This is a genomic window from Zoogloea sp. LCSB751 (assembly GCF_002028455.1).
Lineage (GTDB): Bacteria > Pseudomonadota > Gammaproteobacteria > Burkholderiales > Rhodocyclaceae > Zoogloea.
In genome coordinates, this window is the sequence record NZ_MWUM01000009.1 from 54,566 (window position 1) to 111,545 (window position 56,980).

The 56,980-nt window shown below is 64.1% G+C and carries 54 protein-coding genes and 1 tRNA gene (2 of these 55 cut by a window edge); 30 read left to right on the top strand and 25 right to left on the bottom strand.

The genetic code is table 11. The annotated features are described in order from the left end of the window. Both B4920_RS12215 and B4920_RS12220 read right to left on the bottom strand, forming a co-directional pair. On the bottom strand, positions 1-121 hold the 5' portion of the coding sequence (locus B4920_RS12215) for a host attachment protein (RefSeq protein WP_079434965.1). Its footprint begins 320 nt before the window's first position; 121 of the gene's 441 nt are visible here — the first part of the coding sequence; it begins with the start codon at positions 119-121; its stop codon lies beyond the left edge, outside the window. Positions 122-222: 101 nt separating this feature from the next. After that, complete coding sequence (locus tag B4920_RS12220) at positions 223-993, bottom strand: zinc-dependent peptidase (RefSeq protein WP_079434966.1); 771 nt, start codon at positions 991-993, stop codon at positions 223-225. Positions 994-1,114: 121 nt separating this feature from the next. On the opposite strand from B4920_RS12220, the gene B4920_RS12225 reads away from it, so the two are divergent. From B4920_RS12225 to B4920_RS12255, 7 genes are all read left to right on the top strand, one after another. Next, the gene (locus B4920_RS12225) at positions 1,115-3,325 is read left to right on the top strand and encodes a bifunctional (p)ppGpp synthetase/guanosine-3',5'-bis(diphosphate) 3'-pyrophosphohydrolase (RefSeq protein ID WP_079434967.1); all 2,211 of its coding nucleotides are present in this window, start codon (positions 1,115-1,117) and stop codon (positions 3,323-3,325) included. Between the two features lie 3 nt (positions 3,326-3,328). Next, positions 3,329-4,201 (top strand): cation diffusion facilitator family transporter, encoded by an 873-nt coding sequence (locus tag B4920_RS12230; protein WP_079434968.1) that lies wholly within the window; start codon positions 3,329-3,331, stop codon positions 4,199-4,201. A gap of 98 nt (positions 4,202-4,299) precedes the next feature. After that, entirely contained in the window at positions 4,300-5,085 is a 786-nt protein-coding gene (gene yaaA, locus B4920_RS12235) for a peroxide stress protein YaaA (protein WP_079434969.1), read from the top strand. A 12-nt stretch (positions 5,086-5,097) separates the two neighbouring features. After that, positions 5,098-6,366 (top strand): DUF445 domain-containing protein, encoded by a 1,269-nt coding sequence (locus B4920_RS12240; protein WP_254050915.1) that lies wholly within the window; start codon positions 5,098-5,100, stop codon positions 6,364-6,366. A 7-nt stretch (positions 6,367-6,373) separates the two neighbouring features. Further along, on the top strand, positions 6,374-7,516 hold the full coding sequence (locus B4920_RS12245; RefSeq protein ID WP_079434970.1) for a M14-type cytosolic carboxypeptidase: 1,143 nt from the start codon (positions 6,374-6,376) through the stop codon (positions 7,514-7,516). A 185-nt stretch (positions 7,517-7,701) separates the two neighbouring features. After that, complete coding sequence (locus B4920_RS12250; RefSeq protein ID WP_254050916.1) at positions 7,702-9,012, top strand: carbohydrate porin; 1,311 nt, start codon at positions 7,702-7,704, stop codon at positions 9,010-9,012. 333 nt (positions 9,013-9,345) lie between these two features. Beyond that, complete coding sequence (locus B4920_RS12255) at positions 9,346-11,325, top strand: alginate lyase family protein (protein WP_079434972.1); 1,980 nt, start codon at positions 9,346-9,348, stop codon at positions 11,323-11,325. 7 nt (positions 11,326-11,332) lie between these two features. Here B4920_RS12255 and B4920_RS12260 read toward each other — a convergent pair whose 3' ends face one another. After that, complete coding sequence (locus B4920_RS12260; protein WP_079434973.1) at positions 11,333-12,184, bottom strand: HDOD domain-containing protein; 852 nt, start codon at positions 12,182-12,184, stop codon at positions 11,333-11,335. Positions 12,185-12,441: 257 nt separating this feature from the next. Between B4920_RS12260 and B4920_RS12265 the strand changes: the two genes are divergently transcribed. Then, positions 12,442-13,302 (top strand): endonuclease/exonuclease/phosphatase family protein, encoded by an 861-nt coding sequence (locus tag B4920_RS12265; protein ID WP_079434974.1) that lies wholly within the window; start codon positions 12,442-12,444, stop codon positions 13,300-13,302. Positions 13,303-13,336: 34 nt separating this feature from the next. On the opposite strand, the gene B4920_RS12270 is transcribed toward B4920_RS12265, so the two are convergent. Beyond that, the gene (locus B4920_RS12270) at positions 13,337-13,867 is read right to left on the bottom strand and encodes a gamma carbonic anhydrase family protein (protein WP_079434975.1); all 531 of its coding nucleotides are present in this window, start codon (positions 13,865-13,867) and stop codon (positions 13,337-13,339) included. Positions 13,868-14,109: 242 nt separating this feature from the next. On the opposite strand from B4920_RS12270, the gene B4920_RS12275 reads away from it, so the two are divergent. Further along, on the top strand, positions 14,110-14,466 hold the full coding sequence (locus tag B4920_RS12275; protein ID WP_079434976.1) for a nucleotide pyrophosphohydrolase: 357 nt from the start codon (positions 14,110-14,112) through the stop codon (positions 14,464-14,466). Positions 14,467-14,546: 80 nt separating this feature from the next. Then, entirely contained in the window at positions 14,547-15,392 is an 846-nt protein-coding gene (locus tag B4920_RS12280; RefSeq protein ID WP_079434977.1) for a 23S rRNA (adenine(2030)-N(6))-methyltransferase RlmJ, read from the top strand. A 105-nt stretch (positions 15,393-15,497) separates the two neighbouring features. On the opposite strand, the gene B4920_RS12285 is transcribed toward B4920_RS12280, so the two are convergent. The 5 genes from B4920_RS12285 to B4920_RS12305 form a co-directional block, all read right to left on the bottom strand. Continuing rightward, complete coding sequence (locus tag B4920_RS12285) at positions 15,498-16,793, bottom strand: acetyl-CoA hydrolase/transferase family protein (RefSeq protein ID WP_079434978.1); 1,296 nt, start codon at positions 16,791-16,793, stop codon at positions 15,498-15,500. A gap of 132 nt (positions 16,794-16,925) precedes the next feature. Beyond that, positions 16,926-17,930 carry a DUF1615 domain-containing protein gene (locus tag B4920_RS12290; RefSeq protein ID WP_216819856.1) on the bottom strand — a complete coding sequence of 335 codons (1,005 nt, stop codon included), beginning with the start codon at positions 17,928-17,930 and terminating at the stop codon, positions 16,926-16,928. A gap of 278 nt (positions 17,931-18,208) precedes the next feature. Beyond that, positions 18,209-18,448: a hypothetical protein gene (locus B4920_RS12295; RefSeq protein WP_079434979.1), complete on the bottom strand. Its 240-nt coding sequence runs from the start codon at positions 18,446-18,448 to the stop codon at positions 18,209-18,211. 72 nt (positions 18,449-18,520) lie between these two features. Beyond that, a complete protein-coding gene (locus B4920_RS12300) occupies positions 18,521-19,531 on the bottom strand; it encodes an inorganic phosphate transporter (protein WP_079434980.1) in 1,011 nt (336 codons plus the stop codon). 8 nt (positions 19,532-19,539) lie between these two features. Further along, positions 19,540-20,166: a DUF47 domain-containing protein gene (locus tag B4920_RS12305; protein WP_079434981.1), complete on the bottom strand. Its 627-nt coding sequence runs from the start codon at positions 20,164-20,166 to the stop codon at positions 19,540-19,542. A gap of 171 nt (positions 20,167-20,337) precedes the next feature. Here B4920_RS12305 and B4920_RS12310 point away from each other — a divergent pair, with 171 nt between their 5' ends. After that, the gene (locus B4920_RS12310; RefSeq protein ID WP_079434982.1) at positions 20,338-20,661 is read left to right on the top strand and encodes a hypothetical protein; all 324 of its coding nucleotides are present in this window, start codon (positions 20,338-20,340) and stop codon (positions 20,659-20,661) included. A 156-nt stretch (positions 20,662-20,817) separates the two neighbouring features. On the opposite strand, the gene B4920_RS12315 is transcribed toward B4920_RS12310, so the two are convergent. From B4920_RS12315 to B4920_RS12330, 4 genes are all read right to left on the bottom strand, one after another. Further along, complete coding sequence (locus B4920_RS12315; RefSeq protein ID WP_079434983.1) at positions 20,818-22,638, bottom strand: DEAD/DEAH box helicase; 1,821 nt, start codon at positions 22,636-22,638, stop codon at positions 20,818-20,820. 116 nt (positions 22,639-22,754) lie between these two features. Next, a complete protein-coding gene (locus B4920_RS12320) occupies positions 22,755-23,459 on the bottom strand; it encodes a glutathione binding-like protein (protein WP_079434984.1) in 705 nt (234 codons plus the stop codon). 12 nt (positions 23,460-23,471) lie between these two features. After that, positions 23,472-23,828: a ribbon-helix-helix domain-containing protein gene (locus B4920_RS12325; protein WP_079434985.1), complete on the bottom strand. Its 357-nt coding sequence runs from the start codon at positions 23,826-23,828 to the stop codon at positions 23,472-23,474. Between the two features lie 75 nt (positions 23,829-23,903). Then, a complete protein-coding gene (locus tag B4920_RS12330; protein WP_079434986.1) occupies positions 23,904-24,482 on the bottom strand; it encodes a DJ-1/PfpI family protein in 579 nt (192 codons plus the stop codon). Between the two features lie 148 nt (positions 24,483-24,630). Here B4920_RS12330 and B4920_RS12335 point away from each other — a divergent pair, with 148 nt between their 5' ends. Beyond that, complete coding sequence (locus B4920_RS12335) at positions 24,631-25,338, top strand: fumarylacetoacetate hydrolase family protein (protein ID WP_079434987.1); 708 nt, start codon at positions 24,631-24,633, stop codon at positions 25,336-25,338. A gap of 30 nt (positions 25,339-25,368) precedes the next feature. On the opposite strand, the gene queD is transcribed toward B4920_RS12335, so the two are convergent. Next, the gene (queD, locus tag B4920_RS12340; protein WP_079434988.1) at positions 25,369-25,815 is read right to left on the bottom strand and encodes a 6-carboxytetrahydropterin synthase QueD; all 447 of its coding nucleotides are present in this window, start codon (positions 25,813-25,815) and stop codon (positions 25,369-25,371) included. Between the two features lie 68 nt (positions 25,816-25,883). Here queD and B4920_RS12345 point away from each other — a divergent pair, with 68 nt between their 5' ends. Continuing rightward, complete coding sequence (locus B4920_RS12345; protein WP_079434989.1) at positions 25,884-26,735, top strand: radical SAM protein; 852 nt, start codon at positions 25,884-25,886, stop codon at positions 26,733-26,735. Positions 26,736-26,748: 13 nt separating this feature from the next. Here B4920_RS12345 and B4920_RS12350 read toward each other — a convergent pair whose 3' ends face one another. Continuing rightward, positions 26,749-27,051: a DNA-binding transcriptional regulator gene (locus B4920_RS12350; RefSeq protein WP_079434990.1), complete on the bottom strand. Its 303-nt coding sequence runs from the start codon at positions 27,049-27,051 to the stop codon at positions 26,749-26,751. A gap of 265 nt (positions 27,052-27,316) precedes the next feature. Between B4920_RS12350 and B4920_RS12355 the strand changes: the two genes are divergently transcribed. Together B4920_RS12355 and B4920_RS12360 are read left to right on the top strand one after the other, a co-directional pair. Beyond that, entirely contained in the window at positions 27,317-28,540 is a 1,224-nt protein-coding gene (locus B4920_RS12355; RefSeq protein WP_079434991.1) for an aspartate kinase, read from the top strand. A gap of 51 nt (positions 28,541-28,591) precedes the next feature. Continuing rightward, positions 28,592-28,685, top strand: a tRNA-Ser gene (locus tag B4920_RS12360). A 300-nt stretch (positions 28,686-28,985) separates the two neighbouring features. On the opposite strand, the gene B4920_RS12365 is transcribed toward B4920_RS12360, so the two are convergent. The 10 genes from B4920_RS12365 to B4920_RS12410 form a co-directional block, all read right to left on the bottom strand. Beyond that, positions 28,986-29,408 carry a plasmid pRiA4b ORF-3 family protein gene (locus B4920_RS12365; RefSeq protein WP_088179455.1) on the bottom strand — a complete coding sequence of 141 codons (423 nt, stop codon included), beginning with the start codon at positions 29,406-29,408 and terminating at the stop codon, positions 28,986-28,988. A 445-nt stretch (positions 29,409-29,853) separates the two neighbouring features. Beyond that, entirely contained in the window at positions 29,854-30,702 is an 849-nt protein-coding gene (locus B4920_RS12370) for an amidohydrolase family protein (protein WP_079434992.1), read from the bottom strand. Beyond that, positions 30,699-31,847, bottom strand: coding sequence for an FMNH2-dependent alkanesulfonate monooxygenase (ssuD, locus tag B4920_RS12375; RefSeq protein ID WP_079434993.1), 1,149 nt, complete (start codon positions 31,845-31,847; stop codon positions 30,699-30,701). The genes B4920_RS12370 and ssuD overlap by 4 nt, the downstream gene beginning before the upstream one ends. A 59-nt stretch (positions 31,848-31,906) precedes the next feature. After that, positions 31,907-33,073, bottom strand: coding sequence for a PLP-dependent aspartate aminotransferase family protein (locus tag B4920_RS12380; RefSeq protein ID WP_079434994.1), 1,167 nt, complete (start codon positions 33,071-33,073; stop codon positions 31,907-31,909). 64 nt (positions 33,074-33,137) lie between these two features. Further along, positions 33,138-34,397, bottom strand: a complete 1,260-nt coding sequence (locus B4920_RS12385; RefSeq protein ID WP_079434995.1) for an SfnB family sulfur acquisition oxidoreductase — start codon at positions 34,395-34,397, stop codon at positions 33,138-33,140. Positions 34,398-34,457: 60 nt separating this feature from the next. Further along, complete coding sequence (locus B4920_RS12390; protein WP_079434996.1) at positions 34,458-35,687, bottom strand: acyl-CoA dehydrogenase family protein; 1,230 nt, start codon at positions 35,685-35,687, stop codon at positions 34,458-34,460. A 31-nt stretch (positions 35,688-35,718) separates the two neighbouring features. Beyond that, the gene (sfnG, locus tag B4920_RS12395) at positions 35,719-36,819 is read right to left on the bottom strand and encodes a dimethylsulfone monooxygenase SfnG (RefSeq protein WP_079434997.1); all 1,101 of its coding nucleotides are present in this window, start codon (positions 36,817-36,819) and stop codon (positions 35,719-35,721) included. Between the two features lie 41 nt (positions 36,820-36,860). Beyond that, a complete protein-coding gene (msuE, locus tag B4920_RS12400; protein ID WP_079434998.1) occupies positions 36,861-37,430 on the bottom strand; it encodes an FMN reductase in 570 nt (189 codons plus the stop codon). 435 nt (positions 37,431-37,865) lie between these two features. After that, positions 37,866-38,558 (bottom strand): 3,4-dihydroxy-2-butanone-4-phosphate synthase, encoded by a 693-nt coding sequence (gene ribB, locus B4920_RS12405; RefSeq protein WP_079434999.1) that lies wholly within the window; start codon positions 38,556-38,558, stop codon positions 37,866-37,868. A gap of 16 nt (positions 38,559-38,574) precedes the next feature. After that, entirely contained in the window at positions 38,575-39,783 is a 1,209-nt protein-coding gene (locus B4920_RS12410; protein WP_079435000.1) for an acyl-CoA dehydrogenase family protein, read from the bottom strand. A gap of 405 nt (positions 39,784-40,188) precedes the next feature. Between B4920_RS12410 and B4920_RS12415 the strand changes: the two genes are divergently transcribed. From B4920_RS12415 to B4920_RS12485, 15 genes are all read left to right on the top strand, one after another. Further along, the gene (locus B4920_RS12415; protein ID WP_216819863.1) at positions 40,189-41,394 is read left to right on the top strand and encodes an acyl-CoA dehydrogenase family protein; all 1,206 of its coding nucleotides are present in this window, start codon (positions 40,189-40,191) and stop codon (positions 41,392-41,394) included. Beyond that, entirely contained in the window at positions 41,391-42,545 is a 1,155-nt protein-coding gene (locus B4920_RS12420) for a sigma-54-dependent Fis family transcriptional regulator (RefSeq protein WP_305847117.1), read from the top strand. The genes B4920_RS12415 and B4920_RS12420 overlap by 4 nt, the downstream gene beginning before the upstream one ends. 79 nt (positions 42,546-42,624) lie before the next feature. Beyond that, positions 42,625-43,842, top strand: a complete 1,218-nt coding sequence (gene ribA / locus B4920_RS12425; RefSeq protein WP_161493295.1) for a GTP cyclohydrolase II — start codon at positions 42,625-42,627, stop codon at positions 43,840-43,842. A gap of 305 nt (positions 43,843-44,147) precedes the next feature. Next, the gene (locus tag B4920_RS12430) at positions 44,148-45,308 is read left to right on the top strand and encodes an AMP-binding protein (RefSeq protein WP_079435003.1); all 1,161 of its coding nucleotides are present in this window, start codon (positions 44,148-44,150) and stop codon (positions 45,306-45,308) included. Then, entirely contained in the window at positions 45,305-46,108 is an 804-nt protein-coding gene (locus B4920_RS12435) for an ABC transporter ATP-binding protein (protein ID WP_079435004.1), read from the top strand. The genes B4920_RS12430 and B4920_RS12435 overlap by 4 nt, the downstream gene beginning before the upstream one ends. A gap of 18 nt (positions 46,109-46,126) precedes the next feature. Beyond that, positions 46,127-47,008, top strand: coding sequence for a branched-chain amino acid ABC transporter permease (locus tag B4920_RS12440; RefSeq protein ID WP_079435005.1), 882 nt, complete (start codon positions 46,127-46,129; stop codon positions 47,006-47,008). Positions 47,009-47,013: 5 nt separating this feature from the next. Next, positions 47,014-48,081 (top strand): branched-chain amino acid ABC transporter permease, encoded by a 1,068-nt coding sequence (locus B4920_RS12445; RefSeq protein WP_079435085.1) that lies wholly within the window; start codon positions 47,014-47,016, stop codon positions 48,079-48,081. Between the two features lie 120 nt (positions 48,082-48,201). Continuing rightward, the gene (locus B4920_RS12450) at positions 48,202-49,539 is read left to right on the top strand and encodes an ABC transporter substrate-binding protein (protein WP_079435006.1); all 1,338 of its coding nucleotides are present in this window, start codon (positions 48,202-48,204) and stop codon (positions 49,537-49,539) included. Positions 49,540-49,604: 65 nt separating this feature from the next. Then, positions 49,605-50,411, top strand: coding sequence for an ABC transporter ATP-binding protein (locus tag B4920_RS12455; protein WP_079435007.1), 807 nt, complete (start codon positions 49,605-49,607; stop codon positions 50,409-50,411). Positions 50,412-50,681: 270 nt separating this feature from the next. Continuing rightward, positions 50,682-51,809, top strand: a complete 1,128-nt coding sequence (locus B4920_RS12460; protein WP_079435008.1) for a porin — start codon at positions 50,682-50,684, stop codon at positions 51,807-51,809. 69 nt (positions 51,810-51,878) lie between these two features. Next, on the top strand, positions 51,879-53,279 hold the full coding sequence (locus B4920_RS12465; RefSeq protein ID WP_079435009.1) for an LLM class flavin-dependent oxidoreductase: 1,401 nt from the start codon (positions 51,879-51,881) through the stop codon (positions 53,277-53,279). 113 nt (positions 53,280-53,392) lie between these two features. After that, complete coding sequence (locus B4920_RS12470) at positions 53,393-53,899, top strand: heavy metal-responsive transcriptional regulator (protein ID WP_079435010.1); 507 nt, start codon at positions 53,393-53,395, stop codon at positions 53,897-53,899. Further along, entirely contained in the window at positions 53,896-56,325 is a 2,430-nt protein-coding gene (locus B4920_RS12475; protein WP_079435011.1) for a heavy metal translocating P-type ATPase, read from the top strand. Before B4920_RS12470 ends, B4920_RS12475 begins: the two co-directional genes overlap by 4 nt. A gap of 50 nt (positions 56,326-56,375) precedes the next feature. Then, entirely contained in the window at positions 56,376-56,597 is a 222-nt protein-coding gene (locus B4920_RS12480) for a heavy-metal-associated domain-containing protein (RefSeq protein ID WP_079435012.1), read from the top strand. A 114-nt stretch (positions 56,598-56,711) separates the two neighbouring features. Next, positions 56,712-56,980, top strand: the 5' portion of a protein-coding gene (locus B4920_RS12485) for a TonB-dependent siderophore receptor (protein ID WP_079435013.1). It continues 1,876 nt past the right edge of the window; only the first 269 of its 2,145 coding nucleotides appear in the window; it begins with the start codon at positions 56,712-56,714; its stop codon lies beyond the right edge, outside the window.

Below are 56,980 nucleotides of genomic sequence, written 5' to 3' on the forward strand. Positions count from 1 at the left end.
TCTTCATGCGGCTGGCGGGGTGGGCGATTTCCTTCACGAGTTGCAGGCCCTGCTTGGGCCCGAGGTTTGCATAGAGGCGGGCGAGACTCGCGTTGGCGACCAGAATCCAGGTAATAGCCATGTATTGCTCTCCACACTTGGTAAGGAATGCCGAGGCGGCTTACCCACTGTAGACAGCGGATCGGGGGAGTTCAAAGTTTTGTTGCAGGAATGCCGTTGGTTTTATTGCGGCAAGGTTTCGTGGGCCGCGGGGTCCTGTTGATAGAAGCGGGAAAGCTGTGTGTAAACAGCGGGGTATTCTGACTTCAAGCGCCCGGGTGTCTCGAAAAAAGCCTCGCTCATGACGGCGAAAAACTCGGCCGGGTGCTCGGCGCCATACGGGTCCAGCAGGGTGTCTTCGCCGCCGTCCACGCGCCGGCAGAAATCGTCGAACGCCGGTTGAAAGGCCGCCGCCCAGTCGGTGGCGGGCATATCGGCGGGAAGGGCCGGGTAGCCGTCCACTTCACCATTGCCCATGTCCAGCTTGTGGGCGAATTCGTGGATGACCACGTTGATGCCGACCGGCTGCGCTTCGCCGTCGAACCACGAGAGCAGCACCGGGCCGTTCTCCCAGGCTTCGCCAAGGACTTCGTCGTCGTATTCGTGGACGATTCCATCCTCATCGACGACGCTGCGCGGAATGACGAAGTCGCCGGGATAGACCACGATGCCGACCCAGTCGGCATAAGCATCGAGGCCGATGTGGAGGATCGGCAGGCAGGCTTGCAGGGCAATGGACAGCAGCATGTCGTCGGTGACATCCACGCCCTCCGCGCCATGCACCTGCTTGTCGGCGAGGAACTCGAGGGCGAGACGGCGCAGGCGCGGGCGCTCCTCCGCAGGCAGGAAGTCGAGGAAGGGCAGGCTCTGCTCAATGCGTGCCCACTGGGCGGGAGCCACCTGCATGCGGTCGGCGGCACGCTGGCGGCGCCAGCGGCGGAAAGCGGAGAACATGGCGGGTCGATGTCTGTCGAAGGAGCCGGCGGTGCGATGAGCGCACCATCCGCGTGTTGTCGGTCACCCGAACACGATGAAGATCAAGCTTTGTGGCGTCAGCCTATAGGATAATGCCGGCATGGTTGCCGTTACACATTCGATATCCCAGTCAGTGTCCGCGTTCTCCGCGGTCGAATTATTGTGCGAGGGGCTCGGCCCCGATGATGCTGCGCGGGTCGGTGTCGCCCTGGAGTGGGTCCAGCCCCTCTATGGGGAACGCACCCTCGGCACCAACGAACCCATCTGGCAGCACGCCCTCGGCACTGCGCTGATCGTCGCGTCCCTGCGCCTCGATGCGGATACGCGCGTCGCGGCACTGTGTTTTGCACTTGGCGACGTACTGGACCATTCCGGCGAACAGGTCACCGCCCGCTTTGGCGAAGGGGTGGCGAGCCTGGTGGATGGCCTGCGCAAGCTCAACGGGCTGCGCGTCATCACGCGCATGACCACCACCGCCAGCGCGCCGGAGATCCGCGCCCAGAGCGAGGTGTTGCGCAAGATGCTGCTGGCCATGGTGGAGGACATCCGCGTGGTGTTGCTGCGGGTCTCGTCGCGTACTCAGACGCTGCGCTATTTCACCGATCACCCGGGCAAGATCCGCGAGTCCATCGCCCGCGAGAGTCTCGACATCTATGCGCCGCTGGCCAACCGGCTCGGTATCTGGCAGCTCAAGTGGGAGCTGGAGGACCTGTCCTTCCGCTTCCTGGAGCCGGAAACCTACAAGCGCATCGCACGCATGCTCGACGAGCGTCGTGTCGAGCGCGAGCAGTTCATCGTGGATGCCGTCGCCCGCCTGAAGAGCGAAGTGGAGGCGATCGGCATCAAGGCCGAGGTCTATGGCCGGCCGAAGCACATCTACAGCATCTACAACAAGATGCGCGCCAAGCGCCTGGATTTCTCGCAGATCTACGACGTGCGCGCGTTGCGGGTGCTGGTTGCCGAGGTGAAGGACTGCTATGCGGTGCTGGGCATCGTGCACCAGATCTGGACGCCGATCCCCAAGGAGTTCGACGACTACATCTCGATGCCCAAGGGCAACAATTACCAGTCGCTGCACACCGCCGTGTATGCCGGTGACGGACGCGCGCTGGAGGTGCAGATCCGCACCTACGGCATGCACAACCACGCTGAACTGGGCGTGGCGGCGCACTGGCGCTACAAGGAAGGGTCGGGTGCGTCGAGTGGCGAGTACGACGAAAAAATCGCCCTGCTGCGCAGCCTGCTGTCATGGCGCGACGAGGTCACCGATTCTGCGGACTGGCTCGAGCAGTTCAAGCGGGCCTCCCTCGACGACACGATCTACGCCCTCACGCCCCAGGGGCGGGTCATCGACCTGCCGCGCGGGGCGACGCCGATCGACTTCGCCTACCGGGTGCACACCGATCTCGGCCATCGCTGTCGCGGTGCCAAGGTCAACGGGCAACTGGTCACCCTCAACACGCCGCTGGAAAACGGCCAGACGGTGGAGATCATGTCCACCAAGGAGGGTGGGCCGTCCCGCGACTGGCTCAATGTGCAGCAGAACTATGTGGCTACGCCGCGGGCACGCCAGAAGATCAAGCAGTACTTCAGCGCGCTTGAAGAAGAGGAGTTGCTGGTCCGTGGCCGCAGTGTGCTGACCAAGGAAATCCAGCGCGAAGGGCATGGCCAGGTCAATCTCGAGGATCTCGCCACTCGCCTGGGTTTCAAGAGTCCCGATGCGCTGTTCGTCGCTGCCGGGCGCGGCGAGGTCGGGCCGCGGGCGATCCAGGTGGCGCTGCGTGGGGCGGACGCCCTGGAGTCGCCGCCGGAGACGCCGGAGGTGGTCATCGGCCAGAGCCATTCGGGCGACGCCAGCGATACGATCCTGATCGTCGGCGTCGGCAAGCTGATGACCTCCCTCGGCCGCTGCTGCAAGCCGGCGCCGCCGGACGCGATCCAGGGCTACGTCACCCGCGGCCGTGGGGTGTCCATCCACCGGGTCGAATGCCGGGACTTCCAGGCGCTGGTGAGCCGGCATCCGGAGCGACTGGTCAGTGCCCAGTGGGGGGAGGCGGCCAAGGTCACCAAGGAAGTCGCCGTCTTCCCGGTGGACGTGCTGGTCCATGCGATGGACCGGCAGGGGTTGCTGCGCGACATCTCCGAAGTGTTGTCGCGGGAAAAGCTCAACGTGATCGCCGTGAATACCCTCAGCCGCAAGGGGGCGGCGCGGATGCGCTTCACGCTGGAGGTGCAGGGTGTGCACCAGATCCAGCGGGCCGTCACCCTGATCCGGGAGGTCAAGGGCGTCACCGACGTGGAGCGCGGCTGAGGCGTGATCGACGCTAGCCGCCTCGAGCGGCATCACTTCGCGTGGCTGTCCATCGCCGCGGCGGTGGCGACCATCGGCCTGAAGACCCTGGCCTGGTGGCTGACCGGCTCGGTGGGCCTGCTGTCCGACGCGCTGGAGTCCTTCGTCAACCTGGCGGGCGCCACCTTCGCGTTGTGGATGATCCTGGTCACCCGGGATCCACCAGACCGGCGCCATCCCTTCGGGCACGGCAAGGCGGAGTACTTTTCCAGCGGCTTCGAGGGGATCCTGATCCTCGGCGCTGCGGTGGCGATCATCTGGGCCGGCGTGGAGCGCCTGATCTACCCGGCGCCGCTCGAATCGGCCGGTTGGGGGCTGGCTTGGTCGGCGGCGGCCACCGTCATCAACTTCGCTGTGGCCCGGGTGCTTGGCCGGGCCGGCGAGCGCTTCGACTCGATTGCCTTGCGGGCGGACTCCCGCCATCTGATGACCGATGTGTGGACTTCCGTCGGCGTCATCTCAGGTGTCGCCCTGGTCGCGCTGACCGGCTGGCTGGTGCTCGACCCCTTGATCGCGATTGCCGTCGGTCTGCATATCACGCTGGAGGCCTGGCACTTGCTGCGGGAGTCGGTCGATGGTCTGATGGATCGCAGCATGGACCGCGTGGCCATGGAGCGGGCGATTGGTGTGCTCGAATCCTTCCATTGTCGCGGCGTCGCTTTCCAGGGCTTGCGCACCCGCCGGGCCGGGGCTTCGTCCTTTCTGCAGGTGGTGGTCCTGGTGCCGGGGGACTGGAGCGTGAGCGAGGGACATGCACTGCTCGACGAGATCGAGGCGGCGCTCGGCAAGGCCCTGCCGGGCACCGAAGTGACGACCCATCTGGAGCCCTTGCCCTGAGCTTGGTGTCGGGGCGGATTTCTCAAGGCTGGATTCCATCCCCGAAATGAGGTCCGCAGGCAGTAAAATCGCGGCATTTCCGAATCCGGGCAGTCCCCATGATTTTCGTGTTGTCCCCCGCCAAGGCGCTCGACTACGAGACGCCGCCCACCACCCCGCGTTTTACCGAACCCGACTATCTGGACGATGCCGCCGAGCTGATTGCCGGTCTGCGCGAGCTGTCCCATGCCGAGGTCGCACGGCTGATGGATCTGTCGGACCCGCTGGCCGCGCTCAATGTGGCGCGTTATACCGAATGGTCACGGCCTTTTACGCCTGAGAATGCGAAGCCGGCGGTGCTGGCCTTCAACGGCGACGTGTATGACGGACTCGATGCGCGCAGCCTCGACGAGGCCGACCTGGATTACGCCCAAGCGCACCTGCGCATCTTGTCCGGCCTGTACGGCCTGCTGAAGCCGCTGGACCTGATGCAGCCCTATCGTCTGGAAATGGGCACCCGCTTCAAGAATGGCCGTGGCAAGGATCTGTACGCATTCTGGGGCATGACCCAGACCGAGGCGCTGAACCGCCTGCTGGCGCGGGACGAGGCGGCGGGCCATGAACCGGTGCTGGTCAACCTGGCCTCCGAGGAATACTTCAAGTCGGTCAAGCCGGCCCAGCTGAAGGGGCGCCTGCTCAACATCGGTTTCGAGGACTGGAAGGGTGGGCGCTACAAGATCATCAGCTTCTACGCCAAGCGCGCCCGCGGTCTGATGGCACGGTACGCGATCACCCACCGGGTCGACGAAGTGGCGCAGTTGAAGGACTTCGACCTCGACGGTTATGCCTTTGCCGCCGAAGCCTCCGATGCGGATCGCTGGGTTTTCCGGCGCCGCGAGGACTGACGGGAGCTGGGCGTGGCGAATCCGCAAAAGATCGCGCAGCTGGCGCGCATGAAGGGACTGGCAGCCGCTGCGTTGCTGGCCGTCGCAGCCTTGTTCGTGCTGGCCCGCTATCAAGGCTGGCCGTGGGTGGCGGCCTTTGCCGAGGCGGCGACGATAGGCGCGCTGGCCGACTGGTTCGCGGTGGTGGCCTTGTTCCGCCATCCGCTTGGGCTGCCCATTCCCCACACGGCGATCCTGCCGCGCAACAAGGCGCGGCTGGCCGACAACATCGCCGAGTTCATCCGCGACAAGTTCCTCGACACCGCGTCGCTGGTGGCCCGCCTGCGCAGTGCCAATCCGGCCGAGCGGCTGGCTGGCTGGTTGAAGGACCCCAAGAACGCGACCATCTTCGCCGAGCGGCTGGTGGTGGTGATGGCCGAGTCCCTGGACTTCATGGATGACCCGCGCGTGCGGCGGCTGGCGCTGCATGCACTGCGTCGGCGGGCGGGCAGCCTGGACATGGCCGACAGCATGGGCGGCATTCTCGATGCGCTGACCCAGGGCGGACGCCACCAGGCCCTGCTCGACGAGAGCATCCACAAGCTGGCTCAATGGCTGGACGAGCCTGGCGTGCGCCACAGTTTCGCAAGCATGATTCTCGACGTGGCCGCGCGGGAATATCCGAAGGTGGTTGCGACCCTCGGTTTCGTCGGCATCGACCCGACCGAACTCGGCGACAAGGTGGCGACCGGCATCGTTGCCGGCGTGCATGGCCTGCTCGACGACATCGCCACCAATCCCGACCATCCGCGCCGGGCGGCCTTCGACGAAGTGGTGACCCGCTACATCGGGCGCCTCAAGAGCGACGAGGCCTTCCGGGCCCAGGTGGACCAGATGAAGCGGGAGTTCCTCGCCCATCCGGCGGTGGGCACGTATTTGCGGGATCTGTGGGACGAACTGCGTGCCTGGCTGGGGCGCGACATGGCCAGCGCGGACTCGATGATCCGCCAGCGCATCGCGTCGGCCGCGGGGGCGCTCGGCACCAGCCTGGCCGCCAACGAGGCGCTGCGGGACTCCCTCAACGAACACCTGGAGAAGACCGTGGAAAGCCTGGCGCCGGAGCTGCGTACGGGCCTGGCCGGTCATATCGCCAGCACCGTGCGGGCCTGGAACGACGAGGATCTCGTGCGCGAGATCGAAGTCAGCGTCGGCCGCGACCTGCAGTTCATCCGTCTCAACGGCACCTTCGTCGGCGGCCTCATCGGCCTGGCCCTGTACGCGGTGACCCAACTCCTGACCTGATCCAGCCATGACCCTCAGAATCAGCAGCAACTTCGACTCCGGCGCCATCGAGGTGCTGTCCGTGGAACGTCCGGACGACATTCGCCTGCGCCTGCGGGCCGATCAGGGTGTGAGCGGCGACGGGACCTTCCGCCAGTGGTTCCATTTCCGTCTGCATGGCGCAGCGGGGCAGGGCGTGCGGATGGTCTTCGAGAACGCGGCCGAGGCTGCCTATCCGGATGGCTGGCCGGATTATCGCTGTGTGGCGTCCTACGATCGCCAGCACTGGTTCCGCATCAGTTCGACCCGTTATGAGAACGGGCAACTGATCGTTGAGCACACGCCGGAACGCAATAGCATCTACTACGCCTATTTCGAGCCGTATTCCCACGAGCGCCACCTGGATCTGCTGGGGCGGGTCGAGATGTCGCCCTTTGCGTCGGTAAGCAACCTGGGGGCGACGGTGGACGGTCGCGACCTGGACCTGGTCACCGTCGGCCGCGCTGCGCCGGGCAAGCGGCCGCTGTGGATCATCGCGCGCCAGCATCCGGGCGAGAGCATGGCCGAGTGGTTCGTTGAGGGCCTGCTGGAACGCCTGCTCGACGCGGCCGATCCGGTGGCCCGCCGCATCCGCGAACACGCGGTGCTTTACATCGTGCCGAACATGAACCCGGACGGAGCGATCCGCGGCAACCTGCGTACCAACGCGGCCGGAGCCAACCTCAACCGGGAGTGGCGCGCGCCGAGCGCCGAGCGCAGCCCCGAGGTATTGCTGGTGCGCCAGGCGATGGAGACGAGGGGCATCGACCTGTTCCTCGATATCCACGGAGACGAGGCTCTGCCTTATGTGTTCTTCTCGACCGCGGAGGAGGTGCCAGGCTTCTCGGATGAGCAGAAGCGCCGCCAGGCGCGTTTCGTCGAGCGTTTTCAGGTGGTGAGCCCGGATTTCCAGACCGAGCACGGCTATCTCAACGGGCGTTTCAAGGACGAGTTGCTGAGCCTGGCCTCGAAGTGGGTGGCCCACAGCTTTGGTTGCGTCTCCCTGACCCTGGAAATGCCGTTCAAGGACAATGCCAACCTCCCTGATGGTCTGAATGGCTGGAACGGCGAGCGCAGCAAGCGCCTTGGCGCGGCCATGCTCAATCCCATCCTCGGCCATCTGACGGACTGAGCGTGCGTGGGGCCGGTGCCTTGCGCCGGATCCATGAACCGTAACATTACAGTCATACAATCCACCGACCCTTCATCCCACGGAGCCGGGCGACGTCCCGTTTCCGACCGCTTGTCGGATTGAATCCTATGCGTATCCATTCTTTCGCCGGCCCCCGCTGCAGGGGACGCCGGTCATTGTCTGCATTGGCCCTCGGCCTGCTCGCCGGCCTGGTTGCACCAGGGCAAGCAAGTGCTGAATCACAAGACACCGAGACGTGGACTGCACGTTTTCAGACGACTTATGTGTGGCAGAACAAGCCGGCATTCCATGCGGACTACAGCGGCCGCAACAGTCTGACCGCCGACCACGACAAGAGCTACACGGCAACGGCGACAGCCTTCCTAGGCTTCCGACCATGGACGGGGGGCGAACTGTACTTCAACGGGGAAGAGACCCAGGGACGACCGTTTTCAAACCTGGAGGGTACTGCGGCGTTCACGAACGGGGAATTGACGCGGACCGCCGGTTCCCGTCCGAAGTCGTACCGCCAGCGCCTGTTTCTGCGCCAGACCTGGGGGCTGGGCGGTGAGCAGGAACATCAAGAGGGCGACCTGAACCAGATGGCCGGTTTCGTGGACAAGAACCGGGTGGTGCTGACTGTCGGTAATTTTTCGTTGCTCGATGTTTTTGACGATAACGTCTACGCCAAGGACCCCCGTGTCCATTTCATGAATGCTGCGTTCATGGCGCCGCTGGCCTACGACTACGCCGCTGACGCACGAGGTTTCGGCTGGGGTTATACGCTCGAGTGGTATCAGGATGACTGGGCAGTGCGCATCGGCCGGATGACCGGCCCGCAGGAGCCCAACATGCTTCCCATCGATTCGCGCATCGGCAAACACTATGGCGACCAGATCGAGGTGGAGCGCGCCCACACGCTGTACGGCCAGCCCGGCAAACTCCGCGTGCTGGCCTGGCGCAACCGGGCCCGGCTGGCCCGCTTCGACGATGCGCTCGACTACCTGCGGGCCAATCCGGCAGCCGATCCGCAGGCGATCCTGGCAGTGCGCCATGGCGACCAGATCAAGTTTGGTCTCGGCATCAACCTTGAGCAGGCGATTTCTGCAGATCTGGGTTTCTTCCTGCGCGCAATGAAGGCTGACGGGCGTAGCGAGACCTTTGCGTTCACCGAGACCGACAGCTCGATCGGAACCGGTTTGTCCCTGAAGGGCAATCGCTGGGGGCGGGCGGCGGATACGGTTGGAGTCGGTTATGCCCGCAATGCGCTATCGGGGGATCGTCGCCGATATCTGGAAGCGGGAGGCCTGTCCTTCTTCCTCGGCGATGGCGGACTGAATTATCAGCCGGAGCAGGTCGTCGAGGCCTATTACAGCTTCAATGTGTGGAAAAGCCTCTTCGTGACGGCGGATGCCCAGCGGCTGTGGAACCCGGGTTACAACGCCGACCGCGGACCGGCTAATTTCTTTGCCTTGCGCTTTCATGCGGAGTTCTAACGCCGCAAGCGGTGAGGGCGGAGAGCCTTCGGGGGAGCAAAAAGACGGGCATCGAGGTGCCCGTCTTTTTTTGATGAATTTGTTTATTTAATGGAGATTTTTTGGATGTGACAGAGTTTGCAAAAAACTGATGCCAAACGGTTTGTTTTTGCAAACTGCGTATAAATTAACTTGTCTCTCCGATTCCTGGTCGCAGAATTCATGAGTTTAGTTTTTTGCATTCTGCCTTGGCGGATTGTCCTACTGGCTTGACGCAGGCCCGCCGCAAGGTTGCGAAGCCGGGCGATTGGCCTTCTGAGGCATCCGCCGCTTGAACGGAGAACAATCAGACTTATGTCGAAGCTGGCCCGAGTAGGGTGGTACTGGAATCGCCTGCGCAGCCTGTCGGTGGCGGAGATCGTGAATCGGGCCGGCACTGAGGCGACCCAGGCCGCGGGGCGCGGGCGTGCGTCGGGCCCGGCTCCTGTGGCGCGACTCGATACGCCCGGCGCATCCTGGTTGCCCGTGGACGAGATGCGGAGCAACTCCTGGGTTCTGCTGCGGGCCGACGAAGTCCTTGCCGGATACTGGAGAGTTCTTGCCCGGGGGCGGATCGAACTCGGTTTTCCGCCGGAATGGAATCGCAATCCGGCCAACGGGGTGCTGCTGCCGCTGACCCATGGCAAGATCATGTCGGTCCGTGATACGGCAGAGGTTGGTGACATCAAGTATCTGTGGGGGCCTAATCGTCATCTGGAACTGGTGTGTCTGGCCCAGGCATGGCGGGGGACGGGGCAGCGGCGTTACCTGGATGGGATCGGGGTCCTGCTGGAAAGCTGGATCGACCAGTGTCCCCCGACGCTTGGCCCCAACTGGTCGAGCGCGCTGGAGGCCGGCGTACGTCTCGTCAATTGGGCGACGGTCTGGCAACTGATCGGGGGGGCGGCTTCGTCCCTGTTCGAATCGCCGGTCGGCCAGGTGCTGAGGAGCGCGTGGCTGGAAAGCGTCTGGTGCCATGCGGAGTTCATCCGTAGTCATCGGTCGCGGCATTCGTCGGTCAATAGCAATCTGATTGGCGAACTGGCCGGTCTGTTCGTCGCAGGGGTCACCTGGCCGTGCTGGGATCAGTCGTCCCAGTGGCGTCGGGATGCGCGGGCGGGGCTGGAGGCGGAGGTGCTGGCCCAGATTGGGCCGGATGGTGTCGATCGGGAGCAGGCGACAGGCGGGCAGCAGTTCGTGTGGGATTGTCTGCTGTTTGCCGGATTGGCCGCTCGGACGACGGGCAAACCGTTCTCCGGGGCCTACTGGCAGCGCATGGAGGCCATGCAGGAATACCTCGCGGCGATCATGGATGCCGGCGGTCATGTGCCCATGTTCGGCGATACGGACGACGCACAACTGAGCGGGCTGGTGCTTGGAGCGGGCGGCGATATCCATCAGTCGCAGCTGGCCACCGCGGCCCTGCTGTTTGGCAACCCGGGGCTGGCGCGCAAGGCAGGTATCGTCGATACGCGCACCCGCTGGTTGCTTGGTGAGGCGCGGTGCCGCGAGTTCGATTCCTTGCTGCTCAAGTCGGCGCCGGCCACCGGGCGTACCGATTTTCCCGATGGTGGCACCTATGTTCTAGGCGCCAACCTGGATACGGCCGATGAGTTTCGGGTTGTTGCCGACGCAGGGCCGCTTGGGCGTGATGGCATTGCCGCCCATGGTCATGCCGATGCGCTTTCATTCACGCTGTCGGTGAGCGGGCGGGAGTTTCTGATCGATCCGGGAACGGGCACTTACCACGGTCCCAGAAAATGGCGCCAAGCATTTCGTGGTACCGCCATGCACAACACGATGACGATCCTGAACCAGGATCAGGCCGTGTCGGGTGGCAAGTTCATCTGGTCGCGGAAATACACGACCCGTGTACTGGAGCGGGACAGCAACCGGGTCGTGGAGAGCCTGATTGCGGAGCATGACGGTTACCGGCGGCTGGCCGGGCGTCCGGTACACCGGCGTAGCTGGCGTCTGGAGAGGCAAAGCGCAAGTTTGACGGTTGTCGACGAGGTGATCGCCAGCACGCCGCAGTCGGTGAGCTTGAATTGGCATTTCAGCGAGGAATGCCACGTGACCTGTACGCCGGACGGGGTGTTGATCGCCAACGGACCGGTGCGTCTGCGGATGACGCTGCCTCCGGACGGGGAGGTGAGCATCCTGAGGGGCTCCGACGAGCCGATGGCCGGCTGGGTTTCCCGCCGCTACGACAACATGGTACCCAGCACGACCCTTGTGTGGCGGGGCCACGTCAGGGGCGGAGAGGTTCTCGAAACCGTCTTGAAACGAGCCTGAGCCCGATTCAGGGTTGGGTCGGGAAGAAGAGGGCGATGACCGCCGGCGATTCGCTCCGGGCCTGGGCCCGGATGGCGGCAAGCTGCACTGCGTCCATGTCGAGCCGTGCGGCGGCGAGCGGGTCCAGCAGGCCTAGCGCAGTTTCATCCGGCTGATCGAGTTCGTCCGTCGCTAGGATCTGGTTGGCCACGTGCAGCAGCGCGGCCTCGGTGGCATGGGAGCCACCGAGGGCCGGCATCAGTTGGGCGCCGATCACCGTTGCGAAACTGGGTGGCAGGCTCCACGCGGACGCCAGCGCCGCACCGACCTCGGCATGGTTGCAGCCGATGATGGACTGCTCCGCTTCGTGGAGCGGCAGGCCGCTGTCCTGCACCTTTTCGAGCGCCGCCCGACAGAGATCGGGTACGGCCTGGAACATCACCAGATGACCGATATCGGCGAGCAGGCCTTCGATGAACAGTCGTTCCGGGTCGCCGACGCCGAGCCGCTGGGCTGCAGAACGGGCAGCCAGGCCACGGAACACGCAACCCTTCCAAAAGCGCATCAGAGGCATTTGCGGCGGCTGGATCGACGACAGCGCGGAGATGACCGTTGTGCTGAGGATCAGGTCGTGAATCTGCTGCATGCCCATCAGATTAACGGCCCGTACCACGGTCTCGATCCTGCCCGGAAAGCCGTACAGCGCGCTGTTGACGATGCGCAGCACGCGGGCCGTGATGGCCGCGTCACTGGATACCGTTTCGGCCAGTTGCTGCACCGAGCTGTCGGGGTCGTCGAGGATGTCGCGGATACGATGATAGATCGCCGGCAGGCTGGCGAGCTTCTCGACGCAGGCGACAAGTTCCTGAGGGGTGCTCATAGGTTCTGTGGGATGGCGGAGTCGACAAGTTTAACGGCATCTGCCAGCGCCACTTTAGTTGCTTGCCCGTTTTTCGGACTTGGCCTGAGCGTGAAAAAAATCCTGTTTCGATCAGTCACTTGAAGGTATTTCGGGATTTGAGCACAGAGTGGGGAGGATAGGAGAAGAGGTGTGACGACGGCCTTGCTATCCTGCAGAAAACCGACCCGAAGGGCCTGCTGGCAGCGGGGCGGCAATCAAGGAGAACGGGTTTTTCAATGAAGCTACTGAGCTGGAACATTCAGTGGGGGCGGGGCGCCGACGGCGAGGTGGACCTCGCCCGCAGCATTGCGGCGATCCGCATGTTGGGTGAGTTCGACGTGCTGTGCCTGCAGGAGGTGGCGGTCGGTTTTGCCAGCCTGCAGGGGCAGGCGCCGGTCGATCAGGTGGCGGTGCTCGCCGCGGCGTTTCCGGGCTATAGCACCCATTTTGCCGCCGGCGTGGATGTACCGGACCGGGAGGGAGGGCGCAATCTGTTCGGTAATCTGACCTTGTCGCGATTGCCCGTCGGGCAGGTGCTTCGTCACAGCCTGCCACGGCCGCTGGATGCCGGAGTGCCGAGCATGCCGCGGGTGTGCCTGGAGGTGGTGGTCTCAGGGCCGGCAGGGTCGGTTCGGGTGCTGAACACGCATCTGGAGTACTACTCTGGCGTGCAGCGTTCGGCACAGATCGATGCCTTGCGCAGCCTGCAGGCAGAGGTGAGGGAAGGGGAGGAAAGTGCTGCTGCTCTACCGGAGGGCAAGGCCGCAGACGAGGATTCGCCGTTTCGGCGCTGGCCGCGCCCACTGTCGGCCATCATCTGCGGTGACTTCAACTGCGAACCGGGCAGCGAGGCGTATTACCGCATGACGCTGAGCGGGCAGGCCGGTCCGGAATGGGTCGACGCATGGCCGGCCTGTTATGGAGACATCCCCCACCTGAGCACCGTCGGTTTGAACGGCGCGGAGTGGCCGGATCGGGCTTACTGCTGCGACTACTTTTTCGTCAGCACCGACCTGGTGGACAAGCTCGACGCGGTTGCCGTCAATCAGGCTACCGCCGCCTCCGACCACCAGCCGATCATGCTCAACCTGTTGTGAGTCTCTCCGTGGGCCACGGCCACGGGGCCCACGTTCACTCGTCCTTGAGTTCGACCAGCTCGGCCTGGTAACGGAGCGCGTTCTTCACGTAACCGTCGGCGCTGGCCTTGAGGCGGCTGATTTCGTGGTCGGTGAGCTCGCGGATGATCCGCCCTGGCGAGCCACAGACCAGCGAACGGTCCGGGATGACCTTGCCTTCCGGGATCAGGGAGTTGGCTCCGATAAGGCAGTGCTTGCCAATCACCGCACGATTGAGGACGACCGCGTTGATGCCGATCAACGTGCCTTCCCCGACCTTACAGCCATGGAGCATGGCCTTATGGCCAACGGTGACGTCGTGGGCGATATCGAGCGGCACGCCGTCGTCGGTGTGCAGAACCGCGCCATCCTGGATATTGGTGTTTTCGCCGACCGTGATCGGGTCGTTGTCTCCGCGCAGAATCGCGCCAAACCACACGTTGACATTGGGGCCGAGGCGCACGTCACCGACGACGGTGGCATTTTCTGCGATCCAGACCCCCTCTTCCAATTGTGGAGCGCGCTCTCCGAGGCGGTAAATCGGCATGTGTTTTCCTGTTTTAGTTGAGTCTCGGCCGTGCCGCCGAATGGCCGGTCGAAGAGCGCGCCATAATAGCAGGGTGACGGTCCAGTGCAAGGGGAAAGCGTAGTATTTTGATACATTTCCTTTGCTGAAATAAGGGCTTAGCACCGCCCTGAAACGGGCGAAAATGGCCGAAAATGCTTGCCAGGCGTTGAAGACCAGGGTGTCTCAAGAGGGTTTTGGTGTTTTCGATGGAAGGGGATGGAATGGCGGATCTGGATGAACTGACCCGGCTCGTGTGTGCCTTTCGGGATGAGCGGGACTGGTCCCAGTTCCACTCATTGCGCAATCTGATCGTGTCCCTCAACCTCGAAGCGGGGGAACTGCTGGAACTGACCCAGTGGAAGAGTGACGACGAGATCGCCGCGCTGCCGCAGGATCTGTACGGTCGGGAGGCGCTGGAGGACGAGTGTGCGGATGTGCTGCTGTACCTGCTGCTGATCGCGGATCGGGCGGGCATCGACCTGGCGGTGGTGGCCCGTGCCAAGCTGGCAAAGAATGCAGCCAAGTATCCGGTCGACCGATTCCGTGGGTCCCGCCGCAAATACGATGCGCCGGAGTGATCATCGGGGAGGCGGTGGGGCAGACGAGGTGTTAACATCGCGCCCCTGATCTTTCGTTCCCGTCGCCGGGTGCATCCGCCATGCTGAGTTACCGCCATGCCTTCCACGCCGGAAACCACGCCGACGTGCTCAAGCACTTCGTGCTCGTCCAGTTGCTGGAATACTTCAATCAGAAGGACAAGCCCTACTGGTACATCGATACCCATGCCGGTGCGGGGTGTTATTCCCTCGATGAGGCCTTCGCGCGCAAGAACGCAGAGTATGAGGAGGGTGTTGGTCGCCTGCTCGGTCGCAAGGACGTACCGAAGGAACTCAGGGAGTACCTGAAGGTGGTGCGTGACCTGAACAAGGACGATCGCCTGCGTCTGTACCCCGGATCGCCGTGTTGTGCCGCGGCCCTGTTGCGTCCGGATGACCGGATGCGGCTCTTCGAGCTGCATCCGGCCGATAGTCGGCTGCTGCAGCAGACGTTCGAAAGTACAGGGAGTAACGCGCTCGTTCTCGAACAGGACGGCTTTGCCGGCATCAATGCCTTCCTGCCGCCGCCGACCCGTCGGGCATTGGTTCTGATCGATCCGCCATACGAGGTGAAGACCGACTACCGGACGGTGATTGCGATGCTGAAGGAGAGCCTGCGCCGTTTCGCGACGGGCACCTACGTGGTGTGGTATCCGAAGCTGCAGTCGATGCAGTCGCGGGAGCTGCCCGACAAGCTGAAGCGCCTGCCGGTGACGAGCTGGCTGAATGTGGGCCTGGATGTGCACAAGCCTTCGGAAGATGGCTTTGGTATGCACGGGAGTGGCCTGTTCATCATCAACCCGCCGTGGACCCTGCCGGAAACCCTGAAAAAAGTGATGCCTTATCTGGTGGGGGTGCTTGGCCTCGACGATGAGGCCAAGTTCGATCTGGAATACAAGATTCCCTGAACGAAATTCTGCGGGCCTGCGTTTTGACGCGCCGGCCCGCAGAATTTTGCGATCCAATCTTGTTGAAACGCCGTTCCGGCTCTGTGGTCGGAACGGCGTTCGTGCTTACAGCAGGTGCATCTTTTTGGCGGCCGCCGTCAGTTCTTCGCGGAAGTCCGGATGGGCGATGCCGATCAGGGCCTGGGTACGCTGTTTGGCCGTCTTGCCGCGGAGTTGCGCCACGCCGTATTCGGTGACCACGTAGTTGATGTCGTTCTTGCTGGTGGACACGTGGGTGCCGGGTGTGAGGGTCGGCACGATGCGGGAGATGGCGCCGTCTTTGGCAGTGGACGGCAGCACGATGAAGGCCTTGCCGCCCTTCGAGCGATTGGCTGCGCGCACGAAGTCGGACTGGCCGCCGGTGCCGGAGTAGGGGATCGGGCCCAGGCTCTCGGAGCCGCACTGGCCGAGGAAGTCGATTTCCAGCGTCGCATTGATGGCGATGAGGTTGTCGTTCTGGCCAGCCAGGTAGGGGTCGTTGGTGAAGTCCACCGGATGCATTTCGAACATCGGGTTGCGATCCATCCAGCTGTAGAGCTTCTTGGAGCCGAGCGCGAAGGTCGCGACCATCTTGTTGGGCAGGTAGTTCTTGCGGCGGTTGGTGACTGCGCCGGCTTCGATGAGGGTCAGGATGCCGTCGCCGATCATCTCGGTGTGGATGCCCAGATCGTGCTTGTGGGTCAGTTGCATCACCACTGCGTCGGGAATGCCGCCATAGCCGATCTGCAGCGTGGAGCCGTCGTCGATGAGATCCGCGACGTACTTGCCGATGGCTTCCTGAACTGGCCCGATGGTCGGCAGGCCGACCTCGAGGATGGGCTCCTCGTTTTCGACCAGTGCGGTGATCTGGGAAATATGGATGTGGCAGTTACCGAAGGCGTACGGCACGTTCGGATTGACCTCGACAATCACTGCCCGTGCCTTGCGGATCGCGGCAATCGTGTAGTCGGCGGCAATGCCCAGCGAGAAGTAGCCGTGTTTATCCATCGGCGATACTTGCGTGAACACGACTTCGGCCGGCATCAGGCCGCGGTCGATCAGCTGCGGCATTTCCGAGAAATAGCTGGGCGTGAAGTCCACGACACCTTCACGGAAGCCGGGGCGGGTGGCGCCGCTGAAGAAGTAGGCCACGTGGCGCACATGTTCGGCAGTGCTCGGATCGAGGTAGCCGAACTTGCGCACGGACAGGATCTGCGAGACCTTCACGTCGCGGAAGTCGCGCCGGTGCTCGGACAGCGCGCCGAGCAGGGCCGGCGGCTCGGCGACGGCGGTCGGTACGACGACAGTATCGCCGTTATGAACATGACGGATCGCTTCTGCGGCGGTGGTGCGCTTGGCGGCGTATTGCTCCTGGAAACTCATTGGCTTTTCTCCCTTGGTAATCTTTTTAGTACAGATTAGACCACGCTCTTGTGGCCCAAGCTGTACTCGATTGTAAAGCCGGTCCGTACTTTTCCGTATGGGCCGGATCAAGGAAGCGTCGTGAGGTTGCGCTCAGGGGAGCGTCGACGGGTTGCGCCCCAGGCAGGTGCGATGACGGCCGTCCACGCGCTTGGCAAACCAGGCGGTGGTCAGCTTGCGCTGGATCTTGGGGCTCTTGAGATCGATTTGCGGCAGCATTTCCCGCGGCAACCGGGCGCCGGATGTCTCTGCCAGGTTGAAGACCCGTGTGTAGAGCGGGGTTTGGGCGAACTGCCAGGTCTTCTCCTGACGCAGGTCGCGCATGATGTCCGCACGTGACATGCCGAGGCGTGCGGCGATCGTCTGCAGGGCCGTCAGCGTGGTGCTCGGCTCCGTCGACGGAGCGCCATCTACATAGCGCAACAGGTCGCCATCCAGCGCCATGGACCGGCCGCTGAGCCGGACCACCGCATTCTGAAAGGCTACATTCCGGCTGCTGTAACGGCCGGCGTTGAAGTCCGCGAAGCGGTACAGGATCTTGCTGTAGGGCGTAGGGTAGTCGAGCAGGATGGCGATGCCGAAATAGACACCTCCCCGACGGGTGAACACTTCGGAGCGCACGCTGCCCTGGCGGGGGTAAGGATAGGGCTTCTCCCTGACTTGCTCTTCGGCGAAGGCTACGCTGACCTGCATCGGTCCACCGGTGCGTACCGGGTTGTAGCCGCCGAGCAGGGATCTGCCGTTGGGCAGTTCGGAGATCATGTCTTCGAACAGCGCGTTCATCTGCTTTTCCGTCCGCAGGGCGTCGACTCGCGCCTTGTAACTGCGTCCGTCAGGAGAGGTCTTAAAGAAGGCGGTATCGACCAACAGCTTGGGCAGGTGCAGGCGTTCCCGCCGGCTGTCGATCTCCTTCCAGACGATCTGCGACAGGCCGGGTACTGTGGGGTCGGCCTGGAAGCTGGACTCCTGCTCGATGACGGCGATGGCGGCGCAGATATTGTCCGGTGTCGGGGGAATACGTAGCGTCGAGAAGGCTGTAAAGATGTCAGCGGCCCAGCCGTCGCGATCCTTGGCTGTGGGAGGAATGAAGCGCGTCACCAGCGCACGTCCTTCGCGTTCGCCGGGGTAGGTGGCGGGGATGGGAGTTTGAGGTGGTCTGATTGCAAGCGGCGGCGGAGCGGGTGGTGTTGCCGGCACCGCTTGCGGGGTGGGGCGCGGTAGGTCCGGTGCCGGCAGTGGACGTGCTTGTACCGCAGCCTCTACCGGTGGAGGCAGTCGTGGAGAGGGGCGGGACTCTACGGGGGCGTTACCGGTCGCACAGCCGGCGAGTAGGGCGAGGCCGGCTAGCAGTCCGGCCAACGCGGACGACTGATGGATCACGGTTGATCTTTATACGATTCCGTCTCGGCAATGCGGCTCAGGCTGCGGGTGTAGTAGGCCGCATAGCCGAGACCCAACAAGGCCATGATGCCGGTCAGCAGTACCGGGCCTTCGGCTGGCTGGCCAGCCAGCACATTGGTTACAAAGGAGTAGCCGAGCACGGTGGCAGAAGCAAAGCCTCCGATGATGCGGACGATGGCAAAGGTCTTTTGCTGCTTCAGGGTGGGAGCGGGCATGAACGGGAGAGGGCGAAACGGGTTGAGGCCGCGAGGATCGAACTTCTCCTCGCGGACGTCAAGTTGCGCCGATTACAGCAGGCCGCGGCCGAGCCAGTAGCCGCCGGCTGCAATGAGCGCGGAACAGGGAATGGTCAGGATCCAGGCCCAGACAATGCTGCCGGCAATCCCCCAGCGCACGGCCGCGGTGCGGCGCACCGAGCCGACCCCGACGATGGCGCCGGTGATGGTATGAGTCGTGGAGACCGGAACACCCAGCGCGGTGGCAATGAACAGAGTAATCGCGCCCCCCGTTTCGGCGCAGAAGCCACCCACCGGCTTGAGCTTGGTGATGCGCTGCCCCATGGTTTTGACGATGCGCCAGCCGCCGAACAGGGTGCCGAAGCCGATGGCCATGTAGCACAGTACGACGACCCACATCGGGACCGGATCGCCCTGAGCGGTCACGCCGGCGGCGATCAGCAGCATCCAGATGATGCCGACCGTCTTCTGGGCATCGTTACCGCCGTGTCCGAGGCTGTACAGGCCTGCCGACAGGAGTTGCAGCCGGCGGAACCACTTGTCGACCCGGCGCTGGGTCTTGTTGCGGCACACCCATGCGACGATGACGAGGATCAGTGAGCCGAGCACGTAACCGAACAGTGGCGAGAGGATGATGAAGGCGACCGTTTTCCAGATACCCGCGCCGATCAGCGTGCCGGTGTTGCCGGCCTTGGCAATCGCGGCGCCGACGATGCCGCCGATGAGGGCGTGGGAGGAGCTCGATGGAATGCCGTAGTACCAGGTGACGATGTTCCAGGCGATGGCGCCGACGAGGGCTCCGAAGATCAGGTAGTGGTCCACCGCCGAGGGCTCGATGATGCCTTTGCCGACGGTGCTGGCCACCTTCAGCTGGAAGACGAACAAGGCAATGAAGTTGAAGGTGGCGGCCCAGGCCACGGCCTGATGGGGCTTGAGCACGCCGGTGGAAACGACGGTGGCGATGGCGTTCGCAGCGTCGTGAAAGCCGTTCATGAAGTCGAAAAGCAGGGCGACGACCACGAGCCCGGCAATGACCCACAGGCCGATCTGTACGTGTTCCATGGATGCGCTCAGGCGTTTTCGAGCACGATGCCTTCGACGATCTTGGCGACGTCCTCGCAGCGATCGGTGATGGATTCGAGCTGCTCGTAGATGGCCTTGAGCTTCATGACTTGCAGCGCGTCGCGTTCGTCACGGAAGAGCTTGGACATGGCGCCGCGCATGATGCGGTCGGCGTCGGTTTCGAGGCGGTCGATTTCCTGACAGGTTTGCAGGATCGCGCTGGCGTTGTCCATGTTGGCGATCAGGCCGACGACGATCTTGACCCGCGTGCAACAGGACAGGCTGACGTTGGCCAGCTGCAGGGCTTCCGGCGTGATGCGCTGGATATGGTAGAGGGTGGTGCACTCGGCAACGTCCTGGACAGTGTCGAGAATGTCGTCCATGGCGTTGATGAGGCCGTGGATCTCGTCGCGGTCCAGCGGCGTGATGAAGCTCTTGTGGAGCTGGGCGATCGTCTCGTGGGTGATCTTGTCTGCAGCTTGTTCGATCGCCTCGATGTTGGCGATGTGTTGTTCCGCTCCGTCCAGATCCTGCATCAGAGCGACAAGGGCTTCGCCGCCACGGACGATCTGTTCCGCGTGGCTGTTGAAGAGTTCAAAAAAGCGCCCCTCTTGGGGCAGCAGGCGTCCGAACATGTGTGATTGTTACCAGGTGATGACGGTAATTTTTCATTTTATCAGACGCTTGCGACCTTCACGAAGGGTGGTTTGCGGGAGTGTGGGGCGGATGCAACGGATGATGCCCCTACATTCCGTCCGTTCATGGCCGTTCGTTCAACTGGGAATGCCGTGTTTTGGGGAGTCGCTATGCCGCTTGCCTTCAAGACGATGGATGGTCGCTTGCCCAAGGTGCTGAAGTCCGTCATCGGACATGCGGGGCTGGGCGCCGGTCTGACCGCGAGGATCAGGGCGCTGGCCCAGGCCGGGGACGTCTTCAACGTGTCGGATGGTGCAGATGCTGCCTGCTGGGAAGTCGAAGACCGTTCAGGAACGAGGTTCGATCCCGCGGTGGTCGATACTTTCAGGCGCTGCGCGGAGCGTGCAGACTTCCGGGAGCTTCTGGCATCGCCCGATCCGGCGCGGGCGGTCTTTGCGCTGGAGCCTGGGCGATACACGGTATCGCTCGATTGACGCGATACGGCCAAGCGGCCGTATCGCGGGGTGGTGCCAGTCGTGAAAACGCTGGAGATCATGGCCGACGAGGTCGACCGGGCCATCGACGCGCACTGCTTTGCAGCGCTCAAGGAGATTGTCGACGGCCTCGGGCTCGAATGAAGGCGGAACGCGTCAGGGCTTCGGCTTACGGGGCTTGAAGCCGCCACCGTCGCGGTTGAAATTTCCAGCATCGCGGTTGAAGCCTTCCTTGCGGAAGGGCTTCTTGGGAGGAGCACCGCGACCACCGGGACCTGGACGACCGCGCTCGCGGCTGGCTTCCTCGGGACTCGCCAGCCGGATGTTGAGCGGCTGTTGGCGGACCCGCGCCCGGCGCAGGATCTGGATCACATCGTTGGGCAGGTCAGCGGGGAGTTCGACCGTGCTGTAGTCCTCGAAGAGATTGATCTGGCCGATGAAGCGGCTTTCGATGCCGGCCTCGTTGGCGATGGCGCCGACGATGTCCTTCGGAGACGCCATGTGTTCGCGGCCCACGTCGATGCGGTAGCGCGCCAGCTTGCCTTCGGCAAAGTCGCGGCGGCGTTCGAGGATCTGACCGCGGTTTTCGCGGGGCTCGCGCGGGGCGCGGGGTTCGGGTTTGCCGGAGGCGAGCTGGGCGATGTCGGGCCTGCCGGTGTCGGGCATCTGCAGTGGGCGATCCTTTTGGGCCAGGAAGGCCAGTGCGGCAGCGATCTCGTGGATGCTGACGTCGTGCTTTTCTTCCATGCCGGCGATTACGTCGAGGAAGAAGCTCAGGTCCTCGGATTCCAGCACCTCGGAAACCTGTTGCTGGAAGGCCGCGACACGCTTGTCGGCGACGGCTTCACGGCTCGGCAGCTTGAGCAGTTCGATCGGCTGGCGGGTGGCGCGCTCGATCTGGCGCAGCAGGTGGTTTTCACGCGGGGCGACGAAGAGGATCGCGTTGCCGGCGCGGCCGGCGCGGCCGGTGCGGCCGATACGGTGCACGTAGGCTTCGGTGTCGTAAGGGATGTCGTAGTTGATGACGTGGCTGACGCGCGGTACGTCGATGCCGCGGGCGGCCACGTCGGTGGCGACGACGATGTCGAGGGTCTTGTTCTTGAGCTGTTCGATGACCCGTTCGCGCAGCTGCTGGGTCATGTCGCCATTGAGACAGGCTGCGGCGTAGCCGCGGGCTTCCAGCTTTTCCGCCAGCTCGACGGTGGCGGTTTTGGTGCGCACGAAGACGATCGCGGCGTCGAAGTCGTCTTCGACTTCGAGGATGCGGGTCAGCGCGTCGAGCTTGTGGGCGCCGGCGATCTGAAGGAAGCGCTGGCGGATGGTGGAGACGGTGGCGGTGGCCGCCTTGATCTTTACTTCCTTCGGCTCGCGCAGGTAGCGGTGGGCGACCCGGCGGATGGCGTCCGGCATGGTGGCCGAGAAAAGGGCAGTCTGGCGCTCGGCCGGGATGTGCTCGAGGATCCATTCCACGTCGTCGATGAAGCCCATGCGCAGCATTTCGTCGGCTTCGTCGAGAACCAGCGTGGTCAGGCCGTCGAGGTTGAGGCTTTTGCGCTCGATGTGATCCATCACGCGACCGGGCGTGCCGACCACCACGTGGGCGCCGCGCTGCAGCTGGCGGAGCTGGACGACCATGCTCTGGCCGCCGTAGATCGGCAGCACGTGGAAGCCCGGCATCTTGCTGGCGTAGCGCTGGAAGGCTTCGGCCACCTGGATAGCGAGTTCGCGGGTCGGGGCGAGTACCAGCACCTGCGGGCTACGTTTGCCGATGTCTACGCGGTCGAGGGCCGGTAGCGCGAAGGCTGCGGTCTTGCCGGTGCCGGTCTGGGCCTCGCCGAGGATGTCATGGCCGGCGAGCAGGTGCGGGATGCAGGCCGCCTGGATGGGGGAGGGGGTTTCGTAGCCGATCTCGGCGAGGGCCTCGAGAATCGGGGCCTGGAGGTCGAGCTGGTCGAAGCGTTCGATGGAAGCAGTCATGGGGGCGGGACGCGGGCCGGGTGATGGGTGAAGCGGTCTTGGGCCCGGAAAAAGAAGCGGCTTCAAGAGGAAACCACGATTTTACCGGAAGCGCACCCGGCCGTCCCGTCGCCCCATCACGCTTTGTTTACGGTTTTAGCATCCTGACCGAAAAGAATCTTCCTCGATTCGTCGTCTACCGTCGGCGTCTTGTTGATGCTTTCGGCGAGCGCGTAGGCGCGGAGGGTGGCCGGGCGCTGGCGAATGGACTCGAACCAGCGCTTCAGATTGGGGAAATCCTCGAGGCGCTGGCCCTGGCGCTCGTGGGGCACGATCCATGGATAGCAGGCCATGTCGGCGATTGAGTAATCCGCGCCGGCGATGAAGTCGCGGTCCTTCAGTTGCTTGTCGAGGACGGCATACAGGCGGGCGGTCTCCTTCACATAGCGTTCGATGGCGTAGGGCAGGGGCTCGGGCGCGTACTGTACGAAATGGTGGTTTTGCCCGGCCATCGGTCCGAGGCCGCCCATCTGCCAGAACAGCCATTGCAGTGTGGCGATGCGAGTGCGCGGGTCGGATGACAGGAACTGTCCGGTCTTCTCGGCCAGATACACCAGGATGGCGCCAGACTCGAAAATGGAGATCGGCTCACCGCCGTCTGCCGGTGCCGTGTCGACGATGGCGGGGATGCGGTTGTTGGGCGCAATGCGCAGGAAGTCCGGCTGGAATTGCTCGCCTTTGCCGATATTGATCGGGTGGATCCGGTAGGGTATGCCGCTCTCTTCCAGAAACAAGGTGACTTTGTGGCCGTTGGGCGTGGTCCAGTAATAAAGGTCGATCATCTCGCGGTTCTTTCAGGCGGAAGGCCGCCGTTCGTCAGCCAGGACCCAACCGGCGTCGAGCGCACGAATCGGTACGCCGGTGTCGGTGGGGATGCGTCCGCTGAGCTGTAGCTGCAGGTAACGCATGCAGGAGACCCGCAGGAAGGAGCTGAAGTTCGCATGTTCGTCGAGTCGACCACTGGTGCTGAGCTCGTCGTACAGCCGGCTGACCAGTTGCGGCACGCTGAGGCCGTCCCGTTCGCCGATTTCCTCCAGCACGTTCCAGAACAGATTCTCCAGGCGCAAGCTGGTGGCCACGCCGTGCAGGCGGATCGAGCGGCTGCGGCCGGCGTACAGCTCGGGGTCGGCGTTGATGAAGATCTGGCACATGCTGAATGGCTCCGTGAACGGGGACGCTCCCGTCAAGCCATTCTAGGCCTGACGGGAGCGTTGTGCTGGGCGGGCTCAGTGCGTGATGCGGGTGCCAAGCACGGCCAGGAACTGGGCGATCCAGGCCGGGTGGGCCGGCCACGCCGGGGCCGTCACCAGATTGCCGTCGGTGATGGCCTGATCCACCGGAATGTCGGCATAGGTGCCGCCGGCCAGTTCCACCTCGGCACGGCAGGCTGGGTAGGCGGAGCAGGTCCGTCCTTCGAGCACGCGGGCGCCGGCCAGCAATTGCGCGCCGTGGCAGATGGCGGCCACCGGCTTGTTGGCGGCGAAGAAATGGCGGACCGCTTCGACGACGGAGGGATAGAGGCGCAGGTATTCCGGTCCGCGTCCGCCGGGCACCACCAGCGCGTCGTAGTCTTCCACGCGGATGTCGGCAAAGGTCGCATTCAGGGCAAAATTGTGGCCCCGCTTCTCGGTGTAGGTCTGATTGCCTTCGAAGTCGTGAATGGCGGTGGCAATGGTGTCGCCGGCCTTCTTGTCGGGGCACACGGCGTGCACCGTGTGGCCGACGGCGAGCAGGGCCTGGAACGGCACCATGGTTTCGTAGTCTTCACAGAAGTCGCCACAGATCATCAGGATTTTCTTGGGCATGCCTGTCTCCTCGGGGGTGGGTGGGGGTGCAGGAAGTGTGGCGACGGAATATGGGGCGCGGGTGGTAACCGGTTACCACGCGTCCGAAACACGGTCCGGTATCGGGGTTCGATGCGGACAACATGAACTTGTGGAAAGGACTGACTTGATGGATTTCGTAATTGTTCCGCCGCCTGCGGCTGTGGTGCCGGTTGTCGGCAGGGATACCCGGTTCCCGGTGCGCCGAGTGTATTGCGTCGGGCGCAACTATGCCGCCCATGCGCGCGAAATGGGTTCGGACCCGACGCGGGAGCCGCCGTTCTTCTTCTGCAAACCGGCTGATGCGGTGGTGCCGGTCCTCCAGGGGGCAACGCTCGATCTGCCTTATCCGCAGGCGACCGGCAATCTCCATTACGAGATCGAACTCGTTGTGGCCATCGGCAAGGGGGGCACAGACATCCCGGTCGAAGACGCCCTGTCCCACGTGTGGGGTTATGGCGCAGGTCTCGACATGACGCGCCGCGATCTTCAGTTCGCCTTGCGCGACAAGGGGCGTCCGTGGGAGCTGGGCAAGGCTTTTGATCGGTCTGCACCCATTTCCCCGCTGGTGCCGGCAACGGCGGTGGGGCATCCCGGCAAGGGCGAGGTGTGGCTGAACGTGAATGGGCTGCCCCGCCAGCGGGGAGATGTGTCGGACATGATCTGGTCGTTGGCGGAGATCATCGCCAACCTGTCTTCCTACTTCCGGCTGGAGCCGGGCGATCTCATTTTCACGGGGACGCCGGAAGGGGTTGGCCCCGTCGTGGCTGGCGATCTCATCGAGGCCGGCGTGGAAGGCGTCGGAAGTCTGGCGGTGCGGATCGTCCAGCCTGAATGAAGAGGGCGGCACCGTCTGGTGCCGCCTCTCTCACTCGGAGCGCAGCGCGTCGGCCCAGCAGTTGGGCGTTTCGAACAGGCGTACGCGTTCAAGACGCAGATGGTTGCCGTAGCTGTCCCTGTAGAGCGGATCGAGGATGCGGAAGGCTTCGGCGGCCAGGTTCTCGGCGGTCGGTACCACATCGAGAATGACCGTCTTGTGGCCGGGCATGCTTTGCAGAAAGGCTACGACGGCCGTGTCGTGGCGATAAGCCAGGAAGGCGTGGTCCCAGACGTCCACGATGTGTTGTTTGGCAATGGCCTTCACGTCGGCAAAGTCCATCACCATGCCGTTAACCGGGGTGCCGGCAGCCTCGATGATGTCGCCGGAGAGCGTAATCTCCAGTCCGTAACGATGGCCGTGCAGGTGCCGGCATTGGCTGGCATGGTCGGGGATGCGGTGGCCCGCGTCGAATTCCAGGCGGCGCGTGATACGCATGGGGAGCACCGGGTTAGCAAAAAAGGTCCCGTATTATACGCGCCTCGTTTTTGGAGCCGGATAGTGCCATGAACACCAGGCAGCAGATGCTGACCGTAACGGATCACAATCGCAGCTACATCGACATGACTTATGTCTATCCGGTCGTGTCCAGGCGGGCGAAGGGCGTTTCGGTAGGAATCAACCTGAACCCGAACAATGCCTGCAACTGGCACTGCGCCTATTGTCAGGTTCCCGGGCTGGTCCGTGGTGCGGCGCCGGCGATCGACGAGGCGCTGCTGGTGCGCGAACTGCAGGGCTTTCTGCACGAACTCATTCACGGCCGGTTCATGGCCGAGCATGTGCCGGAAGAGGCGCAGGTGATTCGCGATATCGCGTTCTCGGGTAACGGGGAGCCGACGAGTTGTGCGACTTTCTCGAGCGTCGTGAGGCAGGTCGTGCGGATCCGCGATGAAGCCGGGCTGGCGTGCGTGCCGATCCGTCTGATTACCAATGGCAGTCAGGTGGACAAGCCCGATGTACAGGCAGGCCTGAGCCTGCTCGCTGAAGCGGGTGGGGAGGTGTGGTTCAAGCTGGATGCGGGAACGCAGGCCGATATTGCGCGGATCAATGGCGTCAGCATCCGTCCCGCGTCTCACGCGCGGCGATTGGCTCTATGTGCGTCCTTGTGCCCGACATGGGTGCAGACATGCATGTTCCGTTGGGATGACAAAGCTCCCACCACGGAATTTGTGGATGACTATCTGGCGTTGCTGGAACAGGCGGGACTCACTCCCCTGAAAGGGGTGTTGCTGTATGGCCTGGCCCGACAGTCGTTTCAGCCTGAGGCTGTCCATCTGAAACAGCTCAGTGCTGTCGAACTCGAATCGATCGCCGGCAGGCTGAGGCAGAAAGGGCTGGCTGTGACAGTCAGCCCTTGAGGCTCGTAGCTGCTCAGTGAGCGACGCGCTCTTTCTTCTTGGCGCGGGCTTCCTTCTTGAGCGTCTTGAACAGATCGGGGTTGGTGGACTTCAGGTACTCCACCACTTCGACGTCGTCCTTCTTGATCTTGCTGATGTCTACTTGCTCGATATGGACCAAGCGCAGCAGGGCCTGAACAGGGCGCGGAATGTTGCGGCCGCTTTCGTAGCGGGAGCCGCCGCTCTGGGTCACACCGATCTTGGACCAGAACTGGGACTGGTTCAAACCGAGCTTACGGCGGATTTCGCGCACATCAACTTTTTCAGTGGTCTTCATTTTTTGCCATCCTCAAGGGGTTGTTCACTCTGTCAGTCTTAACAACAGACTAGCTGCTGTCTGATATAACTTTCGTTATATGTCGGAAAGTATAGATCACTACTCGCAACACATACAACGCCATATTTGCATGGACTAGGGTTTTCCACAGCAATTTTTCGTGACATGGCACACATCGTTACGGAAAAACTCAGAGGGCTGCACGCCGCGGCGATATCCGTTAAGATCACGGGTTTCCCATATCCTCATCTTCTTAGAAGTCAAGATGGCGCTCATAGTTCAGAAATATGGCGGCACTTCCGTCGGTAACCCCGAGCGGATCAAGAACGTGGCCAAGCGGGTCGCGAAGTTCCAAGCCCAGGGACACCAGCTGGTGATCGTCCTGTCCGCCATGAGCGGCGAGACCAATCGCCTGATTGCACTGGCCAAGGAAGTCAGCGCGAATCCCAGCCCCCGTGAGCTCGACGTGGTGATCTCCACCGGCGAGCAGGTCACCATCGGCCTGCTGTGCATGGCGCTCGAAGAACTGGGCATCAAGGCGCGCAGCTACACCGGTGGCCAGGTGCGCATCCTGACCGATGACTCCTACACCAAGGCGCGCATCCTCGACATCGACGGAGACAACATCCGCCGCGATCTGGATGCAGGCGCAGTCGTGGTCGTCGCGGGTTTCCAGGGCGTGGATGAGGCCGGCAACATCACCACGCTGGGCCGTGGCGGTTCCGACACCACCGGCGTTGCGCTGGCGGCGGCGATCAAGGCCGACGAGTGCCAGATCTATACAGACGTGGATGGCGTGTACACCACTGACCCCCGCGTTGTGCCGGAAGCCCGCAAGCTGGACACCATCACCTTCGAGGAAATGCTGGAAATGGCCAGCCTGGGCTCCAAGGTGCTGCAGATCCGTTCCGTGGAGTTTGCCGGCAAGTACAAAGTGAAGCTTCGTGTTCTCTCCAGCTTCCAGGAGGAAGGTGAGGGCACCCTGATTACCGTTGAGGAAGACAAGAACATGGAACAGCCGATCATCTCCGGCATTGCTTTCAATCGCGACGAAGCCAAGATCACCGTGCAGGGCGTGCCGGACAAGCCGGGCATCGCCTACCAGATCCTCGGCCCGGTGGCGGATGCCAATATCGATGTGGACATGATCATCCAGAATGTCGGCCACGACGGCACCACCGACTTCTCCTTCACGGTCAGCCGCGGCGACTTTGACAAGACCATCAAGATCCTCGAGCAGGTCCAAGGCCACATTGGTGCCCGTGAGATCAAGGGCGACCGCACGATGGCCAAGGTGTCCATCGTCGGCGTCGGCATGCGCTCCCACCCGGGCGTCGCGTCGCGCATGTTCCGCACTCTGGCCGAGGAGGGCATCAACCTGCAGATGATCTCCACATCCGAGATCAAGATCTCCGTCGTCATTGACGAGAAGTATCTCGAACTGGCCGTGCGTGTGCTGCACCGTGCGTTCGGTCTGGAACAAGCGTAATCTTGATTTGACGAAACGCAGCTCATTGTCTATAATGCGCAGCTCTTGACGGGAGAGTTGGCCGAGAGGTCGAAGGCACTCCCCTGCTAAGGGAGCATGCGAGCTAAAACTTGCATCGAGGGTTCGAATCCCTCACTCTCCGCCAAGAAAACAGATAAGCCCTTGAGAAATCAAGGGCTTTTTTGTTCTTATAATTCGGCGGTGTGCCATCTGTGTTGCCACTCGGCACAAGCACCCCGCGGGAGTTGCGGTGTCTCTTTCGAAATGCGTTGACTCCCTGCACGCTGAAGAGCTCTGTGACAATTGAACGGCTCCCGGCCGATCCTTTCCTGAGCAGGATCTTCACTATTAACGCTAGCCGTTAGTGTTCTGCCATGATTACGTCGTTCCACAACGAGCAGACCGAGTCCATCTGCAAGCGTCGTTCTTACCCCGTCTTGACGCCTCAGACCTTCAGTCCCTCCAGGCTCTCGTTGACCGCAGACAGGTCAAGGGGCCTGAACTCGAAGTCCTGCCCGCACCACGCCCACATGGCGTGATGCTCGCGGTGGTTCGGGTCGAGAATGGCCTCCAGGAAGTCGGCGTAGCGCGGTGTGCCGCCTACGTCTTCGGGTGGAGCGGCGTTGGCGCCGTCCAGGCAGAGAGCGCTCGCCGACAGGATGGGATCCGGCTGATGGCGTTTCTCCATTTTGATCCGGTGTTTCCAGTGATCCCCGAAGTCATAGAGGTACGTGAATGACTTCAGGCCCCCCAGTGCCGTCTTGAGCGGGATGCGCGGCTCGGAACGGGGCAGGTCGCCCCAGTCGATCTCCGGGTCGGGGATGCCGTAGCGCTCGCCGGCAATCTCGAATTCGTGCAGATGCCCCACCCCAGCCCATGACGCACTGGATCACGGGTGGAGCCGGCTGAGGGTGATGGTGATCGATTCGGGAACGACGATCCGGCGCCAGACTCGCGGCCACGATCGCTGCCTTGAGCTCGGGGCTACGCCGAACATACGGTCCACGCCGCCCACCTTCGTTGCTCAAAGAGTTGGGATCAAGACAGGAGAGGAGCGACGCTCACGTCAATCTGGGGGGCCTCACCAAAGAGCCGCATAACCGGATCCAGGAGATTGCGCGTCGAAAGCTATGGATGCTCCACGCATCGCCATTCTGCGCTGCACGGCGAGCGTTTGATCCCGGCCATGGCCGGGATCACTCGAAACTCGCCTCAAACACAAAATTTCTGACGCTTCTGGACTACGACAGCCAACGCATCATCTTCATTTGAGAGGGGCGTGAGCGGGTTGCGGTGCTTCAAAAGGGTCGGTGTCAGTCGATGGAGAACAACCTGGCGGCGTTGTCATGCAGGAGCTTGTCCAGTAATGCGTCCCTGAAACCCAGGCGCTGGAAGTCGTCGATGCTCTGCTGGATAGGGCGGAAGGGGTAGGACGAACCGAACAGCAGCTGATCCGCGAGGAAGCCGTTGGCCGCATCCACGTAGGCTTGGCTGCCGGCGATGAAGAGGTACATGTCCGGTACCAGGTGGATGTTCTCGTAGCGGAAGGCGACGCCGATCGCCTGCTGTACGTTGGGCCAGTAGCCGTGATAGCAGACGATGGGCAGGGTGGGGAAGGCTTGCGCCACGCGGGCAAGGGCGGCGGGATCGTTGAAGCGTGGGTCCGGGGTTGTCGGGCCCGTCATCAGAAACACCGGTACCTTGAGCTGGGCGCATACCTCGTAGATTGGAAAATAGACAGGATCGTCGGCGTGGCGGGCCGGTTCGCCGAAACCGGGCTCGATATCGATGCCGGCGAGGCCCAGATCGCGGATGGCGCGTTCGGCTTCGTCCACGGCGGCGTGGCCTTGCAACTGCGGGTCTACGCCGGCGATGCCGAGAAGTTCGTCGTGTCCGTCGGTGATCCGATGGATGAGATCAATCGGCAAGTGTTGGCCAGGCGTATGACGGCCGACCACAACGGCCTTGCTGAGGCCGGCATCGCGGACTTCCGCGAGGAAGCCCTCGGGCGTCCGGGAGCGGGCGTAATGCTCGTCGTTGCCCCGGGTGCCGACGCGACGGTTCAGCCAGCGGGCGGTTTCATTGGCGGCGCTCCCCGGCGTTGCGCCAAAGAAATCGTGCAGGTACGCGGGACGGCAGCGCATGTCGATGACGCGGGTCATACAGTTACCTTTTCAGCAGCGTTGGAATTGACGGTCCGGGCGTCGAAGGGGCCGCCGGTCATGACATGATCCTGGATGGTGACCGGCTTCTTGCCCGGCAGCAGCGGGAAGACCAGCTCCGCGAAGCGATAGGCCTCTTCCAGGTGCGGGTAGCCGGACAGCACGAAGCTGTCCACGCCCAGGTCCGCGTATTCCTTCAGACGGGCGGCCACGGTCTGTGGATCGCCGACCAGCGCGGTGCCGGCGCCGCCGCGAACCAGGCCGACGCCGGCCCACAGGTTGGGGCTGACTTCCAGACTGTCCCGGCGCCCGCCGTGCAGGGCGGCCATGCGTTGCTGGCCAACCGAGTCCATTGCCGCGTAGCGGGCCTGGGACTTGGCGATCGTCTCGTCGTCGAGGCGGCTGATCAGGCGCTCGGCGGCGGCCCAGGCTTCTTCGTTGGTTTCCCTCACGATCACGTGCAGGCGTACGCCGTAGCGCAGCTGACGTCCGTGCCGCGCGGCCCGTTCCCGCACATCGGCGAGCTTTTCCGCAACGGCGGCCGGTGGTTCGCCCCAGGTCAGGTAGGTGTCGACATGCTCGGCCGCCAGTTCGTGGGCGACGGGCGAGGAGCCGCCGAAGTACAGGGGCGGGTAGGGGCGTTGGACGGCCTCGAAGAAATTCCTGGCGCCTTCCACCCGGTGGTGCCCACCATGGAAATCGACGGTTTCCCCCTGCAGCAGACGCCGCCAGATCGCCAGGAACTCGGAGGCCTCGGCGTAGCGCGCATCATGGTCGAGGAAGATGCCGTCACCCGCCAGCTCGGTCGAGTCGCCGCCGGCCACCACGTTGAGGAGCAGGCGGCCATGGGTAGCCTGGTCGAGGGTGGCGGCCATGCGCGCGGCGGCCGTCGGCTTGGTGAGGGCGGTGCGCAGGGCGACCAGCAGTTTCAGGCGCCGGGTCGCGCCGGCAATGCTGGCGGCGGTCACCCAGGGATCGAGGCAGCCACTTCCGGTGGGAATCAGGATGCCGTCGTAGCCCAGGTTGTCGGCGGCCACGGCGATTTGCTGCAGGTATTCCTGGGTGACCGGCCGCCCGGTATTGGATTTACCCAGATAGCGGGTGTCGCCCGAGGTGGGCAGAAACCAGAAGATGTCGAGACTCATGACAGTCCTAATGGGTTATGGGATGGACGTGCGGGTAGGGGCATACCGTGACGAAACACCTATGCCGGGAGTTGGGCGAGGGCCTGCTCCAGGTCGGCGATCAGGTCGTCTACGGCTTCTATTCCGATGGACAGGCGCAGCAGGTCGTCGGGGCACAGGCTGCCGGGGCCTTCGACGGGAGCGCGATGCTCGACCAGGCTCTCCACTGCGCCGAGGGAGGTGGCTTCCTTGAAGAGGCGCAGCGCGCCGGCCACGCGGCGGGCACCGATGGCGCCGCCCGTGACGCGAAAGGACAGCATGCCGCCGCAGCCGTCGTGCATCTGGCGTGCGGCGGCAGTGTGATTTGGATCGTCGGGCAGGCCGGGGTAGCGCACCTCGATCACAGCGGGGTGCTCCGCAAGGCGCTGCGCGATGTGAAGGGCCGAGCGGCTCGCGGTCCGGACGCGCGGAAACAGGGTCCGCATGCCCCGTAGCAGCAGCCAGGCCTCGAAGGGGCCGAGTATCGCGCCGGCCTGGCCGCGGTACTGACAGATCGTCTGCCAGTCGTCCGAGTCGGCGCGGGCGACCACCGCGCCGGCAACCACGTCGGAGTGGCCGTTCAGGTATTTGGTCGCCGAATGGACCACGAAGTCGGCACCGAGATCCAGCGGGCGGGTGTGCACCGGCGTCGCCACCGTGGAGTCGACGACGACCCGCGCGCCGTGGGCATGCCCCAGCGCGCTGGCGGCTTCGATGTCGGTGACTTCCCAAGTCGGATTGGCCGGTGTTTCGATCCACAGCAGACGCGGGGGCGGGCCGGAGAGTGCATCCCGCAGGCTGGTCAGGCTGCTGTTCTTATATTCGGCCAGCACAATGCCCCATTGCGCTGCAAAGCGTCGTACCCAGTTGCGTAGCGCCCAGTACATGTTGCGCGGTACGACGAGTTTGTCGCCCGGCTTCAGGATCTGCAGCACCGCGCTGCTGGCCGCCATGCCGGAGGCGAAGAGCCGCGCGGCGTGGCCGTTTTCCAGCTGGCACAACAGGGCTTCGGCCGGATCGTAAGCAGGCGATGCGTCGCGGGCGTACAGCCTGCCGCCGTTCAACTGGCCGTGCTCGTCCCGCGCGTAGGTGGTCGCCATGTGGATGGGGGCAACCACCTCCTGGAAGGGTGGGGCGAGCTGGCCGAGTGCCTGGGCGGCGGCGGTTTCAGGGCTAACGGCGGGTGGACGGACGGGCGTTGAGCTCATGGCTGGTAGGCGACGGGATGGGGGGAACGCGGCGCTATCGCCCACGTTCCCCGTGAGCACCGGATCAGTTCCACGGATGGCGCGGAGGATTGACGCCGTTCAGGTGGTAGTTGCCGATATGGAAGTACTTCCAGCGCACCGGATCGTGCAGGGTGTGGACGCGGGCGTTGCGCCAGTGCCTGTCGAGACCGTGGGTGGCCAGCGTGGCACGGGTGCCGGCCAGTTCGAAGAGGCGGTTGCTCGCTTCGAGGGCGATCTCGGTAGTTAGCACCTTGGATTCCGCCGTCGTGAGGGTGGCTGCGTTGACGGTCTCTTCGCTCGGCGCGGCCAGGGCTTCGTCGATGCGGCGTCCGGCGCGCTCCAGCAGGGCCTCGGCGGCATGGAGGCGGATCGCCAGCTGGCCGACGGTCGAGATCGTCAGCGGATCCTCGGCGGCAGTCTCCTTCCCGCTGTCGATCCACGGACGGCTCTTCTCGCGCACGAAGTTGATGGTGTCGTCCAGGGTGCCGCGGGCGATGCCGGCGTCGATGGCGGCCTGGATGATCTGCGAGATTGCGCCCGCCGCGGTGGGGGTGTCGAAAGCCAGGATAGGCACCACGCGGCTTTTCGGCACGCTCACCTGCTCGATCTTCACCGAGCCCGAGGCGGTGGTGCGCTGACCGAAGCTGGACCAGTCGTTGATGACCGTCAGGCCCGGTGCGTCCCGGTCGGCGAAGACCAGGTAGCCCTTGCCGTCTTCATCCACGGCGACGATGGGAACGACGTGGGCGAGCAGTGCGCCGGTGGTATAGAACTTCTGGCCATGAACGATCACATGGTCGCCCTTGTCGAGCACCTTGGTTTCGAAGGTTGCCACGTTGCGGCTGTTCAGCTCCGAGAAAGCGTTGCCGAAACGGTAACCCTGCAGGGCCAGCCCGAAGAGTTCACGCTTCTGCTCTTCACTTGCATCCAGGCCGATGTGGGCGACGAGCACCAGGTGGTTCTGGGTGATCTGGGCGATGCTGGAGTCTGCTGCGGCGATGATTTCGATGACTTCGGCCACCGTGGCGTAAGAGACACCGGCGCCGCCGTAGGCCTTGGGAACCGTGATGCCCCACAGGCCAGATTGGGAGTAAGCGTCGATCTCGTCGATGGGCAGGAAGCCTTCACGGTCGCGCAGAGCGGCTTCGCGGGCGAACTCCCGTGCCAGCTGACGGGCGACGGCGAGGGCCTCCGCGTCGTCGCGGATCACGTGGGCGGGCTGCGTCGGGCGCGGCCTGGGGGCGAAAGGAAGGGGCGAGTTGACGCGCGGGCGTTCAGCGATGGCGGTGTTTGAAGTGCTCATGGGGGATCCTGTGGTCGAATGCGGGACGGGCGGGGCCGGCAAGGGCACCCGCCCCCGGGCTTACTTGCCGCTGCCGATCTGCCAGATGTACGGCGGCTCGGTGCCGTTGATGCTCCAGTCGCCTACGATGCGCGCCTTGTAGATCAGCGGGTTGTGGGTGGCGACGGTGCGTGCATTGCGCCAGTGCCGATCGAGGGCGCGGGTCTCGCTCGCCGAGGACGCGCCCAGCGCGTTGAAGAGATCGCTCGAGGCGCGGATGATCAGCTCGGAAACGATGATCTGGGCCTTGGCGGACTCGATCTCCGCGTCGATGTTGGCCGCTTTCTCGCGCTCTTCATCGCCGCCGAAGCGTGCCTCGTAGGCCCGCTGGGCCGGCTCGGCGGCCCTGACCGCGGCGGCCTCGGCGGCATAGACCAGCGCCGAGATCTGCCCGATCACCTGCTGCACCTGCACGTCCTGGGCAACCTGCGGGGCGTTGCCGGTGCTGAACACGCGATGCCGCTCCCTTACTGCGCGGGCCGCGTCCCGTTCGACGGCGCGGCCTATACCGGCCTGGACCGCCAGCAGCACGAGCTGATAGAGGGCGGTCTGGTACTTGAAGCGGGTTGCGAAGTCGATGATGTTCTCCGCTTCGACCAGCGCGTTTTCGAAGCGGGAGGTACCGCTGCCGGTGGTACGCTGGCCGAACCCGTCCCAGTCGTCCTTCTGGGTGATGCCGGCCTGGTGCGTGCTGACCGCGGCGATCACGTCGCCGTCGTTGTCCGTCCGCTTGGCGTACACGTCGATCCAGTCGGCAAAGATGCTGCCGGTGCTGTAGTACTTCTCGCCGTTGAGGCGCCATTTGCTGCCGTCCGGAGAAACCCGGGTAATCACGTCGCCGAGCTTGACGGTGCCGACCTCGGTCCAGGCGTTGCCGACGATGTCGCCTTCGACGAAACGCTGGAACCACAGGGCGCGCTGGGGCGAGGGGGCTGCGTTGAGACGGTCCTCGACGAAGGCGAAGTGGCCGCGCAGGGCTTGCGGCAGGTTGGAGTCCGCTTCGGCCAGCTCGATCAGCAGGCGGACCAGTTGGGGCAGGGAGGCACCGCCGCCGCCGAATTCCTTCGGCACGCGGACTGCGCCGAAGCCCGCCTTCTTGAGCCATTCGATGGGTTCGTAGGGCAGCTGGCGCTGGCGCTCCCGCTCCAGCGCGCCTTCGGCGATGCGCGCGAAGATCGGGCGGAAACGGGCCGCCAGGGCCTCGTAGTCCGTGCCGGTGGACAGCGGGTTGTCGTTTCGGGTGTCGCTCATATGGATTGTCCTGGCTATGCGGGGCCGGCCGTCAGGCGGCGGCCAGTTCGGTTTCCCGTTGCGCTTCGAGTTCGCGGACCAGCGGCAGCACGTGTTTGCCGAAGTACTCCACTTCTTCCTGGAAGTGCAGGAAGCCGGTCAGCACGAGATCCACGCCGACGGCCTTGAGGGCGACGATGCGTTCGGCCACCTGGCGCGGCGTTCCGATGAGGTTGGTCTTGAAGCCGTCGTTGTATTGCACGAGGTCTTCGAAGGTGGACTTGGCCCAGTTGCCTTCGCCCTCGGGGCTGGCCTTGCCGGCCTGGGTCACGGCGTCGCCAAAGGCGCGTACGGCAACCGGGTCGGCCTTGTCGATGATTTCCTGGACGACGGCGCGCGCCTCTTCCTCGGTGTCGCGGACGACGACGAAGGCATTCACGCCGACCTTCACCTTGTGGTTGTTGGCGGCGGCCTTGGCTCGGATGTCATCCACCTGGGCCTTGATGCCTTCGACCGTGTTGCCGTTGGTGAAGTACCAGTCGGAGACCCGGGCGGCCATGTCGCGTGCGGCGCGGGAGCTGCCGCCCTGGAAGATTTCGGGGTGGGGCTGCTGCAGGGGCTTCGGCTTGAGGCTGTAGTTGTGGAAACGGTAGAAATCGCCCTTCAGCGTGAAGTCGTCCTGCGTCCAGATGCCTTTGAGCGCCTGGATGAACTCCTCGGAGCGGCGATAACGCTCGTCGTGCTCAAGCCACGGCTCGCCGATTGCGGTGAATTCGCCCTTGAACCAGCCGCTGACGATATTGACCGCGATGCGTCCCTTGGTGAGGTGGTCAATGGTCGCAATCTGCTTGGCCAATACGGCAGGGTGCCAGGGGCCAGGCAGGATGGCGGCAATGACCCGGAGCTTCGTCGTTGCCGCCAGCAGGGCATGGGAAATAGCCACCGATTCGTGCTGGTATTCGGCGCCATATCCGGCGGTAAAGCGGATTTGCGAAAGGGCGTATTCGAAGCCGGCGTCCTCGGCGATTTGGGCGAGGCGGCGGTTATAGTCGATGTCCCAGCTGGTGCGCTGTTCGATCTTGCTGACGACGAGGCCGCCGCTGACATTGGGAACCCAGTAGGCGAATTTGATCGGCGTATTCGATTGGCTCATGAAAGGATCTCCTGGAAGGTGAATGGTGAAAATGGTCTTATTCAGGCTGCCGCAAGCTTTTGCTCGGGTTGGCGGCGTTTCTGCAGAAAGGGCAAGGCGCGGGTGGTGGCCAGTTCGATGCGCGCCTTGAGGCTTTCGCTGCTGACGCGGTAATTGCTGAAGTCCGCTTCGGAGCCATACACGCCGATGGGCAGGGTGTGTGCCTGGAAGAAACTGAACAGCGGCCGGAGCTGATGATCAATGACCAGCGCATGGCGCTCGCTGCCGCCGGTGGCGGCGAGCAGGACCGGTACGTCGATCAAGGCCTCGTGGTGGACAAAATCAAACAAGTGCTTGAAAAGGCCGGTAAAAGAGGCCCGGTACACGGGGCTTGCCACCACCAGCAGGTCAGCCTGTTCGATGGCGTGGATGTCGTCCAGGATGTGGCGGGGGAGATCGGTGGGGGTGACGACGGCGCCCAGTTCGGCGGCAATGCCGGACAGATCGATGATGCGAACGTCCGCCGGCTGGTGGTGGACGAGGCCATTGACGATTTCGTCCACCAGGACACGTGTCCGTGACGGCTTGTACAGTCCGCCGGATACGGCGACGATCTTCGGCTTGGTGCTCATGCAATTTCTCCGGAATTCAATTCATGTGACTGGATGGTTCATCCGCCCTTTGCGGTGTAGAAGGGAAATAGCAGCATCCATGCCAGATGAAATAAAGGCGACGGTTAAGCGAAATAACAGAGAATGAATCTGAAAAATCAGTCTCAATCGGTTGTTGTTTCTATTTTTGGGTGGCCGAATCGTCTTTCTGTGCGCATATTCGGAATAGAGGATTCGGGAAAGCTTATTAATAAAAAGAGAAGTGCTGATTGAGAAGCACTCCATGAGCACCCCGTGCTGCCTGGGAGGCTCTTTCCGGGATTGATCACCGAGAAAGGCGATTCCACGCCGGATCCGGATGGATGAGTTCTGGAGGAAATGGTGGGGATGACTCCAAAGCAGCAACGGCCACCTGGTGAGGGTGGCCGTTGGGACGCCGGGAGGATGTGCGGGGGCTCAGGCTGCGGCCTCAAGGGGAACCCTGCCTGGCGAACGGTCGCGTTCGGTGTGCAGGAGGCCGGTGTCGCCACGTCGATGCGCGATCAGTTGGGCGATGGAAATGATCCGCAGGTCGTGCTGGCAGGCAAAGCGCAGCAAGTCCGGGCGGCGGGCCATGCGGCCGTCGTCCCGCACGATCTCGCACAGCACGCCGCCTGCTTGCAGGCCTGCGAGCGCGACGAGGTCATGGGCGGCTTCCGTGTGCCCGGGGCGGCTGAGCACGCCGCCCTCACGCACGCGCAGGGGGAAGATGTGACCCGGACGGGCGAAATCGCCTGGAGCCGTGGCCGGGTCGGCGAGGGCGCGCAGCGTCGCCGCCCGGTCGCTGGCCGAGATACCGGTGGTGGTGCCGTGCCGGTAATCGACGGTTACGGTGAAGGCCGTGCGGTGGGGGTCGGTATTTTCCCTCACCATCAGGGGCAGGGCGAGCTGGTCCAGGCGGGCGCCGGGGAGTGCGATACAGACGACGCCGCTGGTATGGCGGACCAGAAACGCCATTTTTTCAGGTGTGATCTGTTCGGCAGCGATGATCAGGTCGCCTTCGTTCTCGCGGTCGGCATCGTCCACGACGATGACGAATTCGCCGTTGCGGATCGCGGAGATGGCGTCTTCGACCGGATCGAAAGTGGGGGTGCGAGCAGTGTCATGCATGGTCTGGGTGATCGGCTCAGGAGTAAAAGGAAGGGGTTGGGTAGCTGCCGTTGAGGCTCCAGTCGCCGAGTTCGCGGATCTTGTAGGCCACCGGGTCGTGCAGGGTGTGGGTGCGCAGGTTGCGCCAGAAGCGGTCCAAGCGTAGGGCGGCGGTGGTCGAGCGGGCGCCGGCCACCTCGAACATGCGGCTGGTCAGATCCAGTCCGACCCGGGTGGTGGCAACCTTCGCGGCGGCCACGTTAACCGCCACTTCGCCGCGTTCCGTCTCGCTCAGGTCGAGGTCGCGGGCCCAGGCTGTGTCAAGGGAATGGGCTGCGCGCTCGGTGAGCAGGCGGGCGCCTTCGAGGCCGACCCAGAATTCGCCGTAGGTGCCCAGGACGTAGGGGTCTTCGGTGGCGGCCGCAACCTGCGCCGCCGGCCAGGCGCGGCTTTGTCCGTTGGTGTAGCGACGGGCCTCTGCCAGGGCGCCTTCGGCAATGCCGAGGTAGATATTGGACAGGATCAGCTGGGCGATCAGCGGACGCAGACAGGCGAACGGGGAGCTCAGGGGGCCGGGAACGGCCAGCACTTCGTGTTGTTCGATGCGGACCCGCTCGAAGCGGGCACTGCCGCTGTCGGTCTGGCGCTGGCCCATGTTGTCCCAGTCGGGGAAGAGGTGGATGCCCTCACGATCACGCGGGAGCGCTGCGAGCACCAGTTTGCCGCTGGCCTCATCGATGGCCGAGGCGATCAGCATGTCGGCATCGAGGGCGCCGGAACAGAAGCTCTTCTGGCCGTTGAATTCAAACCCGCCGTCGCGTGGCGTACAGACCGTACGGGTATCCAGCGGGTTCAGGGCGTTGCCCCAGAACCAGTCGTGGCGGACGGTCTTTTCGAACAGGGGACGCCATTGGGCCGCACTGCCGAACAGGCGCACGGTCGCGAGCAGCAGGTGCTGGAAAGCGAAAACGTGGGCGACCGAGCTGTCGACGCGGGCAATCTCCCGGACGACCTGCAGGGTTTCGGTCCAGGTGGCGCCGTGGCCGCCGTATTCGGTCGGGACGATCAGGCCGAGCAGGCCGCTGCGTCTGATCGCATCCCGTTCATCCTTTGGCGTGCCGCCGGCCATATCGCGCTGGACTGCGGTTCGGGCGAACTCGTCGGCAAGGGCTCGGGCGAGGGCCAGGGGGCCGCTGGTGGACGCCCGGAGGACTTTCGTCTCCGGTGCTTCGAGCAGGGTGTGCATGGTTTCTTTCTGTTCTCTCGTGATCGATGGAGGACGGGGGAAGGCTGAACCCCCGGTGATTGGCCGAGGCAGAACAGCAGGGAACGTGCCATTCGCCCTGGCGGCGGAATGGCCGGTTTTCGTGCCAGGAATGCGTGAACGGGAGCACCGATGCGGATTTCGTGCTGCTGTAGAAGCAGTCGAAAAGAAGGGGCTACTGGCGTCGCCTGGAAGAGCCTTAATTGAGGCGCACCCGCATCTGTTGTGCTGATTTAAGAGCACCCTTGTGACCATCTTGCTGACCGTTGCGCACGGCGAGTGCTGAGTTGGCAGCAACCTCTGTGGAACGCCGCGGAAAACTTCGTGGCACGCTTCCTGCGAAGCGTTCCCCGTCTTCTGTATTCCGGAGTTTCCGATTTGACCTCTGTGTTGACTGAGCCCCATGGCGACTCCCGCGAGATCCTCGCGCTGGATACCCCCATCAGGATCGCCGAGCGGCTTGCCGAGCAATTCGCCATCACTGCACCTGAGCGGGATACGTTGGGCGGGACGCCGAAGGCGGAGCGCGATGCCCTGCGCAGCAGTGGGCTGCTGGCATTGTCGATTCCCACCGAATACGGAGGTCTCGGCGCCAGTTGGCGCGAGACCATGGACGTGATTCGGGTCCTGTCCCGGGCCGACAGTTCGATCGGCCATGTCTTCGCCTTTCAGCACCTCATGCTGGCCACGGTGCGCCTGTTCTCAAGGCCGGATCAATGGGGTGCCTGGTTCGAGCAGACCGCGCGCCACAACTGGTTCTGGGGCAACGCGCTGAATCCGCTCGACCGTCGCACGGCCAGTCGTCGCCTGGACGGCTGGTACGAGTTTTCCGGCAAGAAGAGCTTCTGTTCGGGGGCCTTTGACTCCGAGATGCTGATCGTCTCGGCCTATGAGCAGGAAGAGGCCCGCAAGCTGATCATCGCGGCGATTCCCACGGCCCGCAGCGGGGTGAACGTGATCCAGGACTGGGACAATTTCGGCCAGCGGCAGACTGACAGCGGCAGTGTCAATTTCGAGCGGGTCCGCATCGAGGAGCAGGAGGTGCTTGCCGACCCGGGGCCACTCAGCACGCCGTTTGCGTGCCTGCGTCCGCTGATTGCCCAGCTGATCCTGACCAATATTTATGCCGGCATCGCCGAGGGCGCCTATGCGGACGCCCGCAAGTACAGCTTGAACGAGGCCCGACCGTGGCACCGTTCGCTGGCGGAGCGTTTCGAGGACGACCCCTACGTCCTGCATCACTACGGCGAATTCTGGGCGAGTCTCGATGCGGTGCGGGTGATGGCCGAGCGCGCCGCAGACATGCTGGACGCGGGCTGGCAGAAGGGCGAGCTTCTGACGGAGGTGGAGCGGGGCGAGATCGCGCTGGCGATTGCTTCTGCCAAGGTGTTGGCCACGCGTACCGGGCTGGACCTGTGCACCCGCATGTTCGAGGTGACCGGTGCGCGCGCTACCCACGCCGGGCTGGGACTGGATCGCTACTGGCGCAATCTGCGCACCCACACCATGCACGATCCCATCGATTACAAACTCTTGGAGCTAGGTGAATGGGCGTTGAAGCAGCAATACCCGAAGCCGACGTTTTACTCGTGAACGACGACATACCTACCTATTCCGAGCGCGCGGCCCGAGTGGACGACCATCCCGAGCTCGTTTCGTTTGCCGGTGGACAAGAAGGGCGTGTGGACGGCCGGCTGTTGACGATGCCGAATCCGGAGGTCCTGTCCAAGTCGATCCGCGCCACGGCACAGGTGTTCGAGGATCCGAAGTCCAAGGCCTTGCTGGCGCGCATCCAGCTCGTCGCACCCAGCGAAGCCAATGTCCTGATCATCGGCGACACGGGAACCGGCAAGGAACTCATCGCGCGGCACGTCCATGCGCTGAGTACCCGTCGCAACGGCCCGTTTGTGGCGGTCAATTGTGGTGCATTTTCCGAGTCCCTCGTGGAAAGCGAGCTGTTCGGGCATGAGAAGGGGGCTTTCACGGGGGCCTTTTCGTCGAAGGCCGGCTGGTTCGAAGCGGCCAACGAAGGCACCTTGTTTCTCGACGAGATCGGTGACCTGCCGCTCAACATCCAGGTCAAGCTCCTGCGCGTCCTGCAGGAGCGCGAGGTTGTCCGTCTGGGGGCGCGTAAGCCGGTACCGATCAACGTCCGCCTCATCGCGGCGACCAACGTCAGGCTGGAAGAAGCGGTCAAGGCGGGCCACTTTCGCGAGGACCTGTTCTACCGCCTGCGGGTCGTGCACCTCGAACTGCATCCGCTGCGCGAGCGTCCTGGCGACATCCTTCCGCTGACCCGGCATTTCGTCAATCAATACCGCCGCCGGCTCGGCTACGGTGAGGTGACGATCCGCCCGGATACCGAGCAGAAGCTGTGTCAGCACGACTGGCCGGGCAACATCCGCGAACTCGAGAATGTCATTCACCACGGTCTGCTGATCGCCAAGAATGCAGTATTGAGGCCGGAAGACCTTTATCTGTCCACGCTCAAGCTTGATCGGAGTGCCGCGCCGACGCCCGACGTGGTGGCGGACCAGGCGGTCGATCAACTGGAAAAGGCCTTGCTGGCGCTCTTCGAAGAGTGCCACGAAGACCTGTTCGACAAGATCGAAGAGGTGGTGATGCGCGCGGCCTACCAATATTGTCATTGCAACCAGGTGCAGGCTGCGCGCCTGCTGGGGGTCAGCCGCAACGTCATCCGCGCGCGCCTGATCAAGATCGGGGCCATCTCGGCCCTGAAATAGCCACCCGATGCGGCGACCGACCGGTTGCCGCGTCCGCGGGGGCAATCGAAGAACACGGGGGTTCCCGATGGATAGCAAGATGAAATCCCGAACGCATGGCGCTCACGCCCCCTTGGCGGCGCTGGAGGCATTTCGGCGTGGCGATGTGGTGGTGCTGGCCCCTTCCCCCCGGCAGGGGGGCGGGGCTTGTCTCGTGGCCGCTCTGGAAAACGTGAGCGACGGCACCCTGTCCTTTCTGCGCCGCCACACCCGGGGCATGGTGAGCGTGCTGTTGCCCGATCGCCAACTGCACGGTATCCGGCTGTTCCTGTCGCGTCTCGAAGATCCCGACGGCACGGCGCTCGTGCATCGTCTGAAGGGCTTTCCCGGCGAGCGCACGGAGCAGGGGCCCGCGGACGGGCTGCTGCCCTTGTTGCATGCCCTCGCCGGCAATCCCGCCGATGCCGAGCGCATTGCTGTCGAATTTGGCGACCCCTTTGTCGCCATGAGCGGCGCCGGAACACTCAGCTGGCCGGACAGCGACCCGGTCGTCTCCTGTCTGACCCGCCGCTCAGGGCTTGCCGATGCGGCGTTGATCTGTTCCCTGTTCGACGACCGGGGGCGCTATCTCCAGGGGCCGGAGGTGGCTGCCTTCGCCATCGCCCATGGGGTCCCGGTGATTCATCCGGAGGATCTGGAGGGACAGGCGGCGGATGCCGGCCTGCGCGTCGCCCATGTTGCATCGTCGCGGCTGCCGACCCGCCACGGTGAGTTCATCCTGCATGCCTATCGTTCCGCCCTCGACGGTGCGGAGCATGCGGTCCTCGTGTGGGGGGACGTCGCGGAGCAGGATGACGTCCCGGTCCGCCTGCATTCGGAATGTCTGACGGGCGATGCGTTCGGCTCCCTGCGCTGCGATTGCGGCCCGCAGCTCGACATGTCCCTCGCCCGCATCGCCGCCGGGCGCTGTGGACTGTTGATTTACTTGCGCGGACACGAGGGGCGCGGCATCGGTCTCGGACACAAGGTGCGCGCCTACGCCTTGCAGGACGAGGGGCTCGATACCGTCGATGCAAATGTGGCGCTGGGCTTGCCGGTCGATGCGCGCAGTTTCGTTTGCGCGGCCGACATCCTGAGGGATCTCCGGGTGCGTTCGGTGCACCTGCTCAGCAACAATCCGAAGAAGCGGGACGAACTCGTGCGTGCCGGTATTCCGGTCCATCGCGTCATTCCTGTCGTTCCGCCGAGTACCCAGGAAAATGTCCGCTATCTGCGCACCAAGAAAGCCAGAATGGGGCATGACCTGCCTTTCGAATGAATTGGCGTCTGAAGTGAATATCGGCCCCGCAAGGGGCTTTTTCATTTTTGTGCTTCAGAAAGGCATTTCCGAATGCCGGGTGCTTTCCTGAAAGCACCTCATCAGCATGCGTGATCCGATTTTTGTCAAAAGGGAGCTAATACGGAAGATTTGCCAGGTCAAATCTGCCTGTTTTCCTGGAACGGAAACTGCTTATTGCTGTGCGTCACGGCCCGGAATTGATTTTCGGGGTGGCGAGAATGGAAATAGGTGGCGGCACGAATTTGAATTCGTGTCGAAAATGAATTGATCCGGGAATCGTCGCAATGCAAATCTCCAGGACGGATGCGGACAGGGCCGGGGCAACCCCGGCCACGTTGCCGGGATATCTGCTCGAACAGGCCCGGCGCAGGGCGAACGCCATTGCCCTCCGCCAGAAACGGCTCGGAATCTGGCACGAGCGCACGTGGTCGGTGTTGGCCGACGAAGTGGCGCGGGCTGCGGCTGCCCTTGAGGCCGATGGGTTCGGCGCTGGCGATGTGCTGGCCTTGCTTGGCCATCCTTGCGCGGAAGCGGTGATCCTGATGCTGGCGGCCCAATGGCTGGGCGGGGTCGCTGCGCCCTTGCCGGTTGAGGCGGAGGCGGATGCGCTGGCGGGGATGCTGCGAATGCTGGCGCCAAAGGTGGCCCACGGCGAGGATCAGGAGCAGGTCGATCGTTTGCTGGCAGCGGGTTTTGACGGTGTGCGGCTGATATTCGCGGATGGACGCGGGCTGCACGCCTATGGCGAGGCCGCGCTGGCCGCCTATCCAGCCTGGCTGGCCGGCGGGGCGGACCGGCTCGTCCCGCCGCTGTCAGCACGTGCTGCCGGTGTCGCCGTACGTTATGCGGGACCCAGTGACTGGGATGGCGCCGACGAGGACGTACTGCGTCACGATGACCTGGTGGCCGGCGCCGCAGGCCTGCTGCGGGCTGCCCGGGTAGGCGAGCGGGATGCGGCCTTCGCCGGCCGCCGCTTTGCGCCGGCAGGGGTGGTGCGCTACCTGCTCGCGCCCTGGCTGATCGGTGGTTTTTCCATCAATCTGGCCGAAGGGCTGGACAGTCGCGACCGGGATCGGCGGGAGATCGGTCCGACCCTGGTCGTCGGCGCCGCTCACACCTACGCCAGGCTGCGGGCCCGGATCGCGGCCCGTCTGCCGGCGGCAGGAGGGCGCTGGGGCAACTGGCTGGTGCGCGCCTTGACGCCGGACGGTGGCGGCTGGCTGGCGCGCCTGCTGGTCCTGTCGCCCCTGCGGGAGGTGGCCGGGTTGGCGCGGGTGCGCACGGCCATCGTGATAGGCCCGCCGGCGGACGATGCCACCGTCGATTTCTTCCGCTGCCTCGGCATCGAGCTTCAGCACTGGCCCGACATCGCGCCGGCTGGGCGGGAGGACGGGGCTCCGTCGCCCCGGATCTCCTTCGAGCTGACCGTCTGGGGGGCGACATGAGTGCGGCGGCCTACCCGCCGGCGCCGGTTGCCGCCGCGCCGCTGCTGGCGGTGGAAGGCATCTCGCTATCCTTCGGCGGCGTGAAGGCGGTGACCGACATCTCCTTTGCGGTCCGCTCCGGTGAGATCTGCTCATTGATCGGGCCGAACGGGGCGGGCAAGAGCTCCCTGCTCAATGTGATCAACGGGGTGTACCGTCCTCAGCAGGGGCGGGTGGTGTATGACGGGGTGGCGTCGATGCGCATCACGCCGCGCCGGGCGGCCCGGCGCGGGATCGCGCGCACTTTCCAGAACGTGGCCTTGTTCAAGGGCATGAGCGTGCTCGACAACGTCCTCGCCGGCCGGAACCTGCACGTTCGGGCCGGCTGGTTCCGGCAGGTGCTGGGCTTGCGTGCGGCGCGCGACGAGGCTGACGGACACCGTCGCAAGGCCGAGGAGATCCTGGCCTTCCTGCACATCCAGGCCTACCGCGATACGCCGGTCGGCAAGCTGCCCTACGGCTTGCAGAAGCGCGTCGAACTGGCCCGCGCCCTGGCTGCGGAGCCGCGCCTGCTGCTGCTCGACGAGCCGATGGCGGGCATGAACCTCGAGGAGAAGATGGACATGAGTTGCTTCATCCTCGACATCAATCGGGACTTCGGGACGACGGTGGTGCTCATCGAGCATGACCTGGGTGTGGTGATGGACATTTCCGATCATGTGGTGGTGCTGGACTACGGCCGCAAGATCGCCGACGGCGCCCCGGCCGAGGTGCGCGACAACCCGGATGTGATTGCCGCCTACATCGGCAGCGCGCACTAGACGGAAGGGAAAGGCGAGATGGATTTTTTTCTGGAAGTGCTGATCGGCGGGCTCCTCGCCGGCGTCATGTATTCGATGGTGGCGATCGGCTTCGTGCTGATCTTCAAGGCCTCGGGCGTCTTCAATTTCGCCCAGGGCTCGATGGTGCTGTTTGCGGCGCTGACCTTCGTGAGCCTGCTGGAACGGGGGTTCGCATTCTGGAGCGCCTTTGCCGCAACGCTGGCGTCCATGCTGGTGCTGGCCTGGGCCATCGAGCGCGGCGTCTTGCGGCATCTGGTGAACCGGCCGCCGATCACGTTGTTCATGGCCACCCTGGGGGTCAGCTTCATCATCGAGGGCTTGGCCCAGCTCCTGTGGGGCGCCCAGGTGCACGGCCTCGAGCTCGGCATCAAGGATGAGCCTCTGGAGTTCGGCGGCGTGCTGCTCAGCAGTTTCGACCTCTTCGCGGCAGGCACGGCGGCGGCGCTGGTGCTGGCTTTGTCGCTGCTGTTCAGCCGGACCCGCATCGGCCTGTCCCTGCGTGCGGTGGCCGACGATCCGCTGGCCGCGCTGTCGGTGGGCATCCGCCTGCAGCGGATCTGGGGCGTGGTGTGGGCGGTGGCGGGCTTCGTCAGCCTGGTCGCCGGTCTGCTGTGGGGCGCGCGCCTGGGCGTCCAGTTCTCCCTGTCGCTGGTGGTGCTGAAAGCCTTGCCGGTTCTCATCATCGGCGGCTTCTCGTCGATCGGCGGGGCCATCGTTGGTGGCCTGATCGTCGGTGCGAGCGAGAAGTTGGCCGAGGTGTATGTCGGGCCGTTGATCGGGGACGGTCTGGAGAACTGGTTTCCCTATGTGCTCGCGCTGCTGTTCCTGCTGGTCCGTCCGGCCGGTCTGTTCGGCGAACGGGCCATCGAGAGGGTCTGATCATGCTGTTGTTATCCGAAACCGGCCAGTTCAGCACCCGTTACGCGGACGACCGCCGGGTGTTTCGTCTGCGCCAGGCACGCCTGGGAATCATCGCCCTGCTGGCTTTTTCCTATCTAGTCGTCCCGCTGTGGGCCAGCGACTACTGGTTGAGCGCCATCCTGATCCCGTTCCTGGTGCTGTCTCTCGCGGGGCTGGGGCTCAACCTGCTCACCGGCTACGCGGGGCAACTGTCCCTGGGGACTGCAGCCTTCATGGCAGTGGGGGCGTTCGCCGCCTACAACTTCCAGTTGCGCGTCGAGGGGTTGCCCTTTCTCGCCAGTTTCCTGCTCGGCGGACTGGTGGCTGCCGCTGCGGGTGTCGTCTTCGGCCTGCCCAGCCTGCGCATCAAGGGCTTCTACCTGATCGTGTCGACGCTGGCGGCCCAGTTCCTGGTGGAGTGGGCGTTGACCAAGTTCGGCTGGTTTTCCAACTTCAATCCGTCCGGCGTGATCACCGCGCCGCCGCTGTCCGTCCTCGGCGTGGATCTGTCCTCTCCGGCGGGGCGCTACCTGCTGACGCTGGCGGTGGTCACGGTGCTGTTCGTCGTGGCCGTGCGCATCGTGCGTTCCGATCTCGGGCGCAACTGGATGGCGGTGCGTGACATGGATACGGCGGCCGCGGTGATCGGTATTCCGGTGGCCCGCACCAAGCTGCTGGCCTTCGCGATCGGTGCCTTCTATTGCGGTGTGGCGGGCTCCCTGTGGGCCTTCGCCTACCTGGGAACGGTGGAGCCCCACGGGTTCGACCTCAACCGCTCGTTCCAGGTCCTGTTCATCGTCATCATCGGCGGGCTGGGGAGCATCCTCGGCAACTTCCTGGGGGCCGCGTTCATCGTGTTGCTGCCGCTGCTGATGAGCAACCTCGGGGGCTCACTGCTCGGGGGCGTCATCGATCCCGGGGATACCGAGAACCTGCAGAAGATCCTGTTCGGCGTACTGATCATCCTGTTCCTGATCCGTGAGCCCGAAGGGCTGGCGAGCCTGTGGCGAGGGCTGCGCGCCCGGGCCCGGGTGTGGCCCTTGCGGGACTGAGCGCAAACCCCTTTTTCCATTTCACCTGAAACCGTGCATCACGGAGCGGCCTGGCCAGCTGCACCGGGACGCGTCACGGGTGTGCCTGGCGCGCCCATCATTTTCCACTGGAGTCGATCTATGACCGCATCACGTTTTTCCCCCCGCCGCCTGGCGGCCACATTCAGCCTCGGTCTGGCCTTGGCCAGCGGCGCCGCCTTTGCTGCCAACGAGCAGTATTTCCCCTTGCAGAGCTATCGGGTGGGGCCCTACGCGGCCGGCGGCACCGGCTTTTTCGGTGGTTTCATCGACTACATGCAGCTGATCAACGCCCGCGACGGGGGCGTCAATGGGGTCAAGCTGACCTGGTCCGAATGCGAGACGGAATACGTTGTCGAAAAGGGGGTCGAATGCTATGAGCGCCTGAAGAAAGGCCTCAACGGTGCGCCTGCAGCGGCCACCAATCCTCTCAGTGTCGGTATCGCCTATGCCACGCTGGAGCGCTCCACCGCTGACAAGATCCCGCTGATCACCATCAACCACGGGCGCACCGATTCCACCGATGGCAGCGTGTTCCCCTACGTCTTCCCGCTGCAGCTGAATCCTTACAGCGAGGTGTCGGCGATCGTTAACTACATCGGTCAGAAGGCGGGCGGCCTCGACAAGCTGAAGGGCAAGAAGATCGTTACGCTCTACCACGGCTCGCCCTACGGCAAGGAAACCATCCCGATCCTCGACATCCTGGCCAAGAAGTACGGCTTCAGCGTGACCCACATCGAAGTCCCCCATCCGGGCACGGAGCAGCAGTCCCAGTGGCTCAACATCCGCCGTATCAAGCCCGAATGGGTGATCCTGCGCGGCTGGGGGGTGATGAACCCGGTGGCCCTGAAGACCGCCGCGAAGACCGGTTTTCCGGCGGACCGCGTGATCGGCAACATCTGGAGCAATTCGGAGGACGATGCGGCTCCGGCCGGTGACGCCGCCAAGGGATTCATCTCAATCACCACCCATCCGGCCGGCACCGACTTCCCGGTTCTCAAGGACATCGACAAGCAGGTGGTGAAGGCCGGCAAGGGCAACCTGCAGGATCCGAAGCGTTTCGGCAATGTGTATTACAACCTCGGGGTGGTGAACGGCATCCTCAACGTCGAGGCCGTCCGCATCGCGCAGGCCAAGTTCGGCAAGCGTCCGCTCAGCGGCGAGGAAGTGCGCTGGGGCTTCGAGCACCTCAACATCGACAACAAGCGTCTGCAGGAACTCGGCGCGGTCGGGCTGGTGCAGAACCTCAAGCTGTCGTGCGCGGACCACGAAGGCGGCGGTGCGGTGCGCTTCCAGCAATGGGATGGTGCCCGCTGGAAGGTGATCAGCGACTGGGTTCAGGCCGACCGTGCGCTGCTGCGCCCTATCATCGAAAAGTCGGCTGCCGCCTACGCCAAGGAAAAGGGCATCACGCCGCGTAATTGCGCGAAGGAAGGCTGATCGTGCCACCGCTCCGCGAGCGCCGGTTCCGGCGTCCGCGGGGTACCGCCTGACTGGATATTGCCATGACGAACTCTCCGATACTCAACGTGGAGGATATCCACGTGATCTACGACAAAGTGATCCTCGGCGCCCGCGGCGTCAGCCTGGTTGTGCCCGAAGGCGGCATTGTCGCCTTGCTGGGGGCCAACGGTACCGGCAAGACCACGACCCTCAAGGCCATCTCGGGTCTGATCGGCGCGGAGCGGGGCGAAGTGGTCGATGGACGGATCCACTTCGCCGGGCGCGACGTCCTGCAGTCCGCGCCGTCGGCCCTGGTCGAGGGCGGACTGGTGCAGGTCCTCGAAGGACGCCATTGCTTTCCCCATCTGGACGTGGAAGAAAACCTCCGGGTCGGAGCTTTTGCCCATGCGCCGTCCCGCTCCGATCTGCAGGAAGGCATCGAGCGCATCTATCGTTACTTTCCACGTCTCAGGGAGCGCCGGCGCAGCCTGGCAGGCTATCTCTCCGGCGGCGAGCAGCAGATGGTGGCCATCGGGCGGGCGTTGATCGGCCGACCCCGCCTGGTGTTGCTGGATGAACCTTCGATGGGGCTGGCCCCGCAGATCGTCACCGAAATCTTCGAAATCGTCCGGCGCCTCAATCGGGAAGAAGGGGTCAGTTTTCTGCTGGCCGAGCAAAACGCCGCCATTGCCCTGCGCTATTCGGACCACGCCTATGTGATGGAGAGCGGGCGTGTCGCGAGCGATGGGCCATCGGCCGATCTGGCCGCGCGGGACGACATCCGGTCCTTTTATCTGGGCATGAACATGGAGGGGCGGCGCAGCTTCCGCGAGGCCAAGCATTATCACAGCAGGCGCGCACGGGAATAGATCTTCTAGTTTAACGCGTCAGCCTTTGAATAGGCCGTGCATCGAAAGTGCACGGCCTTTTTGTTTTGCACTCGCCTCTTTTTACTGAAAAACAATATCGGCATTAAATAAATGCTGGAGGGGAGGCATGGAAATAGCAGTGGATGTTTCTCGGGGAGCACGTGCACCATTCAGCCTTTTATTTTCATGGCTTTTTCGTGGAATTTTATTGGCATGCCTTCTGCTAATAGCGAGGAGTAGGAAATATAAATAAACCCCGATAGGAAAAAAATGAGAAACACCGCTATTGCAGCCCTGCTGCTCACTGTTTTCAGCACCTCCGCGCTGGCCCTGGACAACGTCACCATTTTCGGCACCGTCGATATGGGCTATCGATGGAGCGGCAAGAACATCGATCCGACGGTCGGCAGCCAGTCGCGTATCGATTCCGGCACCAGCGTGCCGAGCCGTCTGGGCTTTCAGGGCTCCGAATACATCGGTAACGGGCTCAAGGCGAGTTTCGTGCTGGAAGCTGCGGTCGATGCGGCAACGGGCCAATTGACCGGCGGGGGCGGCTTCAGCCGCCAGGCCTTCGTGGCACTGGGTGGCAAGTTCGGGCGGGTTGCACTTGGGCGCCAGTACACGCCCGGCTACCTGCTGACCTCGGAGATCGATCCGTTCAGCAGCGTTACGGTCGGCCAGTACAACAACGTGTACCTGACCGAATACCGCTGGGACAATCAGGCCACCTATTTCTCGCCGGACTGGCAGGGCTTCTCCGTATCGGCGGCATATACGGCCAACGGCTACGGCCAGGAGTCCATCGCCAATCGCGGTAGCGGGGCGGTTGGCGACGTGCGGGGGCTGTCGGTGGTCCCCCAGTACCGGAACGGTCCGCTCCTCCTCGGCGTGCACCTGCAGGAGCTGAGTGCCCGCACCTCGGGGCTCGACGAGAGCGGCGCTCCGGTGGCGGTCTCGTATGACGGCAAGAAGGTGCGCGTCTACGAGGCCGGCGGGACCCTCGACCTGGGGGTGGCCAAGCTGGCCGCGCTCTATGGCGTGCGTCGTGCCGGGACCGCCGATTTCAGCCCCGACACGGGCGCGCTGGCCGGCAAGAACAGCCGCCAGTGGCTGGTAGGCGCCACGCTTCCGGTCGGCAGCCATGGCACCGTGCTCACGTCCTACGTCCGACGCAGCACCGAACTGGCGGACGGCGCAGGCGACGCCAAGGCCGACCAGTGGGCCGTGGGTTACGAGTACGCCTTGTCCAAGCGCACCGCGCTGTACACCACCTATTCCAGCGTCAACAACAACGCCGCCGGGCGCGACGCCGGCTTCATCAGCTCGGTGGGCGCCGGCTACAACCCGGGCAACGGCTACCAGCGCAGTGCTGCGGCCGGCATCCGTCATAACTTCTGAGTCCTTGTTGTCGGACCCTGTCTTCATGCCGGTGGCCTCGTTCGCCGGCGTCCCGGGAGTCATCATCAAATGAGCAAGACCATCCGCTTCAACGCCTTTGAAATGAACTGCGTCGGCCATCAGTCGCCGGGGTTGTGGACGCATCCCCGCGACCGCTCGTGGCAGTACAAGGATCTGGAATACTGGACCGACCTGGCCAAGATCCTCGAGCGCGGCTTTTTCGATGCGGTGTTCATCGCCGACGTGGTGGGTTACTACGACGTCTACAAGGGCGACAACTACCATGCCCTCCACCAGGGGGTGCAGATTCCGGTCAGCGATCCGCTGCAGCTGGCGGCGCCGATCGCGATGGTCACCGAGCACCTGGGCATCGGCATCACCGCGTCCACCTCCTTCGAACACCCGTACACGTTCGCCCGCCGCCTGGCCACCGCGGACCATCACACCAAGGGACGGGTCGGCTGGAACATCGTCACGTCCTACCTGGAGAGTGGCGCCCGCAACGTCGGGGAGGGCGGCCTGCGGCGCCACGACAATCGCTACGAGGTGGCGGCGGAGTATGTCGAGGTGCTCTACAAGCTGCTCGAAGGCAGCTGGGAGGACGGGGCGGTGCTGCGTGACAAGGCCAGCCGCGTCTTCATCGATCCGGACAAGGTCCATGAGATCGGCCACAAGGGGCGCTATTTCGACGTGCCCGGCTACCACCTGTGCGAGCCGTCGCCCCAGCGGACTCCGGTGCTCTTCCAGGCTGGGGCGTCGGGGGCCGGCAAGGCCTTCGCGGCGAGCCACGCCGAGTGCGTGTTCGTGTCCACCCCGGCGCGGTCCACGTTGCAGCAGTATGTGGCGGATATCCGTCAGCAGGCCGCCGCGGCCGGCCGCGACCCGTCCAAGGTGCTGGTCTATGCGCTGGTGACGGTGATCGTGGACGAGACCGACGAGAAGGCCTGGGCCAAGTTCGAGGAATACAAACAGCACGTGTCCTACGACGGGGCGCTGGTGTTGCTGTCGGGCTGGAGCGGCATCGATTTTGGCAAGTACGCGCCGCAGGACCCGGTGCGTGCGGTGGAGACCAACGCCATCGTGTCGGTGGTCGAACACCTGGCCAAGGGCGACAAGGAATGGACCATCGACGAACTGGCGCGCTGGGCCGGCATCGGCGGGCTGGGGCCGGTTTTCGTCGGTTCGCCGGCCACCGTGGCGGACACCCTCCAGCAGTGGGTCGAGGAGACCGACGTGGATGGTTTCAACCTGGCCTATGCCCTGTCCCACGAGACCTTCGAGGACGTCGTCGAGTACCTCGTGCCGGAACTGCAGCGCCGCGGCGTCTATCCCACGGCGTACAAGCCGGGCACCCTGCGCGAGAAGCTGTTCGGTGAGGGCCCCCGCCTGCCCGATAGCCACCCGGCGGCCCGGTACCGGGATATAGAGGCCGTCAAACGGGAGAAGGGCGCGAGCCGCGAGGTGGCCTGAAGCCGATGGGGCCGGTTTGGACTACGGTATGGCCGGCTTATCCATTCGCTGACTAAAAAAATCAGTTTTTTTTAGTTGACCCTGGTGTTGGGTCCAGGGATGAAATTGCTCCCATGGACATCCAACATTTCACCATTGGGACACTCGCCGAGCGGGCTGGCGTGTCGATCGATACGATCCGGCATTACGAGCGCGAGGGGCTGCTGTCGCCGCCGCCACGCTCCGCGGCCGGCTATCGCCGTTACTCCGTCGACGCGGTCGAGCGGGTGCGCTTCATCTGCCGGGCCAAGACGTTGGGCTTCACGCTGGAAGAGATCCGGGATCTGCTGGGTTTCTCCAACGACCGGGAAAAAGGCGTGCGCAACGTCAAGCAACTGGCCACCTTGCGCTTGCAGGAGATCAATGAGCGCATCAATGCCTTGATCGCCATCCGCGACGAGCTGGCTGAACTGGTCAAGGCCTGCCCGGGTGACGGGGAGCTGGAGTGCTGCCCGATCCTGAATGCCACCAAAGGTGCCGTTCCTCCGCTTGAGGACGCGGTCGCTCAGGCCACAGAGCACCCATCCTGCTGCGGCAACAAGCACGCCACCCGCCATGTCGCATCGGAGGATAGGCCATGAGCGACGTGGGGATGCGTTCTCTTACCTTGCCGGTGCAGGGCATGACCTGCGCGGCGTGTGCGGCGACCATCGAACGGGCGCTCAACAAGCTGCCGGGGGTGCGCGCCAGTGTCAATTTCGCCAGCGAGCGCGTGCATGTGCAGCTCGATGCCAGCCAGACCACGGCCCAGGCGGTGGTCGAGCGGATCGACCGGGCCGGCTTCGTGGTGCCGAACAGTACCGTCACGCTGCAGATCGACGGCATGAGCTGCGTGGCCTGCGCCGGCCAGATCGAGCAGGTTCTCGGCAAGTTGCCCGGCGTCAGTGCCAGCGTCAATTTCGCGTCCGCCAAGGCGCGGGTCGAGTTTTCACCGGGGAGTGCGACGCCCGCGGATCTCATTGCTGCAATCGTCCGGGCCGGTTTCGGCGCCAGCGAGATCGGCGAACTGGACGCCGAGGCGCTGGACGAACGGAACCGCAAGGATGAGGCCGGGTGGCGGGCCCAGCGCCGGCGGGCCGCCTGGGCGGGGCTGGCGACGCTGCCGCTGCTCGCGCAGATGGTCACCATGTTCGGCGACGATCTGCTGTCGCCGGCCCACGCCGAGTTGCTGCCGCGCTGGCTGCAGTGGGCCCTGGCCAGCGTCGTGCAGTTCTGGGCCGGGGCGCGCTTCTACCGGGCCGCCTGGAATGCGCTGCGGGGCGGATCGGCCAACATGGATGTGCTGGTGGTGCTGGGGACCAGTGCCGCCTATCTCTACAGCACCGTTGTGTGGCTGCTGGACCTGCACGACCACGTGTACTTCGAGGCCAGCGCGGCCATCGTGACGCTGATCCTTGCCGGGCGCCTGCTCGAAGCGCGAGCCAAGCGCAAGACTTCCTCGGCAATCGGTGCGCTGCTCAAGCTCAAGCCCAAGCGGGCGCGCGTGGAGCGGGACGGCCAGATCGTCGAGGTGGAGGCGGCAAGCCTCAAGCTGGGCGACGTGTTCGTGGTTGCCGCCGGCGAAGCCGTGCCGGTGGATGGCGAAGTCCTCAGCGGAGAATCCAGCGTGGATGAGTCCATGCTGTCCGGCGAAAGCCTCCCGGTGCCCAAGCGCCCGGGCCTGCCGGTGCATGCCGCGACGATCAACCAGAACGGCGTGCTGCGGGCGCGGGCCACCGGGGTTGGGGCGGACACCTTGCTGGCGCGCATCATCCGCATGGTGGACGAGGCCCAGGGCTCCAAGGCGCCGATCCAGCATCTGGTGGACCGGGTTGCCGCCGTCTTCGTGCCGGCGGTGGTGGCGATCGCAACGCTGACTTTCGGGCTCACCTGGTGGTTGAGTGGTGAATTCGCCACCGCGCTGAATCACGCGGTGGCCGTGCTGGTGATCGCCTGCCCGTGCTCCCTGGGCCTGGCCACGCCGACGGCGATCATGGTCGGCACGGGCTTGTCGGCCCGCGCCGGCATCCTCATCCGCAACGCGGCGGTCATCGAGCAGGCGCGCAAGCTGCGCGCGCTGGTGTTGGACAAGACCGGCACGCTGACCCGCGGCCAGCCGGACGTGATGGAAGTGATCACCGCCGATGCGGCCGACGCACCGCGCCTGCTGGCCTGGGCTGCCGCGCTGGAGACGGGCTCCGCTCATCCGCTCGCCAAGGCCATCACCGAGGCCGCACGGCGGCGCGAGGTGTCCATTCCTGAGGTGCAGGGTTTCGAGACGCTGCCCGGCATGGGGGTGCGCGGGGTGATCGCCGGTCATGAGGTCAGGCTCGGCGCACCCCGCTGGGTCGGCGCGCAACTGGCTGCGGAGGCCTGGCCTGCGGCCTTGAACGACGGCGTCGAAAGGGCTCGGGAGGCCGGGCAGACGGTGGTCGTCCTGGCCGTCGATGGCGTGCCTCTGGGCGCCCTCGCGATTGCCGACCCGATCCGCCCCGGCGCGCCGGAGGCCGTCCGGCATCTGCTCGAGCAGGGTGTCGAGGTAGTCATGCTAACCGGCGACAACGCCCACACCGCCCAGGTCGTTGCCCGTCAATGCGGCATCAGCCGCTTCCACGCCGAGGTGCTCCCGGAGGACAAGGCCCGTGAGATCAGCCGCCTGCAGGCCGTCCACGGCCCCCACGTGGGCATGGTCGGCGACGGCATCAACGACGCGCCGGCCCTGGCCCTGGCCGATGTCAGCTTCGCCATCGGCGGCGGCTCGGACGTTGCCGTCGAGACGGCCGATCTGGTCCTCGTGCATGGCGACCTGCGCCACGTGGCGGCGGCCATCGACCTGTCCCGCGCGACGCTGCGCAAGATCCGCCAGAACCTCTTCTTCGCCTTCATCTACAACGTCCTCGGCATCCCGCTGGCGGCCTTCGGCCTGCTCAATCCGGTGGTCGCCGGGGCGGCGATGGCACTCAGTTCGCTGTCGGTGGTCAGCAATTCCCTGCTGCTCAACCGCTGGCGTCCCGGCACCGGCCGGTGATTCCGGTTTGCACTGTTCGTCCATTCATTTCATTACTTAAGGAAACTGCCATGAGCCAACACACCGATACCCTTGAACTGACCGTGGACGGCATGCGCTGCGGAGGTTGTTCGGGGCGCCTCAAGAAGGCCCTCGACGGCACCGACGGCATCCAGTCCAGCGACATCGTGCTGGAGACCAAGCGGGTGACCGTCAGCTTCGATACGGCCCGCATCGCTCCGGCCGCCATCCGCGAACGGATCGAGGAGACCGGTTTCACGGTCGTGTATTGATCCGTCCCGTTCGCCGCTCCCGCGTCCTCATCCTCTCTTTTTTCCCCACTCTCAGGCTGTCGTGCGCCCGGTGCGCCATGGCGGAGCTTTGCCCTCAATTTTGTGGAATGCGATATGAAACCCAGCCAGCTTTCCGGAGCACAACTGTTCAGACTCACGTCCCTGTCCGCGGCGATTGCAATCGCTTTTGCCGTACCTGCCTACGGCCAGAGCAGTGAGAAAAGCAGCGACGCTGCGTTCGAGACGGTCAAGGTCGGTACCGGGAATGCGCCGACCGGCTACACCTCCAGCGCCAGCGTCGGCGGCAAGGAATTGCTCAAGCAGCAGGAGATCGCCAACTCGGTGACGGTGATCACCGAACAGCGCATCAAGGACCAGAACCT

Bases quoted from the DNA above. Each gene is read 5' to 3' on its own strand.
- B4920_RS12220 (WP_079434966.1), bottom strand. From the start codon at position 993: ATGTTCTCCGCTTTCCGCCGCTGGCGCCGCCAGCGTGCCGCCGACCGC.
- B4920_RS12225 (WP_079434967.1), top strand. From the start codon at position 1,115: ATGGTTGCCGTTACACATTCGATATCCCAGTCAGTGTCCGCGTTCTCC.
- yaaA (WP_079434969.1), top strand. From the start codon at position 4,300: ATGATTTTCGTGTTGTCCCCCGCCAAGGCGCTCGACTACGAGACGCCG.
- B4920_RS12245 (WP_079434970.1), top strand. From the start codon at position 6,374: ATGACCCTCAGAATCAGCAGCAACTTCGACTCCGGCGCCATCGAGGTG.
- B4920_RS12255 (WP_079434972.1), top strand. From the start codon at position 9,346: ATGTCGAAGCTGGCCCGAGTAGGGTGGTACTGGAATCGCCTGCGCAGC.
- B4920_RS12260 (WP_079434973.1), bottom strand. From the start codon at position 12,184: ATGAGCACCCCTCAGGAACTTGTCGCCTGCGTCGAGAAGCTCGCCAGC.
- B4920_RS12265 (WP_079434974.1), top strand. From the start codon at position 12,442: ATGAAGCTACTGAGCTGGAACATTCAGTGGGGGCGGGGCGCCGACGGC.
- B4920_RS12270 (WP_079434975.1), bottom strand. From the start codon at position 13,867: ATGCCGATTTACCGCCTCGGAGAGCGCGCTCCACAATTGGAAGAGGGG.
- B4920_RS12275 (WP_079434976.1), top strand. From the start codon at position 14,110: ATGGCGGATCTGGATGAACTGACCCGGCTCGTGTGTGCCTTTCGGGAT.
- B4920_RS12280 (WP_079434977.1), top strand. From the start codon at position 14,547: ATGCTGAGTTACCGCCATGCCTTCCACGCCGGAAACCACGCCGACGTG.
- B4920_RS12285 (WP_079434978.1), bottom strand. From the start codon at position 16,793: ATGAGTTTCCAGGAGCAATACGCCGCCAAGCGCACCACCGCCGCAGAA.
- B4920_RS12295 (WP_079434979.1), bottom strand. From the start codon at position 18,448: ATGCCCGCTCCCACCCTGAAGCAGCAAAAGACCTTTGCCATCGTCCGC.
- B4920_RS12300 (WP_079434980.1), bottom strand. From the start codon at position 19,531: ATGGAACACGTACAGATCGGCCTGTGGGTCATTGCCGGGCTCGTGGTC.
- B4920_RS12305 (WP_079434981.1), bottom strand. From the start codon at position 20,166: ATGTTCGGACGCCTGCTGCCCCAAGAGGGGCGCTTTTTTGAACTCTTC.
- B4920_RS12310 (WP_079434982.1), top strand. From the start codon at position 20,338: ATGCCGCTTGCCTTCAAGACGATGGATGGTCGCTTGCCCAAGGTGCTG.
- B4920_RS12315 (WP_079434983.1), bottom strand. From the start codon at position 22,638: ATGACTGCTTCCATCGAACGCTTCGACCAGCTCGACCTCCAGGCCCCG.
- B4920_RS12320 (WP_079434984.1), bottom strand. From the start codon at position 23,459: ATGATCGACCTTTATTACTGGACCACGCCCAACGGCCACAAAGTCACC.
- B4920_RS12325 (WP_079434985.1), bottom strand. From the start codon at position 23,828: ATGTGCCAGATCTTCATCAACGCCGACCCCGAGCTGTACGCCGGCCGC.
- B4920_RS12330 (WP_079434986.1), bottom strand. From the start codon at position 24,482: ATGCCCAAGAAAATCCTGATGATCTGTGGCGACTTCTGTGAAGACTAC.
- B4920_RS12335 (WP_079434987.1), top strand. From the start codon at position 24,631: ATGGATTTCGTAATTGTTCCGCCGCCTGCGGCTGTGGTGCCGGTTGTC.
- queD (WP_079434988.1), bottom strand. From the start codon at position 25,815: ATGCGTATCACGCGCCGCCTGGAATTCGACGCGGGCCACCGCATCCCC.
- B4920_RS12345 (WP_079434989.1), top strand. From the start codon at position 25,884: ATGAACACCAGGCAGCAGATGCTGACCGTAACGGATCACAATCGCAGC.
- B4920_RS12350 (WP_079434990.1), bottom strand. From the start codon at position 27,051: ATGAAGACCACTGAAAAAGTTGATGTGCGCGAAATCCGCCGTAAGCTC.
- B4920_RS12355 (WP_079434991.1), top strand. From the start codon at position 27,317: ATGGCGCTCATAGTTCAGAAATATGGCGGCACTTCCGTCGGTAACCCC.
- B4920_RS12370 (WP_079434992.1), bottom strand. From the start codon at position 30,702: ATGACCCGCGTCATCGACATGCGCTGCCGTCCCGCGTACCTGCACGAT.
- ssuD (WP_079434993.1), bottom strand. From the start codon at position 31,847: ATGAGTCTCGACATCTTCTGGTTTCTGCCCACCTCGGGCGACACCCGC.
- B4920_RS12380 (WP_079434994.1), bottom strand. From the start codon at position 33,073: ATGAGCTCAACGCCCGTCCGTCCACCCGCCGTTAGCCCTGAAACCGCC.
- B4920_RS12385 (WP_079434995.1), bottom strand. From the start codon at position 34,397: ATGAGCACTTCAAACACCGCCATCGCTGAACGCCCGCGCGTCAACTCG.
- B4920_RS12390 (WP_079434996.1), bottom strand. From the start codon at position 35,687: ATGAGCGACACCCGAAACGACAACCCGCTGTCCACCGGCACGGACTAC.
- sfnG (WP_079434997.1), bottom strand. From the start codon at position 36,819: ATGAGCCAATCGAATACGCCGATCAAATTCGCCTACTGGGTTCCCAAT.
- msuE (WP_079434998.1), bottom strand. From the start codon at position 37,430: ATGAGCACCAAGCCGAAGATCGTCGCCGTATCCGGCGGACTGTACAAG.
- ribB (WP_079434999.1), bottom strand. From the start codon at position 38,558: ATGCATGACACTGCTCGCACCCCCACTTTCGATCCGGTCGAAGACGCC.
- B4920_RS12410 (WP_079435000.1), bottom strand. From the start codon at position 39,783: ATGCACACCCTGCTCGAAGCACCGGAGACGAAAGTCCTCCGGGCGTCC.
- ribA (WP_161493295.1), top strand. From the start codon at position 42,625: ATGAAATCCCGAACGCATGGCGCTCACGCCCCCTTGGCGGCGCTGGAG.
- B4920_RS12430 (WP_079435003.1), top strand. From the start codon at position 44,148: ATGCAAATCTCCAGGACGGATGCGGACAGGGCCGGGGCAACCCCGGCC.
- B4920_RS12435 (WP_079435004.1), top strand. From the start codon at position 45,305: ATGAGTGCGGCGGCCTACCCGCCGGCGCCGGTTGCCGCCGCGCCGCTG.
- B4920_RS12440 (WP_079435005.1), top strand. From the start codon at position 46,127: ATGGATTTTTTTCTGGAAGTGCTGATCGGCGGGCTCCTCGCCGGCGTC.
- B4920_RS12450 (WP_079435006.1), top strand. From the start codon at position 48,202: ATGACCGCATCACGTTTTTCCCCCCGCCGCCTGGCGGCCACATTCAGC.
- B4920_RS12455 (WP_079435007.1), top strand. From the start codon at position 49,605: ATGACGAACTCTCCGATACTCAACGTGGAGGATATCCACGTGATCTAC.
- B4920_RS12460 (WP_079435008.1), top strand. From the start codon at position 50,682: ATGAGAAACACCGCTATTGCAGCCCTGCTGCTCACTGTTTTCAGCACC.
- B4920_RS12465 (WP_079435009.1), top strand. From the start codon at position 51,879: ATGAGCAAGACCATCCGCTTCAACGCCTTTGAAATGAACTGCGTCGGC.
- B4920_RS12470 (WP_079435010.1), top strand. From the start codon at position 53,393: ATGGACATCCAACATTTCACCATTGGGACACTCGCCGAGCGGGCTGGC.
- B4920_RS12475 (WP_079435011.1), top strand. From the start codon at position 53,896: ATGAGCGACGTGGGGATGCGTTCTCTTACCTTGCCGGTGCAGGGCATG.
- B4920_RS12480 (WP_079435012.1), top strand. From the start codon at position 56,376: ATGAGCCAACACACCGATACCCTTGAACTGACCGTGGACGGCATGCGC.